Origin of the sequence: Micromonospora sp. HK10 (assembly GCF_000982955.1) — a bacterium.
In the GTDB taxonomy this organism is placed as follows: Bacteria; Actinomycetota; Actinomycetes; order Mycobacteriales; family Micromonosporaceae; genus Micromonospora.
Genome location: NZ_KQ058883.1, coordinates 1 through 57,671 on the forward strand (window position 1 = coordinate 1; position 57,671 = coordinate 57,671).

47 protein-coding genes and 3 pseudogenes (1 of these 50 running past the window's edge) are annotated in these 57,671 nt (G+C 66.6%); 26 read left to right on the top strand and 24 right to left on the bottom strand.

All coding sequences use genetic code 11. The features are described 5' to 3' along the window. Positions 1 to 281: 281 nt before the first annotated feature. Positions 282 to 704: a hypothetical protein gene (locus tag LQ51_RS26705; protein ID WP_046570420.1), complete on the bottom strand. Its 423-nt coding sequence runs from the start codon at positions 702 to 704 to the stop codon at positions 282 to 284. A 314-nt stretch (positions 705 to 1,018) separates the two neighbouring features. Then, entirely contained in the window at positions 1,019 to 5,356 is a 4,338-nt protein-coding gene (locus LQ51_RS26710; protein ID WP_156313243.1) for a LamG-like jellyroll fold domain-containing protein, read from the bottom strand. Positions 5,357 to 5,681: 325 nt separating this feature from the next. On the opposite strand from LQ51_RS26710, the gene LQ51_RS26715 reads away from it, so the two are divergent. The 6 genes from LQ51_RS26715 to LQ51_RS26740 all read left to right on the top strand — a co-directional run bounded on the left by LQ51_RS26715 (position 5,682) and on the right by LQ51_RS26740 (position 17,395). After that, entirely contained in the window at positions 5,682 to 12,638 is a 6,957-nt protein-coding gene (locus LQ51_RS26715; protein ID WP_082159671.1) for a polymorphic toxin-type HINT domain-containing protein, read from the top strand. A 496-nt stretch (positions 12,639 to 13,134) separates the two neighbouring features. Then, complete coding sequence (locus tag LQ51_RS26720; protein WP_156313244.1) at positions 13,135 to 13,509, top strand: hypothetical protein; 375 nt, start codon at positions 13,135 to 13,137, stop codon at positions 13,507 to 13,509. Positions 13,510 to 14,354: 845 nt separating this feature from the next. Further along, positions 14,355 to 15,008 (top strand): hypothetical protein, encoded by a 654-nt coding sequence (locus LQ51_RS26725; protein ID WP_046570427.1) that lies wholly within the window; start codon positions 14,355 to 14,357, stop codon positions 15,006 to 15,008. Between the two features lie 250 nt (positions 15,009 to 15,258). After that, the gene (locus LQ51_RS26730) at positions 15,259 to 15,606 is read left to right on the top strand and encodes a hypothetical protein (RefSeq protein ID WP_156313246.1); all 348 of its coding nucleotides are present in this window, start codon (positions 15,259 to 15,261) and stop codon (positions 15,604 to 15,606) included. Positions 15,607 to 15,900: 294 nt separating this feature from the next. Then, a complete protein-coding gene (locus LQ51_RS34135; RefSeq protein ID WP_231605895.1) occupies positions 15,901 to 16,692 on the top strand; it encodes a hypothetical protein in 792 nt (263 codons plus the stop codon). 187 nt (positions 16,693 to 16,879) lie between these two features. After that, the gene (locus LQ51_RS26740) at positions 16,880 to 17,395 is read left to right on the top strand and encodes an HAD domain-containing protein (RefSeq protein WP_046570430.1); all 516 of its coding nucleotides are present in this window, start codon (positions 16,880 to 16,882) and stop codon (positions 17,393 to 17,395) included. Positions 17,396 to 17,454: 59 nt separating this feature from the next. Here the strand turns inward: LQ51_RS26740 and LQ51_RS26745 are convergent, their stop codons facing one another. Then, positions 17,455 to 17,979, bottom strand: a complete 525-nt coding sequence (locus LQ51_RS26745; RefSeq protein ID WP_156313247.1) for a hypothetical protein — start codon at positions 17,977 to 17,979, stop codon at positions 17,455 to 17,457. A 179-nt stretch (positions 17,980 to 18,158) separates the two neighbouring features. Beyond that, positions 18,159 to 18,473 (bottom strand): CbrC family protein, encoded by a 315-nt coding sequence (locus LQ51_RS26750; protein WP_052745073.1) that lies wholly within the window; start codon positions 18,471 to 18,473, stop codon positions 18,159 to 18,161. 249 nt (positions 18,474 to 18,722) lie between these two features. On the opposite strand from LQ51_RS26750, the gene LQ51_RS26755 reads away from it, so the two are divergent. After that, complete coding sequence (locus LQ51_RS26755; RefSeq protein ID WP_046570436.1) at positions 18,723 to 19,055, top strand: hypothetical protein; 333 nt, start codon at positions 18,723 to 18,725, stop codon at positions 19,053 to 19,055. A gap of 283 nt (positions 19,056 to 19,338) precedes the next feature. Here LQ51_RS26755 and LQ51_RS33040 read toward each other — a convergent pair whose 3' ends face one another. Together LQ51_RS33040 and LQ51_RS26760 are read right to left on the bottom strand one after the other, a co-directional pair. Next, positions 19,339 to 19,587 (bottom strand): hypothetical protein, encoded by a 249-nt coding sequence (locus LQ51_RS33040; protein ID WP_156313248.1) that lies wholly within the window; start codon positions 19,585 to 19,587, stop codon positions 19,339 to 19,341. An 11-nt stretch (positions 19,588 to 19,598) separates the two neighbouring features. Continuing rightward, positions 19,599 to 20,018 carry a hypothetical protein gene (locus LQ51_RS26760; protein WP_156313249.1) on the bottom strand — a complete coding sequence of 140 codons (420 nt, stop codon included), beginning with the start codon at positions 20,016 to 20,018 and terminating at the stop codon, positions 19,599 to 19,601. Positions 20,019 to 21,196: 1,178 nt separating this feature from the next. On the opposite strand from LQ51_RS26760, the pseudogene LQ51_RS26770 reads away from it, so the two are divergent. After that, positions 21,197 to 21,484 (top strand): annotated as a pseudogene (locus LQ51_RS26770) (site-specific DNA-methyltransferase); the annotation flags it as partial. A gap of 242 nt (positions 21,485 to 21,726) precedes the next feature. Here the strand turns inward: LQ51_RS26770 and LQ51_RS26775 are convergent. After that, the gene (locus LQ51_RS26775; protein WP_046570445.1) at positions 21,727 to 22,497 is read right to left on the bottom strand and encodes a hypothetical protein; all 771 of its coding nucleotides are present in this window, start codon (positions 22,495 to 22,497) and stop codon (positions 21,727 to 21,729) included. Between the two features lie 296 nt (positions 22,498 to 22,793). Between LQ51_RS26775 and LQ51_RS26780 the strand changes: the two genes are divergently transcribed. The 3 genes from LQ51_RS26780 to LQ51_RS33045 all read left to right on the top strand — a co-directional run bounded on the left by LQ51_RS26780 (position 22,794) and on the right by LQ51_RS33045 (position 25,029). After that, positions 22,794 to 23,453: a DUF1345 domain-containing protein gene (locus LQ51_RS26780; protein ID WP_046570447.1), complete on the top strand. Its 660-nt coding sequence runs from the start codon at positions 22,794 to 22,796 to the stop codon at positions 23,451 to 23,453. Between the two features lie 305 nt (positions 23,454 to 23,758). After that, entirely contained in the window at positions 23,759 to 24,628 is an 870-nt protein-coding gene (locus tag LQ51_RS26785; protein ID WP_052745074.1) for a mechanosensitive ion channel family protein, read from the top strand. 92 nt (positions 24,629 to 24,720) lie between these two features. After that, a complete protein-coding gene (locus LQ51_RS33045) occupies positions 24,721 to 25,029 on the top strand; it encodes a hypothetical protein (RefSeq protein ID WP_156313250.1) in 309 nt (102 codons plus the stop codon). Between the two features lie 411 nt (positions 25,030 to 25,440). On the opposite strand, the gene LQ51_RS33055 is transcribed toward LQ51_RS33045, so the two are convergent. Then, complete coding sequence (locus LQ51_RS33055) at positions 25,441 to 26,298, bottom strand: hypothetical protein (RefSeq protein WP_156313252.1); 858 nt, start codon at positions 26,296 to 26,298, stop codon at positions 25,441 to 25,443. 164 nt (positions 26,299 to 26,462) lie between these two features. Next, on the bottom strand, positions 26,463 to 27,407 hold the full coding sequence (locus LQ51_RS26795; RefSeq protein WP_156313253.1) for a hypothetical protein: 945 nt from the start codon (positions 27,405 to 27,407) through the stop codon (positions 26,463 to 26,465). A 339-nt stretch (positions 27,408 to 27,746) separates the two neighbouring features. Between LQ51_RS26795 and LQ51_RS26800 the strand changes: the two genes are divergently transcribed. Further along, positions 27,747 to 28,028 (top strand): hypothetical protein, encoded by a 282-nt coding sequence (locus tag LQ51_RS26800; RefSeq protein ID WP_046570452.1) that lies wholly within the window; start codon positions 27,747 to 27,749, stop codon positions 28,026 to 28,028. Here LQ51_RS26800 and LQ51_RS26805 read toward each other — a convergent pair. Then, a complete protein-coding gene (locus tag LQ51_RS26805; RefSeq protein WP_156313254.1) occupies positions 28,025 to 28,318 on the bottom strand; it encodes a hypothetical protein in 294 nt (97 codons plus the stop codon). The two genes, LQ51_RS26800 and LQ51_RS26805, sit on opposite strands and share 4 nt — an antisense overlap. Before the next feature lie 1,166 nt (positions 28,319 to 29,484). On the opposite strand from LQ51_RS26805, the gene LQ51_RS33060 reads away from it, so the two are divergent. Further along, a complete protein-coding gene (locus LQ51_RS33060; RefSeq protein WP_156313255.1) occupies positions 29,485 to 29,649 on the top strand; it encodes a hypothetical protein in 165 nt (54 codons plus the stop codon). Positions 29,650 to 30,734: 1,085 nt separating this feature from the next. Here the strand turns inward: LQ51_RS33060 and LQ51_RS26810 are convergent. The 3 genes from LQ51_RS26810 to LQ51_RS26820 all read right to left on the bottom strand — a co-directional run bounded on the left by LQ51_RS26810 (position 30,735) and on the right by LQ51_RS26820 (position 32,568). Further along, positions 30,735 to 31,346 (bottom strand): hypothetical protein, encoded by a 612-nt coding sequence (locus tag LQ51_RS26810; RefSeq protein WP_052745075.1) that lies wholly within the window; start codon positions 31,344 to 31,346, stop codon positions 30,735 to 30,737. Between the two features lie 114 nt (positions 31,347 to 31,460). Beyond that, entirely contained in the window at positions 31,461 to 31,901 is a 441-nt protein-coding gene (locus LQ51_RS26815) for a DUF4259 domain-containing protein (RefSeq protein WP_046570519.1), read from the bottom strand. A gap of 253 nt (positions 31,902 to 32,154) precedes the next feature. Beyond that, a complete protein-coding gene (locus LQ51_RS26820; RefSeq protein WP_046570458.1) occupies positions 32,155 to 32,568 on the bottom strand; it encodes a hypothetical protein in 414 nt (137 codons plus the stop codon). Between the two features lie 319 nt (positions 32,569 to 32,887). Here LQ51_RS26820 and LQ51_RS31545 point away from each other — a divergent pair, with 319 nt between their 5' ends. Then, entirely contained in the window at positions 32,888 to 35,866 is a 2,979-nt protein-coding gene (locus LQ51_RS31545; protein ID WP_052745076.1) for a CHAT domain-containing protein, read from the top strand. A gap of 14 nt (positions 35,867 to 35,880) precedes the next feature. Next, complete coding sequence (locus LQ51_RS26830; RefSeq protein WP_046570460.1) at positions 35,881 to 36,210, top strand: hypothetical protein; 330 nt, start codon at positions 35,881 to 35,883, stop codon at positions 36,208 to 36,210. A gap of 263 nt (positions 36,211 to 36,473) precedes the next feature. Here LQ51_RS26830 and LQ51_RS26835 read toward each other — a convergent pair whose 3' ends face one another. Beyond that, positions 36,474 to 37,367, bottom strand: coding sequence for a hypothetical protein (locus LQ51_RS26835; protein ID WP_046570462.1), 894 nt, complete (start codon positions 37,365 to 37,367; stop codon positions 36,474 to 36,476). 582 nt (positions 37,368 to 37,949) lie between these two features. On the opposite strand from LQ51_RS26835, the gene LQ51_RS26840 reads away from it, so the two are divergent. Next, on the top strand, positions 37,950 to 38,522 hold the full coding sequence (locus LQ51_RS26840; RefSeq protein ID WP_156313256.1) for a hypothetical protein: 573 nt from the start codon (positions 37,950 to 37,952) through the stop codon (positions 38,520 to 38,522). A 1,398-nt stretch (positions 38,523 to 39,920) separates the two neighbouring features. Here LQ51_RS26840 and LQ51_RS26855 read toward each other — a convergent pair. Continuing rightward, positions 39,921 to 41,036: a hypothetical protein gene (locus LQ51_RS26855; RefSeq protein ID WP_046570469.1), complete on the bottom strand. Its 1,116-nt coding sequence runs from the start codon at positions 41,034 to 41,036 to the stop codon at positions 39,921 to 39,923. Positions 41,037 to 41,158: 122 nt separating this feature from the next. On the opposite strand from LQ51_RS26855, the gene LQ51_RS26860 reads away from it, so the two are divergent. The 3 genes and pseudogenes from LQ51_RS26860 (at position 41,159) to LQ51_RS32410 (ending at position 45,957) form a co-directional block, all read left to right on the top strand. Then, on the top strand, positions 41,159 to 44,809 hold the full coding sequence (locus tag LQ51_RS26860) for a YobI family P-loop NTPase (RefSeq protein ID WP_046570470.1): 3,651 nt from the start codon (positions 41,159 to 41,161) through the stop codon (positions 44,807 to 44,809). A 233-nt stretch (positions 44,810 to 45,042) separates the two neighbouring features. Further along, positions 45,043 to 45,300: pseudogene (locus tag LQ51_RS34620) on the top strand (zinc-ribbon domain-containing protein); the annotation flags it as partial. Between the two features lie 30 nt (positions 45,301 to 45,330). Next, the gene (locus tag LQ51_RS32410) at positions 45,331 to 45,957 is read left to right on the top strand and encodes a zinc-ribbon domain-containing protein (RefSeq protein WP_231605896.1); all 627 of its coding nucleotides are present in this window, start codon (positions 45,331 to 45,333) and stop codon (positions 45,955 to 45,957) included. On the opposite strand, the gene LQ51_RS26865 is transcribed toward LQ51_RS32410, so the two are convergent. Together LQ51_RS26865 and LQ51_RS26870 are read right to left on the bottom strand one after the other, a co-directional pair. After that, the gene (locus LQ51_RS26865; RefSeq protein ID WP_046570473.1) at positions 45,930 to 46,856 is read right to left on the bottom strand and encodes an IS3 family transposase; all 927 of its coding nucleotides are present in this window, start codon (positions 46,854 to 46,856) and stop codon (positions 45,930 to 45,932) included. The two genes, LQ51_RS32410 and LQ51_RS26865, sit on opposite strands and share 28 nt — an antisense overlap. Next, entirely contained in the window at positions 46,853 to 47,164 is a 312-nt protein-coding gene (locus LQ51_RS26870; protein ID WP_046570475.1) for a transposase, read from the bottom strand. The genes LQ51_RS26865 and LQ51_RS26870 overlap by 4 nt, the downstream gene beginning before the upstream one ends. Positions 47,165 to 47,304: 140 nt before the next feature. Here LQ51_RS26870 and LQ51_RS34625 point away from each other — a divergent pair, with 140 nt between their 5' ends. The 6 genes and pseudogenes from LQ51_RS34625 to LQ51_RS34140 all read left to right on the top strand — a co-directional run bounded on the left by LQ51_RS34625 (position 47,305) and on the right by LQ51_RS34140 (position 51,844). After that, positions 47,305 to 47,994, top strand: a complete 690-nt coding sequence (locus tag LQ51_RS34625) for a zinc-ribbon domain-containing protein (protein ID WP_197087929.1) — start codon at positions 47,305 to 47,307, stop codon at positions 47,992 to 47,994. Positions 47,995 to 48,148: 154 nt separating this feature from the next. Next, entirely contained in the window at positions 48,149 to 49,630 is a 1,482-nt protein-coding gene (gene istA / locus LQ51_RS26875) for an IS21 family transposase (protein ID WP_046570476.1), read from the top strand. After that, positions 49,627 to 49,908, top strand: coding sequence for a hypothetical protein (locus LQ51_RS26880; RefSeq protein WP_156313258.1), 282 nt, complete (start codon positions 49,627 to 49,629; stop codon positions 49,906 to 49,908). Before istA ends, LQ51_RS26880 begins: the two co-directional genes overlap by 4 nt. After that, entirely contained in the window at positions 49,905 to 50,696 is a 792-nt protein-coding gene (istB, locus tag LQ51_RS26885) for an IS21-like element helper ATPase IstB (RefSeq protein WP_046570481.1), read from the top strand. Before LQ51_RS26880 ends, istB begins: the two co-directional genes overlap by 4 nt. A 113-nt stretch (positions 50,697 to 50,809) precedes the next feature. Further along, positions 50,810 to 51,214 (top strand): annotated as a pseudogene (locus LQ51_RS34630) (zinc-ribbon domain-containing protein); the annotation flags it as partial. A 30-nt stretch (positions 51,215 to 51,244) separates the two neighbouring features. Then, complete coding sequence (locus LQ51_RS34140) at positions 51,245 to 51,844, top strand: zinc-ribbon domain-containing protein (protein ID WP_231605898.1); 600 nt, start codon at positions 51,245 to 51,247, stop codon at positions 51,842 to 51,844. Here the strand turns inward: LQ51_RS34140 and LQ51_RS32425 are convergent. Both LQ51_RS32425 and LQ51_RS32430 read right to left on the bottom strand, forming a co-directional pair. Further along, entirely contained in the window at positions 51,814 to 52,140 is a 327-nt protein-coding gene (locus LQ51_RS32425; RefSeq protein WP_231605899.1) for a hypothetical protein, read from the bottom strand. The genes LQ51_RS34140 and LQ51_RS32425 overlap by 31 nt on opposite strands. Before the next feature lie 814 nt (positions 52,141 to 52,954). Continuing rightward, positions 52,955 to 53,350, bottom strand: a complete 396-nt coding sequence (locus tag LQ51_RS32430; protein ID WP_082159676.1) for a MerR family transcriptional regulator — start codon at positions 53,348 to 53,350, stop codon at positions 52,955 to 52,957. A 59-nt stretch (positions 53,351 to 53,409) separates the two neighbouring features. Here LQ51_RS32430 and LQ51_RS26890 point away from each other — a divergent pair, with 59 nt between their 5' ends. Beyond that, positions 53,410 to 54,603: an MFS transporter gene (locus LQ51_RS26890; protein ID WP_052745077.1), complete on the top strand. Its 1,194-nt coding sequence runs from the start codon at positions 53,410 to 53,412 to the stop codon at positions 54,601 to 54,603. 355 nt (positions 54,604 to 54,958) lie between these two features. On the opposite strand, the gene LQ51_RS33065 is transcribed toward LQ51_RS26890, so the two are convergent. The 5 genes from LQ51_RS33065 to LQ51_RS34640 all read right to left on the bottom strand — a co-directional run. Continuing rightward, the gene (locus LQ51_RS33065; RefSeq protein WP_046570484.1) at positions 54,959 to 55,237 is read right to left on the bottom strand and encodes a hypothetical protein; all 279 of its coding nucleotides are present in this window, start codon (positions 55,235 to 55,237) and stop codon (positions 54,959 to 54,961) included. A 443-nt stretch (positions 55,238 to 55,680) separates the two neighbouring features. Then, on the bottom strand, positions 55,681 to 56,088 hold the full coding sequence (locus LQ51_RS26905; RefSeq protein WP_046570489.1) for an arsenate reductase ArsC: 408 nt from the start codon (positions 56,086 to 56,088) through the stop codon (positions 55,681 to 55,683). 175 nt (positions 56,089 to 56,263) lie between these two features. After that, the gene (locus LQ51_RS26910) at positions 56,264 to 57,007 is read right to left on the bottom strand and encodes an aquaporin (protein WP_046570491.1); all 744 of its coding nucleotides are present in this window, start codon (positions 57,005 to 57,007) and stop codon (positions 56,264 to 56,266) included. A gap of 50 nt (positions 57,008 to 57,057) precedes the next feature. Next, positions 57,058 to 57,312, bottom strand: coding sequence for an arsenate reductase/protein-tyrosine-phosphatase family protein (locus LQ51_RS34635; protein WP_369799900.1), 255 nt, complete (start codon positions 57,310 to 57,312; stop codon positions 57,058 to 57,060). Then, positions 57,309 to 57,671: the 3' portion of a three-helix bundle dimerization domain-containing protein gene (locus LQ51_RS34640; protein ID WP_369799901.1), read on the bottom strand. It continues 48 nt past the right edge of the window; only the last 363 of its 411 coding nucleotides appear in the window; its start codon lies off the right edge, out of view — the gene reads right to left on this strand; the stop codon is at positions 57,309 to 57,311. The genes LQ51_RS34635 and LQ51_RS34640 overlap by 4 nt, the downstream gene beginning before the upstream one ends.

Consider the following 57,671-nt stretch of genomic DNA (forward strand, 5'->3'; position numbering starts at 1 on the left):
CGGCCTAACTGAACGACGTTGGCACTAGACGGCGATGAGCAGGCCCGGGGCCGCGCTTGGGTCCTTCACTTCGCGCAGGTCATGGGCGGGTTCCTCGTTGATCTTGCTTGACTGACCTCTTCGGGAAGACAGGCGAGGTCGCGCTCGTCCCCGTCTCCTGGGGCTCCTCGTGCTGGCTGAGATTGTTGTTCGGAGGCCGATCCAGCTAGCCAGGAAGAGGTGCCGCTGTCTCCTTGCCCTGCCTGGTCACAAACTTGGGGCGGTTGATCCGCAGGTCGGGTTTAGTCGACGCGCAGGCTCACCAGCGCGCCGGTCAGTTCCTGTTCGGCGTACTGGTGGGTATCTCGGTCGGCGACCATGACCAGGTAGGCGTCCTGCCCGGTCGGCACGCCGCGGACGGAGAACCAGGATCGGCAGGTGCAGTCCGTGAGCGCGCGGGAGTCGGTGAGCTGACCGGCGGCCAGCCCGCCCGTGGTCGTGATGAGCACGGGGGCGCCGTCGATGACGTCGGCGTGGGCTCCGGTGCCGGCGCAGCCGCCGTGGTCGTCGCGGGTGAAGGATGCGGTGTCGCCGAGGACCACCGCGCCGGAAACCACGAAGGTGCTGGTGGCTGGGCGGCTCGTCGCGGCGGGGGTGGGCGGTCGGCTGTTGTTGAGGAACATGGCGAGGGCGAGTGCGAGGCCCGCAGCGCCGCCGACCCACATCCAGATTGAACGTCGTGAGGTCGCCTCTGGATGCAACGGCTGCATGGGATCCCCTGCCGCTCAGGCCTGCCGGTGTCCGGCGGGACGGTCCGGGGGAGTGTCGTCGAATCTCGCCTACCTCCGCAACCCCGTGGGGGAGAGTGAAGAGGGGGGACAGTCACAAAGCGACCCCTCTTGGTCTTTCCAGATCAATTATCCGCCTTCGGCATTCCGCTGCGGATGCGCGGATCAATCGAAGTCACCATCGAATGGGCGCTGAATGCCTGGTGCCCGGACGCCATTCGCGCCCGGGCACCATGACCTGCCGTATCACGTCATCCGATGACCTTGACCGCCGTGGTGCTCCAGCCGCTGGCCACCTGGTAGCGGGGTCCCCAGTTGATGGTGGCCTGGCCCGGGTAGACCCAGGCGTTGCCGCTCGTGTCGACCGCCACAGCGTCCGGAAGGCCATTGGCGTCGATGTCTGCGATGGCCACTCTGTACGAGCCCCAGCCCGTGCCGATTTGCTTTCGGGCGCCGAACATTGCGAGCCCGGCTTGGCCGGTGTTCGGGTGGAACCACATGTCGCCTGCGGTGTCGATCGAGATGAGGTCGTCGAGTCCGTCCTTGTCGAAGTCGACGGGGTAGATCCGGGAGTTGGACCAGCCGGATGTCTTCACCTGTACCTTGCAGCAGCCGTTCGGATAGTAGAACAGCTCGCCGGTGGAGTTCTTGATGCCGAAGTGGTCCGGTCGCGGATCCTTGTTGGCGTTACCTGCGGCGTGCGTGTAGGCGTTCCAGCCAGTGCCGATTTGGCTGCGCAAAGTCGAGGTGGGCGCGCCATTCAAGTTGGGGTAGGCCCAGAGCAGCCCGTCGCTGTCGACGCCCATGACGTCGGCGAGACCGTCCTGCGTCCAGTCCACGATGTCCCACCGCCAACTGCTCCAGCCTGCCCCGATCTTCACCGGGGTGCCGAAGGTGGACATGCCGGTGTGGCCGGTGTTCGGCCGCAGAAAGAGGCCACCGGAGGAGTCGGCGGTGACGATGTCCGGTTTGCCGTCACCGGTCAGATCGTGCCCTGCGGGAGTCGGGTTGATGACGACCGAGTCCCAGGCCTGTACCAGGGAGAGTTGGCCCTTGAAGTAGCTTCCCACGCTGCTGGCGCCAGTTTTGACGCTGCCGAATCGGAAGCGACTGCCCGCGTTCCAGGTCGTCGTGTGTGCCGCCGAGGCAACATTGCGTCCGTTCACGTAGAGGTACATGTTGCTCAGGTTGCCGACGGCGGGTTTGAAGGTGACCGTCAGTTCGGTCCACACACCCATTCGTGCGGTACCGGCGCCGCTGCTGACGGTGTCCCAGACGGGGCTCGCGACATCGCTGCGGGACATCGCGAAACGCCATGAGCTGTCGCCGGCGTCGGCCCAGAGCTTGAATCCGGCGGTGTTGGTGCCGTCCTGAGACAGAAGGGTGCCGCCTGCCGCGTTGGGCTTCACCCACACCGAGATGGAGAAGCTGCCGTTGGTTGTCACGGCCGGGGCGGCGGTGGTGAGGGTGCTGTTGACACCATCCAGGAGGACGTCGGGTTCGAAGAGGTCTCCCGAATTCCAGGAAGCGGCTCCACTACCAGTCGCCGTCAACGAGCCGACCGCGTCCTTCGCCGGGGTAGTGACGATTTGTCCCTCCACCGCGTCGGTGAAGTGCCAGGCGTGGTTGGCGGTGAGGATCGTGCGGTTAGTTCCGGCGCTGATGGTGCCCGCGCTGCCGGTGAGGTTGCTGACCAGCCATGCGGTGCTCACGCCACCGGCGCCGACCGTCCAGAGGTCCGGCACGCCGTCGTTGTTCATTTCGGCCGCGCGCAGCGTGAGGGTCGCGCCCTTGTTCCAGTCGGAGCTTTTGAGCGTGTAGGGAGTGTAGGTGAGTTGTGCGTTGTCGATGTCCACGCTTAGACCTGTCCACAGGTGCAGAGCACCGGTACCGCGGTTCCAGAGGAACATGGCGGTGCCGGTGCTGGTCTGCGCGGTGGCGATGGTCCAGTTTTTCCAGTCGTCGCCGCCTGCCGGGGTCTTCGTGGTCAGGGTGGTGACCTGTTGGAACTCGGCGGGCGCGGTGGAGGGGTAGTAGGTGAGGAAGTAGCCGATGGTGTCGGTGCCCGAGATGCCGATGAGGTCAGGGTAGGCGGCCCCGCTCTGCCGTGCGTCACCTGCGTTGGCCACCTGGATCGGCGAGGCGTCGAACCCGTCAACCAGCGCCTCACGCAGGATGGTGTACTGCGTGCCATCGACCGTGGGTTGAATCACGGACCCGTCGCCGTTGGCCCGCAACACACTGCCACCGCCAGCGGTAGGCCCGCTCGGGTAGTAGGCCAAAAGGTCTTGGAGGCCGTACCCGGAGAAACGACCGGTGAGCACTTGGGCGCCGTTGAAATCGGTCGGGGACCCGATGGTGGCGAGGCCGTTGCCGCGGGCGCCGATGTTGGTGGCGGGTGTCGGAGGGCCGTCGGACCCGCCTGGACTGAGCCAGATCCCGGGTGGCATCCCGAGGACACCGCCGGCGACAACCAGATCTGCGGCGTCGTCTCCATCCATGTCACCGTCGGCAGCAGTTGCGGCCGGATCCGAGTTGAACGTGACGCTTTCGGAGTCACCGATGTTCCCGCCAGCGGAAACGCCGGTTACCGACAGAGAGTTGGTGTAGCGGGTCGGAAGGATCGAAATGCTAGTCTCGCCGCTGCCGTCGGCGCCCACCTCGACGGCAGGCCCAGCGTTGAGCTGGTAGAGGTACCGGCTCGGAGCGGTGCCATTCGCGGCTTTGACCGTGAAGGTCGCCGGCTGGCCGATGGTCGATTGCGCTGGCGGAGTCACCTCGGGGTGGCCCGGACGGGTGGGGTCGAAGTTGAACCTACAAGGGCTTGACCAGTCGCTCGTCGCGTGGAAGTCGGTGGCCTGGACCTTCCATTCGAAGGTCGTAAGGGCTCCCGTGCCGGGTCCTGTATAGCCAGCGTACTGGCGCAATGTGGCCTGCGGGACGACCAGCACACCGGTCGTGCCGGAGGCGTATGTCAGCTTGTTCGGGTCGGACGTGGCGACGACAGCGCCGTCGCTTTTTCTCGTGAGCCGGAAGGACACGCCGAGCACGCCGCCGTTTCGGTCCGAGACCGGCGCGTAGAGCGAGACCGAGGCATCACCCACGGTCGAACCACCGGCGCAGGTTGTCCTTGGCGAGGTGCTCAATCCGGTTGGCTGGTTGGGCTTGTGGTTGTAGAGGATCTCCAAGGTCGGGCTCGTCTCGAGAAATTCCTTCCAACTCTCCGGGTCGTTGGCTTCGTTGTACGCCTTGAGCCACAGGGTGCGAGTCGATTTCTTCGCGGTGACGTCGCTGCGGATTTGGCTGCTGATGTCGAACGAAACCCCGGAGGCGGCGCAGCCGCTGTATCCGTAGGCGAAACTCTTGGACGCTGCGAGAGGGCCGCTGCTCTGCCCCTCCCAGTAGTTCCACGTGGCATTACTGGCGCCGAGGACCGTGCTGGGGGCGTAGACATTCACCTGCTTGGGCTGGCAGCTCCAGGAGCGGGTATTGGTGATCTTGAAGTACGCCGAGTTGATTTCGGCTCCGGACAGGGTGCTGACCGGGATCGAGAAGTTAATGAGCGTGTTGGAGCGTTGTGAACCCGCGTTGCCTACCTGCATGCGGTTGTAGGGATCCGGGGTGCTCATCCAGTAGTTCGTGGACTGGTGCTGGTAGGAGATGCTGGCCCAACCGCCCCTGCTGGAACCAGCGGGAGTCCAGTTGAAGGTCGGGTCCAGGAAAACCGGATAGACCGTCCTTTCGTCGGTGAGCATGCTCTGGTCGGGAACGAGTTGCAGGGCATCGGAAGTGATGTGGACAGCGATGGGGGCGGTACGTGCGGCCTCGCCCGGACCTTCAAGACCGGACGCATCAGTACTGCGCGCGGCGAGTCCTGCGGTGGAAGCCGCTGTCGAGTCCCACATCAGTGGGGCGGGGGCGGTGAGAACGGCCGCGCCCGAGTGATCCCGCCCGCTAATGTTGCCGCTGCCGTCGGCTTGGAGGGTGAGGCCTTCCGTGCGAGTGGTGAACGTGAGGGTCGCCAACTTCGGATTGGCAGCCGCCCCCGGGGTGTGTACAACGAAGATGTGGGAGAAACCTCCCTCCCGGTTGACCGTGACCGTCAAGTCTACGTCCGGCAGCACGTCAGGATAGGTGGCCGTCGGTCCCGACAATGTAGGTGCGGGTAGGGGCAGCGGCGCACCGATGTTGAGGATCCGGTCGCCTGAGACCATTTCCGCCAAAGGTCCCTCCCCACCGGGCGAGAGCCGGATCTGACTCGTGGTCGTGGTAGGGGTGATTTGCCCATCCGCGTGGCGAATCAGTGTCGGGTCGAGTGTCTTCCACCCTCCGTCCAGCATGGTGCGCGTCGGTGAGGCGTACTGGGTCAGTTGGACTTGGCCGTCGGGACGGGCAGTGATCACCGAGGTCGAGGTGCCAGCCGCGGTCGCCTCAACGGGTTGTCCGCTGCGTCGCGCCTGAGCTAGCGCCTGCTCAACGCCGAGCGGGGCTCCGGAAGCCCGTGGCGGACGTACGGGGAGGGTATCCCCATCGGCTGCGACGGCGATGCCGGGCAGGGTGGCAGCTGCGGCGATGAAGACAGTGACCACGGTGACGGACGAAAGGGCTCTCGTCCGATGCACAGGCTGATTTCCGGGCATGGTGAGGCGACTCCCCGTGTCAGGCGACGCGCCGGTGCGCGTCCGATGGCGGGCACAGTGAACCAGCGATGACCGACTCCGGGAACGGCTCGTCTCACAGAAAGTTGTCCCTTTCGCACTCACTGCGACAGATTTACGAAGTGCACGATGATCTATCGTTATAATTTCGTGACCTGAGTCGGCCGCCGCCATGACACATTGATCGCGCTGCGTGGGTGTGCGACTCGCAACCCTGCGTGGTCTCTTGTCGTCCTTGCTCAGGTTGGGATTACGCATGTTCAGACACGGGGGATCGCGGCTGCTCACGCGTCGCAAGCGGCTTGTCGCACTCGTCTCGGCGGCGACCATCACTGCAAGCACACTGGTCGCGACGCCGGCCACCGGAAAACCGGAAGGCGCAGGGCTGGCCAGTCCTCCGGTTTCGTCGCCTGGCAGAGCCGTGGACGGCGTGAAGCCGCTGCCGATGAAGTTTTCGACCACTCTGGCGAACGCGGCTACGGACAACTACCGACCGACAAGGACCGCGTGGCCGAAGGCCGCAACCGCCCAGGTCGACTTGGGCAGGGCCGAGACCCGCATCACCGGACAGCCGAAGATCAGAGCTACGGGGACGCCGGTCTGGCTCGGCCCGGTGACGAAAGGACGCGCCGCGTACCGCGGTCCGCAACGCCTCGCCGTGCGGGTGCTCGACCGCGCGACCGCGGCAGCGGTCGGAGTGGACGGGGTTCTGGTGAGCGTGACCCCGGAGGGCGCGACCACCGCGACGGACGCTGCCGGCAACCAAACTGTCCGAGTTGGGCTGGACTACGGCTCCTTCGCGGAGGCGTACGGGGGCAACTACGGCTTCCGGCTCAGGCTGGTCCGCGTGCCAGCCTGCGCCCTGACCACGCCGCAGCATGCCGCGTGTCGAGCTGTCCACCCGCTGCCCTCCGTGAACGACGTCGGCGCGAGGACTGTCTCCGCAGAGCTCACGGTGAGTGCCGCCGGGCAGAAGACCGACTCGGCGAGCACCATGCTCGTCGCTGCGGTCGCTGGTGCAGGCGACGAGGGCGGCGCCGGGGGCACCTACGCCGCGACCGGCCTGACGCCCTCCGGGTCTTGGACCGCTGGTGGCAGCACCGGGTCCTTCAGCTACTCGTACCCCATCACGGTCCCGCCGTCGAGGTCGAAGCTGGCACCGCAGCTCGCCCTCTCCTACGACTCGAGCGGCGTGGACGGGCAAACCGTTGCCACCAACGCGCAGGCGTCGTGGGTGGGCGACGGATGGTCGACGCCGCGCAACTACGTCGAGCAGACCTTCGTCTCCTGCAATGACGACCCGGGCGGCAGCCCGTCGCCGAAGGAAACCTATGACCGTTGCTACACCGGTCCGATCCTGACGCTGTCGCTCAACGGCTCGTCGAGCTCGATGATCTGGGACGCCGGGAAGCGAATCTGGAAGCTCCAGAACGACAACGGCTCGGTCATCACCCAGGTCACCAACTCCAACAACGGCAGCGGCACCTACAACACCGACTACTGGCGCGTGACTGAGCCGGACGGCAGCGTCTACGAGTTTGGGCGCAACCGGCTTCCGGGCTGGACGTCCGGCAAGACCGAAACCAAATCGGTCGACTACACGCCGGTCTACTCACCGCACGCAGGTGACCCCTGCTACGACGCGGCCGGCTTCAACGCCTCGGTCTGCACCATGGCGTACCGCTGGAACCTCGACTACGTCAAGGACGTCCACGGCAACGCCATGGCCTACTACTACAACCAGGCCGTCAACTACTACGGGCGCAACGAGGGGGCCACGGACGTCCCCTACATCCGGGACAGCAATCTCGCCCGCATCGACTACGGATTCACCGACGGCAGCGCCTACGGCACCGTGCCGAACCGGGTCGTGTTCAACAGCGGCGACCGCTGCCTGTCCGGCACCTGCCAGCCGCTGAACGACACTACCAAGGCGAACTGGCCGGACGTCCCCTATGACCTGGTCTGCAATCAGGGCACCGACTGCAAATCGTGGAGCCCGTCCTTCTTCTCCACGGTTCGACTCACCTCGATCGAGGCCCAGCAGTACGATGTCGCGGCGGCCAAGCACCTGCCGGTCGACTCGTACACCCTGACGCAGACTATGCCGGCCACCGGGGACGGCACCGCCCCCACCCTGTGGTTGGACTCCATCACCCGGACCGGCCACGACCTCGGCTCCGGTGGTTCGACCACGCCGATCAGCCTGCCGTCTGTGTCCTTCGGGGCTATCAAGCTGCCGAACCGGGTGGACACCGCCGGTGGCTTCCCATCGTTCTTCCGGCGGCGCATCGAGACGGTCACCACCGAGACCGGTTCCTTGATCACCGCCAGCTATGAGCTGCCGGTGCCGTGTACCGCTCCGGTTACCGTGAGCCCTGCTTCCAACACCCGGTCCTGCTACCCGGTCTATTGGACACCGGACGGCCTGACCGATCCGAAGCTGGACTGGTTCCACAAGTACGCGGTCACCAGGGTGACTGCCAGCGACCCGACCGGCGGCGCCCCGGCCACCTCGACCAGCTACAAGTATGTCGGTGGCGCGGCCTGGCGATACGACGACAACGAGGTGGTCAAGGCCAAGTACCGCACCTACGGCCAGTTCCGGGGCTACGCCAAGGTCGAGACCCGCAACGGCGACGGGGTAAACGACCTGCAGACGCTCTCGGTCTCCACCTACTACCGCGGCATGTCGAAGAACAACAACACCACGGGCGTCAACGTCACGGACTCGGCCGGCGGCCAGCACGAGGACCTCGACCAACTTGCCGGTCGGGAACTCGAGACCACCGCGTACCGCGGCGACGGTGGCCCAATCGAGAACTCGACCGTGACCTCCTACTGGGTCTCGGCAGCGACCGCCACCAGGTCGCGGAGCGGCCTGCCCGCGCTGACTGCCAACAAAATGGCCCCGGTTGAGACCTGGACTCGGCAGGCGGTCACCTCCTCGGGGACCACCACATGGCGCTACAGCCAGACTGACAACACCTACGACACGAACGTCGACTCGCCGACGTTCGGCCTGCTCAAGTTCTCATACGACCACACCGTGCCGGTCAACGCCGCGTACGACCGGTGCACCTCCACCTCGTACGCGCCAGCGAACACCGCACTCAACGTCGTCGGCCTGATCAGCCAGATCGAGACCGTCTCCGTGGCCTGCGGCGGCTTCACGCAGGGGACGCCCGCGCCAGTGCCCGGCAGCGTCAACACCCTGACCGCTCCGACCGCAGTCAACCGGCCCACCCAGGTCGTCTCGCACCTGCGGACGTACTACGACGACCCGGCGTTCGATACCACCTTCCCGCAGCCCAAGGTTCCGACCAAGGGCGACGTGACCATGGTCCGCAAGGCGAAGGACTACCTCTCCGGCACCTACGTCTACCAGACCACCGACCGCACCGACTTCGACAGCTACGGCCGGGCGATCGCCACCTACGACGCGAACGGCAACGCGACTACCACGACCTACACCGACAACGCGGTGGGCCTGACGATAGGGATCAAGACGACCAACGCCGAGGGGCACTCCACGTCGTCGACGGTGACGCCGATGCGCAACCTCACCACGGTGCGCAGCGACGTCAACAACGTGGTGACCAGCCGACAGTTCGACGCGCTCGGCCGAGTCAAGGCGGTCTGGGTCGCGTCTCGCGCGACCAGCGCTACGCCTCACTACCGCTACACCTACCTGGTACAGAAAACCGGACCGACCGCCACGACCACCGAGACGCTAAACAACTCCGGGGTCTACGCGTTGTCCACCCAGATCTACGACACCCAGCTGCGCCCCCGGCAAACCCAGGACACCACGCCAGCTGGCGGCCGGATGATCACCGATACGTTCTATGACAGCCGGGGCTGGGTCCGGGCAACTTACAACGGCTGGTGGGACGACAAGAACACCCCCGGCACCACTCCCGTCTACGCCCCCGACCTCGTCAAAAAGGTTTACAACCAGACCCTCAATACCTATGACGGGGCCGGTCGGGCGATCCTCGTGGAAAACGCCCGCGACAACCTGGTCGTCTCCGCCACCCGTACCGTCTACAACGGTGACCGGACCACCGTGATCCCACCGACTGGCGGGACCACGACGGCGACCGTCACCGACCCGATGGGCCGCACCAGCCAGCTACTCCAGTACACGGCCGCGCCGACGCTGGTCAATCCATCGAATTCCTTTACCGGGACGTACTACCTGACCGGCGGCACGACCGTCGCGACGAGCTACGGCTACGACGAACACGGCAACCAGGCGACCCTGACTGACGCGAACGGCAGCACTTGGACCAGCCAATACGACCTGCTCGCCCGGGTCACCAGCAAGACCGACCCGGATGCCGGCACCAGCACCACCAAGTACGACGGCAACGGCAACGTCACCGAGGCCACCGACGCCCGGAGCAAGACGGTCTCGTACACCTACGACAAGATCAACCGGAGGACGGGAAGCTTCGCCGCTGCGGAAGCTGGCCAGTCGTCGGCCAACCAGCTCGGCTCCTGGGCGTACGACAACGACAACGGTGCCGTTCCCGCCATGACGAACCCGGTCGGCAAGCTGACCACGATCACTACCTACCGGAACAACGCGCAGTACATCACCCAGTTCAACGGCTTCACCGCGTTCGGCGAATCCACCGGCGAGTCGATCACCATCCCGGCCGTCGAAGGGCTGCTCGGCAGCACCTACACCTTCGGCCACAAATACCTGGCGGTGACCGGCGCACACTACAGCGACACCTACCAGGCCAACGGCGGGCTACCGTCAGAAACCGTCACCTACGGTTACAAGACCCCATTGGAGCTGCCCAACACGGCCAGCAGTCTGCTCGCCACCTACGCCAACTCCACGAGCTACGACGCATGGGGACGGGTGACCGGCGGTGGCGTCAACGCCAGCAACAGCCAGGCCAGCATTGTCAACACATACGATGACCACACCGGCCGGCTGAAAGAGCGGAAGGTCACTCGGACGACGACGACCACCACCAACGTCGGTCAACGGAACTACGAGTACGATCTGTACGGCAACATCATCAAGCAGGTCGAGACCCGCTACCAGCCCGGCACCACGGCGGAGACCCAGTGCTACCGCTATGACACACTGCGGCAGCTCACGTCCGCGTGGACAGCGACCGACAACTGCGCCGTGACGCCGACCACCGGCAACCGATCGATGGTCGGCAGCGGAATGGGCTCCACCAGCGCCTTCTGGACCGAGTGGATCCTGGATGCCCTCGGCAACCGCAAAAGCCAGACGCAGCGCTCCCTCAGCGGCGGCACCGACACGACCACCAACTACGCGTACGACGGCAACGGCAAGGCCCAACCGCACACCCTGACCAGCACGAGCACCACCGGAGGGCTGACCGGCTCGACGTCCTACACGTACGACAAGTCGGGCAACATGGTCACCCGCACAGCCGGCCCCGGTAGCCAGACACTCACCTGGGACGACACCGGCGAGTTGACCTCGGTCACCGGCGGCACCGACGGCGACAGCAGATTCCTCTACGACGCCGACGGCAACCTCCTGATCCAGAAAGACCCCGGGACCGCCACCCTGTACCTGCCAACCCAGCAGCTCACCCTCAACACCAGCACCAACACCGTCAGTGGTGTCCGGTACTACCCCCTGCCCAACGGCGCGACGGCCATCCGGACCGGCAGCGGCACCAACTACAGCTACCTGATCCCGGACCACCAGGGCAACCCGACCCTCTACCTCAACAACACCGCGCAGATCCCCACCTGGCGCCAGTTCACCCCCTACGGCGGCCCCCGCGGGGCCACCGTCACTGCCCCCGACAACCGTGGCTTCCTGAATCAACCGCTGAACACCAACACCGGTCTTACCCAGGTGAGCGCCCGCAACTACGACTCCACCATCGGTCGCTTCGTGTCGGTCGACCCACTTCAGGACCTGACCGATCCGCAGCAATGGAACGGCTACGCCTACGCCAACAACTCCCCGGTCACGTCCAGCGACCCCTCCGGTCTCATTCCAGAGGACTGTCTGGACCACGACTGCTACGGCTACAGCCCCACGAAGGGCTGCCCGGGCGGGTGCGGCACCCCCGCAAACGAGCACTGGGGCAAGAGCCGGGGCTACTCCGGCAGCGCACCGAAGCGCCGGCACGACCCCAGGATCCTCGGCCACGTAATCCGGGTGCCAGACAACGTGCCACTGGAGGAGTTCACTCGCCGCTGGTTTGACCAGCTGGGCAAAGTGATGCGCTACGAATACACGGACAGCGCGGAGCTCATAGCCGACGACGAGCGTGCGCTCGCTATGAACATCTGCGCCGAGATGGGGAGCCCGGGCGGCTGCAAAGAATGGATCCACGAACTCTGGGATAAACACTTCGATTGGCTAGCGGAAAACGCGCCCCCCGATGAGTTGATAGGCGGCGGGATCGGTGCCCTCGGCGCGGTCGCAGGCGCCGGCCGAGGGCTGCGATCTGGCGGTCCCGGCGGCTGCATGAGCTTCAGCGGCGAAACCGAAGTTGTCATGGCCGACGGCACCACCAAGCGCCTCGACGAGATCAAACGGGGTGACGAGGTCATCGCCACCGATCCGGAGACCGGCGAGCAGGGTCCGAGAGTCGTCGAGCACGTATGGGTGCACCTCGACGAGTTGGTCGACCTCGAGATCGGCGGAGGCGTCCTCACCACCACCGAGGACCACCCGTTCTGGAACCAGACCGACCGCCAATGGCAGCGGGCCGATCAGCTCGACCGCGGCGACTTCGTCCGAGGCCCCGAGGGGCGACTGCAAGAGGTCAACGGGCTTCGCCCGTGGTCGGCGCGTATGGCGCTCGCCTACAACCTAACCGTCAATGAAATCCATACCTACTATGTGATCGCTGGCAACGCGCCCGTCCTCGTGCACAACGCCAATGGCGGTTGTGTCATCTCCGCTCAGGGGTGGAAGCACGTCCAGGATTTCCACAGGCCTGGTGGCGTTGGTGTCGACCGGACTAAAGGCGTATTTACCGGAACCGATGAGGAGGTGCAGGACCTGATCCGCCAGACGGTTCAGCGTGGACGTCCTCGCAGGAATACTCAGGGACGTGATGGGACCGTGTATGAATGGGACTTCGGGAAACCCATTGGTGAGAAGAGTGGGACTCAGGGAGGTGGGGAGGCGCAGCAAGTGCGGGTTGTCGTAAACCCGGATGGTACGTTGCGTACGGCACATCCGTTCTAGCGCCACATTGAACGATAGCCTGTGAAGTGCCGTTCTCGGGGAGCTTCTCAGGCAGACCGACGCGCCGGGCCGAAATTGAGCGTGACGCGTTGGGCTTGGCGATGACACAGACCCGGGTTTGGGTTTGTGTCATCGCTTCCTGCGGACCGATTTCGTCGGCAACCCCTCCCATCGACGGTGACCATGTCACTGTCCGTAGCATTGAGATTGCGTTGCGGATAGCTGCTGACCCGGAGGTCCGCAGCGCGCCGGCGCGGAACGGAAACACCTGTCTGTGATGAAACGCCCTGCAAAAGTGATGCCGCCGCATCTGCGATCGAGGTCTGGCTCCGCCGTCCAATCTAAGATCAGTCAGTGGAATTCTGTGTTGGAAGCATCAAGAGAGGCGCTAGGAGCTGACTTGCTGGCTATCGATTTCGTGATCTTGCCCTTGGACAGGTCGGTATCCCCCCTTTGGCGACCTGGCGACAAGATCGACCTAGGGGCGGTTGCTGAGATGGATCTGAGGTACGAATATTTCTGGAGCCGGATCGAGTTCGATGTAGACGGATTCGATCTTGGTGCCCGATGGGGCAGCATGCCTCTGCTCGACTTTGCCGCCTCAATCAAAAAAGTTCCGGATGCGTTAAATCGGTATGGTGAAGCGGAATTCGACTTTACTGAAAACACGGCCGTTATCTCCTTCGTGCGGCGCGGCGAGTCGGTCGAGGTGAGAGACTCGACATCAGAAGTGGCCTATGAGATTGGAATGAACGAATTGGTGGACGCTGTCAACGTGTTTCTGGGCACGATGGCTACCAGGCTGATGGCGGCCCACCCGGGCATCGCGAAGAACAAGTTCTTCAAAGGGCTGACATCGATGGATTCTTGACTTCGCCACCCTTTGATGAGCATGACCTGCCGCCTCGACTCGGACCTGTCGATGGTGCTGAGGTTAACCCGGAAGGTCACAATTCGGCATTCGAGCAGGGTAAACCGCTACCGGCAATCGTGTGCCGAGATTGGGGGAGCAGGTTGGGAGCAGACGCATGCACTGAACGGCGTTGGACAGCGTCCAACAGCACTGAACGGCATCCAACTGCACCCACTACGACCTGCAAGTTCTCGTTTTCGCAGGTCAGAGTGAACTCGGCGTCCTGTTTCACACGGAGTGCTCCGCGGTTTTGGCACAGCAGTCGACAGCATTCTATGTCCCCTGGTGGGGGAGTATGCGCAGGTCGCGGCGGTAAGGAGCCGCCGGCTGGCCTGGCCTTGCAAGTGGGAGCAGATTGGGTGCAGGTTGGCGAAGTGGTCACCGCGCCCGAAGTGCTCACCGACACCGGGCAGAGCGGAGGGCTCTGAGCTGCGATGATGCGGGCGAGCGGTTCGGCGTGACCTCCCAGAGAAGACCGAAGTGGTCAGGGTTCGCTGCTCCCCGCCTGGCTGGTGCCGGCTGTCGGCCTGGGGCCGGCCAACGTCGATCACGTGGGCCATGCCGCATCGACGTACGGCTTTGGGCGCTGTCGTGGCGGCGTCGGTATGGATCCCGCGAGTTGAGACCCGGATCCCACCGGCAAACCTCTGAGCAGGGCTTCCTGTTCGGTGACCTCTTCGGCGGCGCCGAAGGCGTCAGCGGCGTCCGTGGGTCGTGCTGGCCGGTGAGGGGCTCAACTGTCAATGAGCGGACGTCCGGCTCGCTGACTGGCGGGCGAAGGTGATCCTGGCATCATCGGAGCAATGAGCGACTGGGAGCATTTCCTCCACGAGGTTCCGTGGTTCCTGCCTCCCGGAGCGAGTGTCGTTGTGGGTGAGGCACAGCGGTGGACCCGCGGATCAGTCGGCGGTCTGCCAGAACTCTCGGCGCTGCTGGCCTCGGCGGTCCTCACGCCCGTCTTCGTCGAGGGTGACGTCTACGAGCTGCTGGCATGGGGATCATTGGATGATCGACGGGGATGGCTCTGCCGGCCGCCTCACGACGCGGACAGCGACGGCGTTCCGTGGCTCCACAGGAGCTTCTGGAGCCAGTGCGGTGGGATCGTCGAACGGTTCGGCGAGCCCGACACCTGGTGGAACAATCAGAACGAGGTGCTCACGATTGGCGCGGCGCACGTACGGGTCGGTGAGGTGCTCACCGACTACGCATGGCTATGGGAGGACCGCGGCCTCGAGCTTCCCGTCGATCCCGATGAGTACTACGCCGTGGCTGTGGAGGCCAACGGGAATCTGACGTTGGCGCATCGCGACGACGGGCGGCTCCTTCTCTTTGCGCCAGACCACGCTTTCGCGAATGTCACCCCGTTGGCGGGCTCCCCGCCGTATTCACTGCTGACCATCGATGATGTGCCCGACCTTGCGGCCTGGATAGAGGTATGTGCTGCCGCCTGGCGATAGCAGCTGCCCGACGAGCGCCCCCGTTCGCCGCCCGGCTTTCGGCCGACCAGCGATGCGGGTCAGCGGCAATGAGCGACGCAGGCCGACACGCACCTTGATCTTTTCCGGACGGCGATTGAGGATGCCTCGACCGACGGATGCGATCCCGACACGTCGAAGCGGTCTTGTCCGAGTCCCGAGCTGCGAGTTGCTGGAACCAGCCCGGAGCCCACGGCGGCCATTGCTTGTTCGCGTCAGCGATGATCGTTCCGTGATTGACAGGGACTTCAGCGCTCGCGGTGGTGTGGCCTACGTCGATCGGCAGGTTGGAACGTGGGGATCTGGTTTCAAGAGCCACCGGCGTGCGACCTGGCCGTTCGCGCGGCTTCGCGTAGGAGCGAAGGAGATCGGCGTCTCCTCCATGTTCGGACAGTTCCGGGTGACGCGGACGAACCTCGAGTCAATCGCCCGCTTCGGCCACGTCCCCGTTCTGGCGAGCGGCGTCAAGTTCGTGGCAAAAGATCACGACGAAGCGGTGATCTTTTGGGCTATCGATATACGCAAGGTGGTGGACGAGCTGCATCGCTACGGATGGCCGGTAGCAGACAAGTGCAGGTAGCAGCAGAGGCGGCGGAGCGGGCGTAGTGCTGTCGCTGAAACGGGGACCCCGCCCATGGCTCTGGCCGCCTCCGAACAATGGACGCCTGACCAGGTGCGCAGCCCTTCGACCGGCCACCTGCGACCTGCCCGCAATTCGAGGGCCAGCGGGGGCCATCCGTGGGCCAGCGACCGCGCCGTCGCCTCGGGCAAAGACGCATCCGGGCAGGTCGCCGCTCCGGACGAAGGAGGTGTCTGCCGGTCTGCTCGCGCCCCGGCCTGCTGAGGGCGGGACCCGGCTGAAACGATCAGCGGCATGACCACCTTCCGTCTGTTGAGACAGACGAATCGCTCGTCGCGGTTCGCTCAGGTCAGCGTCGAGGTAGCGGCGTCGAGCCGGCGCGAGGTCGAGGTGACCGTCACCGCTGCCGACGAACACCGGCGTGAGGCTGACCTGGGCGCTTGGTGGGCTCTGCGTCACCTTCCCGCGGCGGTGAAGGTGACCGTGACCGACGTGGTCGTCAATGAGATCGACACGAGCGTGGGTGACGTCTATGAGGCCACCGCGCATGCCGTGTGGGAGGCGCTGCGCGTCGAGAACGCGGTGCCGTACGTGGGCTTCAGCGATCCCGAGATGGTCGCGTCGTGGCTGACGAGCATGTGCGGCCGACGGCTCGACGCCGTGACGGAGGCCCGGCACTGGCATGAGGGACGGCGCGAGTCGGACGCCGAGAGCTTGCTGCACGCTTGGCTGTTCTTCGAACACGCCGTGCCGGTCGGTCTGCACGGCTGCGGTGACCAACTCATACTCGCCAAGGATCACCCCGGCGGCTTCTACGACATGGGCGAGTACGGGGAGACCAGGGTCGGCCCGGCACAGGAGCCGGACGTGCTGTCCAGGTTCATCGGGTCCCGGCTCACCGACGGCGCCGTCATCCTCGGCCACGACGGCGACGCGGTCTGCGCTGGTCTCGTGCTGCGGTTCGAGAACGGCGACCTCGTTATCGGCGCGCTGCGCGACGAGTGGGTCCTCGCCGTCGGCTCGGCGCCGGCGGCCGCCGCTCGCCACTGGGCTGTGCAACCGTTCGTGCGCGGCGGCTTCCGGTAGCGGCTACTTCTTCACCTCTCGTGGGGCCGGCTGCGCGTGGCGGTCTGCCGCTGATACGGCGCGCCGTTCGAGCGCTGCCACGTGCCGTCGCCGACGTGGCTCGGTCCAGCGTCCGGACCTGCCGAGACGAAGTGTATGCGCGTAACTCGGCCGAGGTGGGTCACGATACGGTTCGAGCGTGCCCGGCATGGACAACCGCCCCTTGATTTTCCTCGATGTGGATGGGCCGCTGATCCCGTTCAAAGCCCGGCCGGTTAGCCGCGAGCGTTTCGTGGACAGCGCCGTTGTGCAGCCGCTGAACGGTACTGGCAACCCTCTGCTCAATCGGCTTGACCCAGACGACGGGCGTCGGCTCTTGGCGCTGGGATGCCAGTTGGTCTGGGCGACGACCTGGATGGCGGAGGCGAACGAGGTCATCTCACCACGGCTCGGCCTTCCAGACCTGCCCGTCGTCGAGTGGCCGGACGGCGACGAGGATCCCGAGCGCGGTCTGCACTGGAAGACCGTCTGCCTTACCCAGTGGGCAGCGGGACGCCCACTCGTCTGGCTTGACGACGAGACAACTGATGCTGACCGGCGATGGGTCGCAGCACACCACCCGGGGCGAGCGTTGCTGCACCGTGTTGAGCCATACGTGGGCCTGACCGAAGCGGATTTCTCGGCGGTTCGTCGTTGGCTCGGGCAGGGTCACGGCGCCGCTTGATCAAATATGTTCCGCGCGGCGAATCGCCCTTTGGGCTGCCGAGATGAGTGTGTCGGGAGTCAAACAGTGGCCAGCCGTTTCGCAGCGGTCCGTCGGATCCTTTTCGTTCTGCCGAACCTCGCCAGGTGATCGAGGGTGCGCGGCGCCGTGGACGTCTCTGCAAGCCTGATCTGAAGCCAGTCAGTCCAGGTGGACAGCGTCTCGCGGCTGAGTTCCGGAACGACGCCCTGGACCCGCAGGATGTCAACTTCTCGCGCGCGCCGGCAGGCATACTGCCGGTCGCTTTCGTTGCGTGCCAATCCGATCCACTGCTCGCGCTGGGGCACCTCGACCCACTCCATCATCTGGGTCACCACGGCGGCGACCAGCACATCGTCCGGGTCGAGGAAGAGTGCGGCGAGCAACCTGGGATGGCAAGCCACGTCGCAAATCGCTCTCTGATAGAGCGACCACCGTTGATGTTCGTCGCTATCGTCCGCGGGGGGCGGTGCATCGAGACACTGGGCGAGGGCCTGGAGATGCGCGTCCAGACGGTCGCCGGCCGGCGATGCTTCACTGGCCCCATCGCGGTTCACCGACACCACAACCCCACCTGACGCACCTTTCCGTGTGCCTTCACGCGAGCAGGGTAGGCGAGGGCATCAGTCCCCGTGCCATTCATTGTCGCGACGGCCTCGTATGCCGCCGGTCGGGGCATGCGGTGACAGCACCTCGGCCGTCGCCGTGCTCCCGAGCCCGTGGGACTGGCATGGCTCGAGGTATGTCAGTCGATGTCCCAGGACGCGAGGTGAGCGCCGCAGTGCAGGCACTGGAACAGGTACGCCGTCGGCCCGTTGGCGCGGTCCAGTTGACGCAGGAACGCCTCGGTATCGTGCCCCGACCAGCCGAGCTGGTGATAGCTGCCCCGAACCATTTCGAGGGCGTCGGGGTGGCTCTGCAGGTCGTGGTAGCCGGCTGGTCCGAGGAACGCGGCTCCGTCACCGCAGTGGTACAGCCACGATGGTTGCTGCCATCCGTAGAAGCCCGGCGTCCGCTGGGTGACCTCCTCCACGATCTGCAACGGCACGTCGTCCGGCACGTCGACGGCTGTCTGGCCAGCCGTCTGCAGCCGATCACCGCGGCGCGTGAGCGTGGGTCGCCGGGCGGGCGCTGATGGACGACACCGTGTGTAGGGCGCTCCACCTTTGCCCCGTCCGGGGAGCCTGGATGGTCTGGCGACTACCCGACGAGGAGATCCACTAGTTTGGCCTTGGCACCTACCAACTGGGCGCGGCGACGGCTAGGCTCCCGTCCGACTTGCCAAGGGATTGTCATAGGGAAGGCCGCTGTGTCGGTGCTGTTGCTCTACATCGTCGCGCTCGGCGTGAGCGCCATAGTTCTTCTGCTCGTAGCAATCACTGGGTTCGGGGCGACCTCGCTCGAGTACCGGATTCTCAGCGGCTTCGGCGCTCTGGCATCCGCGGCGTACGCGTTCTACCTGGCATTTCAGTTTCAGGGAGGCAGCTACAGCTTCTTCTACGGCGCCCTACTCCTGCCTGTGTATGCCGGCTACAAGCTGTACACGGGTTTCCAGAGGCGTGAGCTGGATAGGGCGGACCGGCGGGCGGCGAAGGCCGGGCGGAAGGCTGCGGACGAATGGCGCTCGACCCGCCGTTGGTAGCGCTGGCCGAGGACCCAGGCGCGACCGAGCGCGCCATCGGCCAGGACGGTGGGGCCAGCCGAGGCCAGGCGAGACCGCCGAAACCGGGCCGTCAAGCGTCGGCAATACCGGCCTCGGCCTGCGTCAGATCGGCCTTGCCGTGGCTGCCCACGTCCAGGTCGCCAGCGTCCTTTCGCGGCCAACACCAACTCCTTGCCAGCTGCGCTGACGGCGGGGTCACTTGAACGAACCGCCCGGGACGCGACGGTGAGGTTCGGGGAATAGAAGCGGTCGTTCTTCTCCATCAGCTGCGCCAGCCGAACGCAACCACCGCGGCCGTTGGAGTCAGGGCTGGCTTCCCTCCGGCTTGTCGTCGCTGCAAGCGGTGCAGGAGCGTGGCGCCTAGCAGGCGCGCGGCGAAAGATCGAATCACCGGCAATCGAATATCGGCGATCATGGGCACCACGTCGCACACGGTCGGCCAATGGCGGGAGACGGTCCGGGACGCCCTCAGACGACGTGGCAGAACCGACAAGCGGAACAACCAGCTCATCTTCGGTCAAGTTAAGCGGCTGTACGCTCCAGTTCGTTCCGCACTCTGAGGAATTCGTTGGTGCGGTCGCCCTGCGGCCGCGAAGAGACGAAGGCCACGACCCCAATCGTTTCCTTGTCCGCCCAGCCGCATGCGGTCAGATAGCTGCCGGCCTCAGTGCGTCCCCGCCCGCAACGGGCCTCGCCTCCGAGTTCGCCAGCGTCAATGGTCTGCACATTGGTGATGCGATATGGCCGCAGCGCACGGTCCACGGCGTCTGCTGGGTCGGCGACTGCTCCTGACGCGCCACTGACGAACAGGGCATCGGCGTCCGGCGTGTCGCCCACGTAGGCCCAGCCGATCGCGCTGGTCGGTTCGCCGACCTGGCGTTTTAGCTGGTCCAACTGGGATTGGGCCGCGTTCCTCAATTGCCTGTCCAACGACTTCGGCATGCCAAGGAGGGTTTCCGGCGCGTATAGCTTCCGGGGTGGCGGGGTGCTGGTGTCTACCCGTGGCATGGGTGCCGGGGAGGTGCACCCGGCGGACAGCAGGAGCCCCGCCAACACCACTAGCCGTGCTGCTCCGCCGACCGATTGTGGCGTCGAGGTGTGGTGGACCGTGGTCATGTCGCCCCTCCTCGGAATCGGACGGGAAGCCTAGCAAGGTCCGGAACGTGCGCGGTGGCCACGAGGTGGTAGCCAACCTGCTGATGCAGCCCGCTGAGGCGATGAGTCGGATGGCAGTGACGCGGTCGGACACCAAGCCGGCGACGGCGTTGACGGTCTCGGACGGAGTTTCACGGCGGCTCAGGCTCGGACGGGCTGCGGCCGTGGATGACCAGAAGAGGGCTGGGGTCGGCTCGTCGAGCCGGGTTGGCGTGTGCACGGGGGGGTTGGGAGCTTCGGACACGCTGACCCTGGGCAGCGTCTGAGCCGCCGCTGTGGGCCTCGCGGCGGATAACGCGACGCACAGACCGACGGCGGCCTGCCTGACAGGAGGCTGTGTCAGTCGATTAGGTATCGCCGGTCTCGCGGTGGAGATTGGGGGAGCAGGTTGGGAGCAACCGGTTGCACTGAACGGCGTGGAACAGCGTCCAACAGCACCGAACGGCATCCAACTGCACCCACCACGACCTGCAAGTTCTCGTTTCCGCAGGTCAGAGTGGGTGCGGCGTCCTGCTTCACACGGAGTGCTCAGCGGGTTTGCGCAGCAGTCGACAGCAATCTATGTCGCGTGGTAGGGGAGTATGCGCAGGTCACTGCGGTAAGGAGCCGTCGGATAGCCTGGCCTTGCAAGTGGGAGCAGATTGGGTGCAGGTTGGCGAAGTGGTCACCGCGCCCGAAGTGCTCACCGACATCGGACAGGGGCGAGGGCTTTAACCTGCGGTGATGCGGTGGAGCGGTGCGGCGTGACCTCCCAGAGAAGACCGAAGTGGTCAGCGTTGGCTACTCCCCGCCTGGCTGCCGCGGCTTGTCGTCCTGGGCCCGCTGACGCCAGTCACCGGGGCCGTCCTCCATTGACGTGCGGCTTTAGGTCCGCCGTGGCGGAGTCGGTCGGGATTCCAGCAGTTGAGACTCGAATCCCACGGGCAACTCTCTGACCAGGGCTTCCTGGGCGGTGACCTCTTCGGGGAGATGTGGTGGTCAGCGCCCACCCATGGCGCAAGAACGGCCAACTCGTCGACCTGCCCTCCGCGGTCCTTGCCGCCGGTGCCCGGGCGGGCCTCATCTCGACCGAGCGGTGCGTCGCGCTCGTCGCCGCCGTCCGCGACGGGCGGCTCGTCGCCCGGCCGTCGTTCTTCCAGTTCCAAGCCGTGCGCAAGGCCCGCACCGGCGGTACCCCGCTGCGCCTGATCACCCACGAGGACGTGTTGATCTTCCGCCGGCCCGAATTAACCATGGAGGTCGCCGATGGCTGACGACCAACCTGGGGCTCCAACGGCCGGAGCGGTGCGCGGTAGGTGGCGTGAGTGACCGGATTCCCGGACTGCGGATCGGGTGGCTGTGCACCGGCTACGCGCAATCCAGGCGGGTGGTGGCAGGGGTCTTTCGGCCGTCGGGTCCGTGAGATCCGGCAGACGGTGCTGGCATGGCGTGCGCGATACCTCGCTGGTGGGGTCGAGGCGCTGGGCGGGCGTGCGGGCGACGTGAGTGTTCGCCCTCATGCGGCGCCTTGACCGGTGGTGAGGGTCGCGAGCGCGAGCAGGCCGGAATAGGCGGCTAGGCCAACGATAAACCAGGTAAGGCTGGAGTGACGTTCGGGTGTCAGTTCGTCGACGAAGACGTTGAGCAGGATCCCGCCGCCTAGGAACGCGGTGAGCAGGTTCATCAGCACGCCACTGGGCTGGGCGACGACAGCGGTCAGCCAGCCGGCGCCGGCGCCGGCGACGAGGAGGAGGCGCCACCGGGTGGTGAGGCTGACCGGGAAGTGCTCGGCCAGCACGCCGTCGGTGGCCAGCACGTGTAGCCCCATGGCGACGGCGAACAGCACCGCCGGCCCGAGCCCGGCGTGCAGTTTGGTCGCCAGGGTGTACGTGATCAACCCGCTGTAGAGGGCGAAGAAGCCGAGTTGGAACGCGAAGACCATCCGGGTGGGCTCCTGCATGTGGCCGTTTGGGAGATGGGTGGCGCGTTCCAACACGTAGAACGTGAGGAAGCCGATCAGCGCCACGAAGAACAGGATGAATCCGCGCGCCGGGGTGGCGTCGACCTTTTCCTCGAGCACGTGGGCCACGGCTTGGTTGCCCTCGGCGAGGCGCGGTAGCAGGTACAGGAAGACGTACGCCGCGGCGATGCCGCCACCGAGTGAGGTCGCTGCGTGGGTGGACACCGGGAGCCGTCGGCGGATGTGCGGTGCGAGCAGGTGAAGTGCCCCCAGAACGAGTGCCACCAGCAGCGTCGCCCACAGGCTGCCCTCCCGGGTGAGTGTCACCGGAGCGTGCGGGAGTGAATGCCGGATTGGTGCGGCCCTTGCCTGGGCATAGTTGCGATCCTTTCGAGCCGTCCCTACTAGCTCGCCAGAACATTCTCGTCGAAACCGGACTGGTCGGGTGGCCGTTCCGGGGGGTTCGCCACCGGGGCCGACTGCCCTCGGGGAGCCGCCGCCCTCGATGGTCGCCCAAGGCCCGTGCGTAGATCACCGGCGACTCGCCACCCTCGACGCAGCCCGATCCGGTGATCGCTCGGGGTTTCCGCTGCGCGATCCGGTCGAGTCGGAACGCTGAACGGGTGAAGAAGCGATCGGGACGACCGGCGCTGGGACGCCTGCTGTCCATCGGGCGTGCCCTGTGGTCGCTGGCCGTCGGTGTCGTCGCCGGGGCGGCCATCGCGCTGGTCGGGGCGCCGGAGCTGACGCCGCTGGTGATCTGGACGATCGCGGCGGGCACGATTCTCGTCTGGGTGTGGCGGGCCTGCTGGTCGGCGAGTCCCGAGCGTACCGAGGAACTCGCCGAAGCGGAGCGGTGCTCACGTTCCACCGATACGGCGATCCTCATCGCGTCCGTTGTCAGCCTCGCCGTCGTGGCCGAGGCGCTCGTCCGCGCCTCGCACCAGCACGACGCGGTGGCTGCGACGCTGGTGATCCTCAGCGTCGTCGCGGTGGTCCTGGCGTGGGCGCTGGTGAACACGGTCTTCGCGTTCAAGTACGCCCGGCTGTACTACCGCGAGGACGGCAGTGACATCGACTTCAAGCGGGAGGAACCATCGGCGTACGCCGACTTCGCGTACATCGCCTTCACGGTTGGCATGTCCTTCGGCCCGGGGGAGAACGAACCGACGAGTAACCGCATGCGTCGGGTCGCGCTCGGGCACGCGCTGCTCTCGTACGCCTTCGGAACCGGCATCCTGGCCGTCGCCGTCAACCTGGTCACCAACCTTGGTCAGTCATGACACCCACCGAGCGTTAGCAGCGCCCGCTGCTCGAGCGGATCCGCAAGGGCAAGATCGAGCTTGGTCCTCACCCACTCGATGGCGCTGCACGACGTCTCGTACGGCTACGACACCTTCAGGAACGAGTAGGACGAGTGCGCAGAGGCGGTACTGAAGTCATAGCCGGGGTGGACCAAAGGGCTGGTCGCACCCGGGAGGACCGATGACCAGTCGGATCGCGACGCCGGCCTTCCGGACGCGCCGCATGGCGGCGGGCGGCCGGATGTGTGTGCGATGACGGTCGCCTCGGGCAGAGAGGTCAGTTGATGATCACGAGGACGGTCCTGGCGGTCGCGGTGGCCGTGGTCGTCGCGGCGGGCATGCTGGCCGGCGTTCTGGTCCAGCGCCGGGCAGGTCGTCGCTACGGCTGGCTGCTCGCGCCGCTGTACCGCGCATCCCGGGTCCCCGCCGTCGCGGTGCTGCTCCTCGCGGCGCTGTACGCGGGACTCCGCGCGCACCCTGACGTCCGGCGCGTGGTGTTCGTGTTGTTGATCGCGAGCGTGGCGTGGCTGGTGCTTCGCGCCCTGCACGTCGCCGAGCGGGTCGCGTTCAGTCGGCTGCCCGGCCAGACGCGGGCTGACCGTCGGGTCCGGCGCGCTCGTACCCAGATCCGACCGGTGCGGCGCCTCACCTCGGTCGTGGTGACGGTCGCGGCGATCGGCCTGATCCTCACTACCTTCCCTGCCCTGCGCACCATCGGGCTGTCCGTGCTCACGTCCGCGGGTGTCGTCGGCGCGCTGCTCGGCCTGTCCGCACGCACCGCCCTCGGCAACGCCTTCGCCGGCATCCAGGTCGCCTTCGCCGATGGCCTCCACGTGGGGGACGTCATCGTGGTCGACGGGCAGTGGGGGCGCGTCGAGGAGGTGAAGCTGACGAACGTGGTCATCCGGCTCTGGGACGACCGGATGCTCATCCTGCCCACCACCTGGTTCACCGAACACCCCTTCCGGCCTCACCCGGTGCCAGTGCATGCGTTATCTGATGCCGCGAGCATTGCTGCATGCTTTTGCCGCAGCGGAGCTTACGAGGAACGGAGAGTTGATTGTGCCGAGGCCCGAGGCTGGACGGTCCGAAATGCCGGGCAGCGTCCTGCTGGTGAGTTGGTTGCTGGTCCTGATTCAGCTCGTCCTGGTTAGTCAGCTTCCCGGGGAGCCGACGGGACTGCTGTATCACGACGAATCCACCGCTGCTGCTGTCCGCTCCCTGTATCCGCCTACCCTTTGTAGCGTTGATCCTCATCGGACTTGCGGTGGTGGGTGCACTGGTCTGGCCGCCGCTATTGGTTGCCGATGCCGTCGCTAACCGGTGGGCCGGCGCCGCGTCCGGGAGGTGCGTCAAGCTGGCTGTGCTGGTTACCGTCGCAGCCGTTCTCGACACTGCTGCATGTGCTGCCGCCCTCCATTTCATCCGACACGATCCTGGCCGCTCGCTGGATGTGTGGGTCTGGCTGACCCTCTTCGCCGCTCTGCCGCTGACAGCAGGGACGGGCCTGCTGTGCAGGACCATCACGAAACTGTCCTCCGCCAGCCTTCGCTGAAGCGTCTCGGCGACTGGTCGGCGGGGCAGGCCGAGCGGAACCGCCAGTGCGTCTCCTGCCCAAGGACGGTCGTCCGCGACCCTGGCGGACACCGCGTCGATCTTCGGTGGTCGTCATGCCGCTGACCCGCCGTCGCCTGCTCCGTACCGCCGGCGCCGCCGCCGGTCTGGCCGGCCTCGGCACCGGTGACATCGCCTGGTCGACGCGGAGAAGCTGCCCGGCAACTTGACGGCGATCCATGCGCGCAGCTGGTCGGCGAGGCGCTCATCTTGGACCTCGTCCAGGTGCCATTGAGCAGCGTTGACCAGATTCTTCGCCTGGCGGGAGAGGCGAATCTGCGTGTGGTCCAGGTCGCGTAGGTCTCGACGGTCGTTGAGTATTGCCACCTGCTCCCGGCCGACTGGGATGGCGTCAAGGCAAGCCCGGACGACGTTGTCTGCGGTCGGCAGCAGCTCCGGCAACTCGGCAACCGCGCGCCGCATGTCGGTTACGAAGTACGCCATCTTCTCGGCGCTCTCGGCTCCGGTGAAGACAACCCAGGGCCTGTCCTTGGTGCAGCAGCCAGAGTTTCAGCGCCACCCAGTCTGGCCGCCGACTTGGCTGGTGGCGAAGCTGCTGGTCGATGACCAGGAGCAGATGCAGCCACCAGTTGACCCGTTCTCTCGGTGCCGGCTGGCGGCGGTCCAGCCAGTCCCTGCGCTGGCTGTGGCCGAGTCGGAGCAGATGGGTCAGCCCATCCTTGATGGCCTGACGTTGCTCGCCGAGCCCCGCGGCGCTCACGGTCTCAGGCAGGTGGGGTGCGCTGATCGACCAGACATCGCCGGCGTCGATCAGCTCCCCGTGCGGGGTGGTGGCGACGGCAAGGGACATGCGCGACTCGGCAAGCCAGTACAGTCGGTAGCCTGCATCAGCCTCTTGAGTGATCTTTTCGAGTTGATAGCCGAGGCGCTCCAATTCGGCGTTCAGCCGCGCGAACCGCAGTTGCCGGCCGAACGGCCCGTACCGCTGGACGAGAGCTCCGGTGACGTCGATGGACGCCAAACGATGCACCTGCACGGTGAAACTGGACGCATGCCAGGGATGGGATCGGTCTCGCCGCGCCCAGTAGAACTCAACCAGGCCGTAATCGCGACGCATCGCGACGCGGTCGCAGCCCTCCGCCAAGTCACTACCCAGCGCACGAGCTACGTCGTCCGGCGAGTCAGCCAAGCCCACGCCCAGCAACGCGCCGCTGACGACCACGTCGACGAAGAAGTCCAGATCAGCCACTCGGCAAGCTTTGCCATGCAACCGTCGCGACCAAACACCCCCTCCCAGCAACCGACCTCCCAGTCTGCCGCCCGGCTTCCATACATGTCGCGACTCGGCCACTAGATAAGTGAGTGGGCTTCCGAGGAACGTCCGCTCATGCCGCTGGGTGCGCCGTGCCTTTGCTATCGGGTGAGGAGATCGCGGCGATCGGTGTCGATCGTGGCGAGCCTAGCGTGCACGTGGGCTGCCCGTTGCTCCAGCCGGGCTTGCACTTCGCGCACCAGTTGCAGGGACTGGGCGACGTTCCGCTGGGCTTGCTTGATCCGGTCTCGTACCGCGAGGTCGGTGAAGATGTTGTCGAACCAGACGTCGACGAACCGGGTCAGGCCGCCGACTGCCAACTGCGGGGCGGTCAGCGCCATCCCAGGGACGTCGGCGAGTTCGGTTCGCAGCACGGCGAGGCAACGGTCGGCGTGGGCTGCGGCCTGTGCCGCCTCGTCCAGCCGGAAGTGTTTGATCGTGCTGCTGATCGCGCCGCCGCCGAAGAACGTGTCGTAGGTCGACCAGCCGGATGCGCTGCCGAGCTTGTCCCGTACCTGAGTCAGGGCGTGCCACGCGGCGCGTGCGGCCTGCGTGGCCTCGGTCACCTCGTGCATCTCACCGGTGAGCCGTCCCCGCTCGTCGGCCAACTCCAGCAGCCGCGCCCGGCGCGGGTCGCCGGACTCGTCCAGGTGTCGCTCCTTGTCATCGAGTACTGCGGCATAGTTGCTCGGCGCTGCGGCGAGCTGGCCCAGCCGTGCCTGTGCTGCGCGGTGCTCCTGTCGTAGCGCCTCAAGCCGGCTCTCCGCCTCGGCTACCCGGTAGCGTGCGGCGTCGGCCTCCGCACGTTCACGCGCCAGCGCGTCATCACGGGCGCCGCGTAACGAGGCCAGCACCCGGGTCAGGGAGAGGCCCTCCAACCGCTCGACGTCCTCCTGCTCGCGGGCGTGCCGTGCGCGCAGCGCGGCGAGCTGCGTGGTCAGCTCGTCTGTTCGGCGGTGCAGATCTGCACTGCGCCGGGTGGTCACCTCGTACTCACGGAGCGCCTCGGCGGCCGAGGTCAGCCGTTGTTCGATGTCGTCAGCCACGCCACCCATTTGACAATGACGGTGCAAGGGCACCGTCGGCAGCCGACGAGGCAGCTGTGCCGCGCTGGGCCGGATCCCCGTCTCCCGCCGTCGGGCAACGCGCCTAAGAACGTCCGGACATGCCGCGAAGCGCTCGTTACGTTCGGTGATCGTTCTCCGGGCTGGCTCGCGTCCGGTCGTGCCGATGTGAGTGCATCGACCTGGGCAGCACCACCCGATCGCCCAACGCATCAGCGCGCCGAGAACTCCCATACGATCTCGGCGGTGGGGGGCGGCCCTCCATCGCATCTTGCCGCGGTTTGGTCACCTTGCCGCTGGACTTGCGACGCAGAGGGTGGGATGAGCGACCTCTATATCCGGGTGATCCCCACGGATCCGGAATGGCAGCCGACGTCCGAGGCGGCCGCTCGCGCGGCGAAGTTCATCGCTGATCTCTTCGCCGGGCCGGGCGATCATGCCGAGGTGGTCGAGCCGGTGTTCCACGAGCGCATCTCTTTGATCGATGGCGGCGAGTACATGGAGCTGCCGCAGACGGGAGGCTGGACCGTCTACGACTGCCCGACGAGGAGATCCGCTACTACTCGCCCCTGGTGCTACTGCCAGAACCAGGGCGGCCCTTAGTCAGCTGCAGGATCTGGTGCATCGGTGCATTTGTCGACAGGGTTCACCGCTGAGAGGGTCTTCGTGTCGAAGCGAATTCGCCAGCTGCTCCCGTCCTTGGCGGACACCGCAACCTCGTCGTTGTCCACGAAGCTGGCCCGGCCGAACAACCAGTCCGGACCGGCGCCAGAGCTCTCCTCGATGAAGCAGGCCAGGTCCTCGATACCCTCGCGGCTGGCGATGCCCTCCCGGCTTTGCAGCCTCAGCACCACGCTTCCCGAACTGAAGAAACCCGGCGATCGGTACGACACGAGCCTGAAGTTGGGAGATGTTGCCACTACCGAATCCCTGGACGCCCCGAACCGCGGACTAAGGGAATCGAGCAGACCGAAGAGGAGGGCTGCGACAGCTACGACCGCAACGACTGTCTGTGAGGCGACACGTAAAGGGCGGTGCCTAACAGCGAGTTGAGCGGCTGCCGCAACGAGGCCGGCGGCGAGCGCGGTACCCAAGAGCGGGTGGGCCAGTGGCCGCAGGTAGATGTGCCCTCCTCGCTTGGGGCTCACGCACAGCCCCAGCCCTCCTTCTCCCTCGCACCAGGCCGCCCCTCCGGCCCCGTCTGCGTTCGCGATGACCGTCACGGCAACTGCCACTGAGGCGACAACCAAAAGCCCTACTGCGAGCCAACGGCGAGGAGTCGGTTTCACGGCCGGCAGTATGCCAGGGGGCGCCGCCCATGGCTGTTCGTAGACCGCCGTGCCATCCACGTGCCAGTAGCCGGTGCCCGGCACGGTCACCGGGGGGCACGAACAGTCACACGTCGCTTGCCTTGAACCCGCCCACCAGGTCCTCGCCGGCGATGATCTTCGTCCTTCCGAACTGCGGCTACGGCCTGGCGGTGGGCCAGAACTCGTCGTCGTCCTCGTTTGGCGACGAAGGGGCGTGCTGGCGCGCAGTGCCGTTGCGAATCATCCAGACGCGGAAGAAGGACTTGGTCCATCACGAAGAGTTGCACTGCATTGGGGTTGTGCCAGGCCAGAGAGCCGAGGTGCTTCACTACAGCGGTGAGGTCGGCGTGGTTGAGCGTCCCGGCGAACACCTCACATTCGGGTCCTTATGTCCGCCCCACTGGTTGTCCGCGGCGGTGATCAGGGTCAGGTGGCCGCAGCCGCCCGGTCTCATGCCTGGCTCGCGACGGGGCACTCGTTGTCGAGCCATTCGCTGAACGCCTCAGCGTTGAAGTGGTCCTGCGGACCCACGGACAGCATCACGTTGACAACCCAGCTCACCGCATCCGCCAATCCACGACAGTCGACCAGTCAGCGCGACCTTTACTCACCACGCAGGCCTCGGGCCGTCCCTTGGCTTCTGCCACCGCACGTGTTGTCATCTGCGGCTGAGTGTGCCGCAGCCGGTTGAGGCGCTGTGCGACGAGCTACGTCAGCGCGCAGGCTCGGGCCATGACATTGATCTATGGGTGCCCGACGAGTTGTCGCTTGGGGGCGCGGCAGTACCTATGGAGCCGACCGGCATTGCCATGGCCATCATCTGCGACACCGCGTTGTCGCTCGACTTCTGGCCAGAAGGCTTCACCCAGGGAGTCGGTGGGCGGACATACCACTACAAGGCCAGCGACTCCTGACGTTGAACGGCTTGGGAACCATACGTGGGAGCCACCGAGCCGGTTGGTGTCAGCCCGGGGGAGCGGGTTGGGAGCGTCGGAACACGCTGACCCCCGGCCGGCGTCTGAGTCGCAGCGGTGGGCCTTGCGTCGGATACCGCGACGCACACACCGGCGTCGGCCTGCCCGACAGGAGGCTGCATCACTCAACCAGCTACCGCCAATCTCGCGGTGGAGATTGGGGGAGCAGATTGGGAGCAACCAGTTGCACTGAACGGCGTTGAACGGCCCCCAACGGCACCGAGCGGCCTGCAACTGCACCCACTACGACCTGCAACTTCTCGTTTTCCCAGGTCAGAGTCGGTGCAGCGTCCTGCTTCACACGGAGTGCTCAGCCGTTTTGCGGAGCAGTCGACAGCACTCTATGTCCCCTGGCAGGGGGGTATGCGCAGGCCGCGGCGGTAAGGAGCTGCTGGATGGCTTGGCCTTGCAGGTGGGAGCAGATTGGGTGCAGGTTGGCGAAGTGGTCACCGCTCCCGAAGTGCTCACCGGTACTGGACCGAGCCGAGGGCTTTGACCTGCGGCGATGTGGGCGAGCGGTGCGACGTGACCTCCCAGAGAAGACCGAAGTAGTCAGGGTTCGCCGCTCCCCGCCTGGCTGGTGCCGGCTGTCGGCCTGCGCCTGCCAACGCCGATCACGAGGGCCATACCGCATCGACGTACCGCTCCGGGCGCCGTCGTGATGGCGACGGTATGGACCCCGCGAGTTGAGACCCGAATCCCACCGGCAAAGCTGTGAGCAGGGCTTCCTGGGCGGTGATCTCTTCGGCGTGCCCGAAAGCGTCAGCACCGGTGACTCGGCTTCACAGGCCGACGACAGATCACAACACCTGGAAGACCTCGGAGCTCCGCCCCGAACCCCGGCCCTCCTCAGATATGCGGCTGCGGATCACCTCGCCGGGCACCGCAAGGGCTACCGGCCTCCCCGGACGGGGCCAAGGTCGTTCGGCTGGTAAGGCGCTTCACCTTGTCCCCGTCCGGGGAGGCTGGACGGTCGGAGACTGCCCGACGAGGAGATCCGCCGCTTTCCAGCCAGGCCCGCGTGGCTACTCAAGCATTGACCTGTAGCGGTCGCCGCCGTCGCTGATCGGGCGGTAGTGCTCATTGGCTGCCGCTGCGTGCAGTGCGGCCAGGAGCTCGTCTGCGGCCGGCAGCTCGAGTGCTTCCCGGAGCCGGTCCCGTTCCATGTCGAGCTGCGGCCAGTCAGCGCGAATGTAGTGGTCTGCTTGGGTCAGCCAGTCCCGTAGCTGGCTGCCATCATCAGCGAACGGCCTTGCGGTCGCGTCGTGGAGACTGGACAGGCCAACGACGAGGGCCAGCGCATCACGCAGGGACGTGGCGATTAGACCGCCCTCGCCTTCTGACCCGACGTACACGACTGGTCGTTGACTACCCAAGCCGACCAACATGAATGCTCCGCCCGAGGCATCCCCGGCGATCATCTCAAGGGATTCGCCATTGGCTAGGTGGACCGGCTCAACCGGTCCGTATGCCGCCCGGGAGACATCGAAGTCGAACAACCGCGCCAACAGGGCCGCGATCCACGGCGTAGCGCGGATTTGATCCAGCAGAGCGCGATCGGATTGCACGTCAGCGACGGTACCGCCCAAGGTCGGCGGGCCATCCACCGGCCAGTATCGGTGTTCCAGGACGGTCACCAGCGGGCACGAGATGCAACCAGACCGCCCGCCGGCCGCAGGCGTTTCGGGCATCACGGCCGGTTGAGCACGCTCTTCCAAGCTGACGGTGCCGTCCGGCGTCCATGTGGCCAGCTATAGCAGTGCGATCTGAGCGGGCAGGTCGGGCGGGCCGGACAGCACTGCGCGGAGCTTGCTGATCCGCGGGAAGTCACTCACCCCCGCCTCGCCCCATAGGCTCCGCCACTCCGAGTCATCGCCGAGGACCCGGTCAAGTGCCTCGACTGCCAGCTGTGGCAGGTCGTCGTCCAGGTCAAGGCGTTCACCAGCGAGCAGGAAGTCTGGTGCGTACGGCGAGGTTATCGGCTCTCCGCCGGGCAACTGAGACGCCACGATCGCCGCCGCAGCGATGGCCGAGACGGCATCGTCATGGTCGAGGTATCCGGTGTTGACTGCTGCCGTCGTCAGGGCAGCACGAACCATTGCCGCCCGTGCAGACGGATCGGCATCGTGGAGGTCACCGCACCAGTCGGCGGCAGTGTCGTTGTCAAACGGACCGTCATCCCAAGTGCCCATATGCTCCTCCACGTTCACGGTGAGCGGATCATGATGCGAAACGGGGAGCGGACGCAAGGGCGCGAGAGCACTTGGCTGTACAGCCAAGGCGGCCGACAGGCGTGGGTCACGAGCGACGGCAGCCGACAGGTTGAGCAGGTCAGCGGCAGTGGCCGACGTCGGCCGACAGCAGTCTTGATCTTTGCAAGGCTGAGGTCGGGGACTACCCTGCGCTCTTGACCGTGGGCGGTCCGCCGCGTCAGGCGCCTGACGTTCACAAGCCAAGGGCGTCAACGAGAGCATCGAAGCTCGGGGCAACCTCGACCCACCCTCGCCGGCTGCCAAGGTAGATCACGCTCGGTGAGTCCAGCGAGCGGCGAAATTCGAGAGAGAACGGCTGGTCCGGCCCGAGATCGCCGAGGAGCAGCGACATGTGCGGGTCAATGTCGCCGGGCGGAGCGTCCTGGTCTGGCTTCCCGATATAGAGCTGCCGCACCTCTTCGTCGTAGTCGATCTGATCGATCCAGGAAGCGTTCAGCCGGATCCGCGCAAGCGGCAGGAAGACAGGCTGCATGGCGCGATCGCCAAACACCCTCACGTAGCGATCCGGGTCAGAAGGTGGGAGCCACCGCCCCTGCTGTGCCAACTCCACCAACGCCTGCGGCACGGGTAACCCATCCACGAGCACTCGATGATCATAGGCACGACGTACAGCCATCCGTACAGCCAAGCCCGCCCCAAGACGCTGTCACCTATCGGTGCAGCAGACCCACCATCCCGGCCAAGCGTGGCGCTTCACGCGAGGTTGAAGGTGGCCCCGGAAAGCGGCGAGGGTGGCTCCTGGGACGTCGAGCACGACGGCGTTGCGGACGTGTCCATGGCCGGACCATGCTTGAGGAAGATCAGACTCCACCGTTCGACAAATCGGTGATCGGCCGATCGTCGCTTCCGATCTACGTGGTCAGCCCATTAGCGTCTGATGTTTCGATGGCGAGGAGCGGGGGCGCATGGCGGGGCAGTCCATCGATCCAGGCGAGCGTGCGGTGGCAGCGGGCCGGCTCATCGAGCGCGGACGTGAGGAACGTGACCTCCCTAAGATCGAAGAGGGCGTCGCGGAGCTTCGCGCTCTCCTTAACAACCACGGTTGGACCGACAGCGCCCGCTCCGCGCTGCTCGCGTATCTTGCCGAAGGCCTGATCCAACGGTCGGAGTTGACCCGTAGTCGAAAGGACGCGGCCGAGGCAGCGGGCCTGATGCGCGAGTCGCTCCACGGCGAGATGAGCGACGAGGGCCGCGCTTTCGGATTGTTGCAGCTGAATCTTGCGCACCAGCGCTGCTACGAGTTCGGCGGGCCGGTCTCGGAACTGGAGGCGGCCGACCTGGCCCTTCGAAAGCTGCAGGCACTGGATGCGATGCCGCCGGCGATGGTCGCATCCGCCGTGGGTCTCCTGCGAGGGGAGTGGTACGCCGCAGTCCGGGACGTCAGCCTGCTGGATCCGGCGATCGACCTGCTTGCCGAGTCGCTGCAGGAGGATCCATCCAACGGCGCCATCCTCGCGCACCTCTTACAGTACCGAGTGGAACACTCAAGCCGCCTGGAGGACGCGGACAGCCTGGTGGAGCTTTGCCGGAGCCTGCTGTCGGTCGACCGGCGTACGGCTTCGTTCTTCCTTGGATCAGCGTGCCTCCTGCGCTACGACATCAGTCGACAGCCGGAGGACCTGGACGGCTCGGTGTCAGCACTCCGCACCGCGATCGACCTGTACCCGGAGCCTGAGGACGAGCAGGCCATGGCGATGTCTTTGCTGGTCCGGAGCCTGGTGGCGCGGTTTGACCACCGCGGGCAGCAGCACGATCTCACCGAGGCGCTGCGCGTCGCGAAGCGGGCCTGCACTATCCGCGTCGAGGATCCCGCGACCCGTGCCGGCGTGCAGACAAATCTGGCCCTCGCTTACACCGCCGCTCACGAGCGCACCGGCGACGTAAAGCATGCCCGGCAGGCCGAGCGGCTGCACCGCGCCGCGTTGAACGGCATCGGTGGGGGTGGACCCGAGCGGGCCGCGCTCACCATGAACATGGCCACCGAGATCGCAGACTCGGTTGCGGACACCAATGACGAGGAAAACACCTCCGCACTGTGGGCCGGGCGACGGCAACGCCGGGCGAAGCGCCGGGATACCAGGCAAATCGATGAGGCAATCCGGCTAGCCCGGGAGGCGGTGGACATGCTGCCCGTGGGGCACCAGAAGCGCGCTGTCTACCAGTGCAACCTGTCGTCCATACTGCTGCGCCGCCATGAGCTCACCGGCCGGACCGAGGACGTCACGGAGGCGGTACGACTGACTCGGGAGGCCGCCGACGCGACCCGGGATCGCGGAGCCGAGAACGCCAGGGCACTCACCGCGCTGGGCTATGCCCTTCAGCGCGAAGGCCGGGCACCGCTGTCCGAGATCATCGCGTTGTGGCGGGCAGCGAGCGCCGAGACGAGCGCACGGACGGAGGTGCGCCTGATGGCCTGCCGGATGTGGGCGCAAGCGCTGATGAAGTCGGACGATATCCCCGCTGCACTCGAGCCGTACACCGTTGCGGTCGACCTGTTCACCGAGCTGACCTGGGCCGGGTCTGCGGCTGAGGACAGCGAGCACCGGATGGCGAACTGGCCCCACCTGGCGAACGACGCAGCAGCCTGCGCAGTCGCCGCCGACCAGCCGGAACGCGCGCTGGAGCTGCTGGAACGAGGCAGGGCGGTGCTCTGGTCGCAGACTTTGAACCTCAACGGCGACCTCGCCGACCTGCACGACCAGCGGCCCGCAGCGGCCATCAAGCTGGAACAGCTGTTCGGTGAGCTGCGCGCGGACGGCGGCGACGTCGCCCGCCGGGCCGCCCTCTCAGACCAGATTACGGCCCTGGTCGGGGAGATCCGGACCGATCCGCGGTTCACTGATTTCCTCGGCACACCGTCGGCGAGCACGATCCGGGACGCGACGGCCGACGGCCCGATCGTGGTCATCAACGCGAGCATGTGGCGCTGCGACGCTCTTGTGGTGACCCCGGCCGGCGTCGAGGTCGTCCCGCTGCCCGACGCCGGGCCGGCCGAGCTGGTCAGGCGGGCTCGGCAACACCTGGTGTCGGTGCTGGAGGAAGCTCGAACCATGGAGCGGGACCTGACCGACCTGCTCGACTGGCTCTGGCACGCGATTGGACGGCCAGTCCTTGGCGCGCTGGGCGGCAGCCGACCGGGCCGGCTGTGGTGGTGCCCCACCGGGCTGTTTGCGATGCTGCCCCTGCACGCCGCGCAACCGCGCGACGGCTCGCCCGGCATGTTGGACCGCGTGGTCTCGTCGTATACCCCGACCGTGGCGGCGCTACGGCACAGCCGTGCGCCCCGGCCCGCGAAGCCGGCGTCGCTAGTGGTGGTCTCGGTCGGCGACCTGCCCCGCCAGGAACTCAAGGGGGCGAAGGCCGAGGCGGCCGCGGTGGTGAGCGGGGCCGATCGCCCAGCGGAGTGGCTGGACTCCTCCGAGGCGACACCCGCCGCGGTGCTCGCCGCCCTGACCCGCGCCTCTTGGAGCCACTTCTGCTGCCACGGCATTGTCCACCTGGAGAAACCGTCGCGCAGCGGCCTTTTACTGGCAGGCGGCGAGCTGCTCTCCGTCGCCCGGCTGCGCGCCGCGCCAACCAGTGGCGAGTTCGCGTTCCTGTCGGCCTGCCACACCGCACTCGCCGGCGTCGCCAACACCGACGAAGCCATCACCCTGACCGCGGCACTCCAGTACGCCGGATGGCGGCAGGTCGTCGGCACCCTGTGGCCGCTCGACGACGCCGTCGCCGTCGACCTAGCCAAGCGCTTCTACGAGCAACTCGGCCAGCGGGCGGACGGCGCGCCGGACGCCGAGACCGCGCTGCACCGCTCGATCCGCTGGCTCCGCGAAGCCCGTCCTGACGAGCCCAGCCTCTGGGCGAACCTGATCCATTTCGGTGCATAACCCTAGGGAACACAGTGATCTCTGGACTTTGGCAAACTATCGCCCTCGGCGTCCTCGGCGCGTTCATCGCCGAGCTACTGCGGATCACCCCCGCCCTCAAGAAGAACAGGATCCCGACGGGCGGCGAGATGGCCGTCTCGGTCATCTACACGCTGCTCGGCGGCGGGGCCGCGCTGCTCGGTTGGGAGGAGCCGCAGCGCGCGTTCACCGTAGCGGTGTTGGGTGCTGCCTTCCCGCTGCTGTTCTCTAGCGCGGTCAGGGCGACCGCGCCCACCGGACGCACGCGCCGGGGAAACACCAGGCCGGCTGCCGAACTCGTGGACTACGCCGCCGGCCGGTTCTGAGTCCCTGGCGACTGCCTGACTGCTGCTACGTCGAGGTCAAGAAAGGCCCGCCACAACTACCTGCGGCCCCAGCGTTTCGCGATCCCGTGGACCAAGGGCGCCAAGAAGCGGGACCACCGGTCCTGAAGCCACCGCCCGGGCGCACGTCACTCGCCCCGTCCAACAGGGTGGGAGACGACGTCCCGTTCGCGTTCACCGCCGCGTTGTCAACGACCAGGCGTGATGGCTGGTGACGCCCTATTTGTGCTGGATGCCTTCCACCGTCAGGGCCGCGGCGCGGCCTCCGGCTCGGCTAAGACAAGACTTCGTCGTGCGTACGCCCGGCCGAACGCAAGGCAGCCTGCGACCAGGTAAGCCCCGGCCATCGCCGCCGCTGGGGCAACGGATGTGTCGGACACCTCGCCCAGGAGGATGCCGCGGACACGGTCCGGCGGAGAAGCTGCAGGCAAGACCCAAAAAAAGCTGATTCCGAAAAACGCCCACACGCTCGCCACGCTCGCCACTCGCCCCCAGCCAGCCCGGGTCAAACCGGCTTCAGCAACGAGGGAGCCGGTCGCCGAGGCCGTATGAACAGCAGCCAGGGCTACGCCAGTCGCGATGACCGAAAGGGACACCGCCGAAGCCATGGGATAGCTGGATGGCATGAAGAGCATCAGAGTCGAGAACAGCACGCCGGTGGAGAGGGCCATCAGCAAGGCCCAGGCGAGCTTAGCGGTCCAGGCCTCCCGCGGCGCGGGCAGGACATCGGAGAGCGTCACCACCCTCGGCCGGCATATGCCGGAGGCCACCAAGGCGGCCATAACCACCATAGCGGTGACGACCGTCAGCTCCGACAGAATGCCGTACGGAGCCTGGCCGGCGGCGTCATCGATGCCGAAGACCGAGCCCGTCGGCGTGGAGACGTGCGCGGCGATGGTGAGTGAGATGATCAGCAGCGCTACCCAGCAGCCCATTAGCACCAGTGCCACAGCTCGTGACGTCTGCTTTTGACGGCCGTCTTCCGCTAGGTTCAGGGCCTGGCGTGGCAAAAGGACCGCGCCGAATGTGAAGAGCAGGGCGACCAGCAGCGACCGGCCTGCACCGTCGAAGTCCAGCAAGTAGTGACACAGCAGGAACAGCTTTAGCGCGAGCGTGCTCGCAACGACCCAGGCGACCATGCTGCCATGGAGGAATATGGTCGCAGCTTCGGTAGCTCGGCCGGTTCGGCCCCACCTTCGGACCCACGTCGGCGGCCGTCCGGCATTGCCTCCGGGCTCGTTTCGCAGGAGTTTCGGTGCGGCGTTGCGCGGCCCCGTTGGCTGTTCAACGAGTGTCGGCAGGAACGCTCCGAGCGCGCCCGCCACCGCTGCCGACACAACCGTCCAGCCTGTCTTGCCGTCCGCGACTGCAGCCCAAGCCGCGCCGCCAGCGACAGCTGCCACCGCGACCAACCACAGCACCTGGAACCGATGACGCGCCACACAGCCACCGTACCCTCCGTGATCGATGAGCCACACTTCTGAAGAGACCGCCCTGGATAGCCGGTGGCGAGCAACAAGAAGTTGTCGCTAGCTAGTTGGTGCGTTTATCTGCCGCAGACGCGCGCGCCGTCAGCGTCCGCTCGTGCCGATGTACGTAGTAGTAGCTGAAGCGGGCCGGGGCCCTCGGCGGGCGTCCCAGCCCGTGGCAGGTGCCGTGCTCGCGCTGAATGCGGAGGGCTGGAAACCATCGGTGGGCTGCTGTGACTACAGTGCGCGCCCATGGGACACGTTTTGGCCCGCCTCGCCGGTTACGGCGTGGTGCTGGTGCCGTATTGGCCGTACACGTTCGAACGTTCCGACGCCGCGTCCGACGCTGTGGTTGTGACGAACTGGCGGGTGAACGGCCCGGCAAAGGCGCTCGTCGACTCAGCGGACGCGCACTCCGCACCCGGCATCGTGGACGTAGAGCCCGGCCCGGACCATCCGTTTTGGGTCATCGAGACCAGCAGCTTCAGTGCGGTCTGGCCGTTCGGCTTCAGCGTCGAGTCGACCGTCGCCCCATACTGCCTCGTCGGCGAACACGACGCGTCGATCTCCGTGCAGGGCCCGGTGCACATCGCCGACCCGGACGTGATGATCGCCCCGGGCCAGACGGTTGTCGGCCGCCGCAAGATGGGCCGTGACGTGGAGGTCATTGAGCTGGTGTACGAGCACGAGGGCGAACCGTGGTGGCAGGGCGTGTACCTGTACCCGCGCAAGGGTGGCCAGGAACTCGTCTTCACCGCGCAGTCCCGCGAGCCAGGCATCGCCGCCGCCCGCGACGGGGTGGAGTGGATGCTGGCTCTATCCTGAGACGGGACGGCCCAGCCTTGCCGGCGCACGCACATGCCGCGAAGTGCTCAGCAGTCCCGGGACTGTTCTGCACGTAGCCAAGGGCGGAGCCAGAAAGGGGCTCTCGCTGTCAGCGCCCGCTGGGCTCCGGCGGCTCGTCGAAGGTCAGAGTCAGGGTGCTGTGGAAGGCGGAGGATTGGGTGCCTTCTCGTCGTTGGTCGTCTGGCTCAGTGTCGCCCGCCCACACCTTTACCGCCCCGTACGCGAACCCGTCCTGGGTCGCAGCCTCGGCCAGGAACGAGACCCTCTGCCCGGCGGGCTGCCTAAGTCCGTTCATGGCGATTGCCGAGAAGTGGACCAACACCCGCCGGGCACACCCGGACCGTCGATGATGCCCCATCCCTCGTCGCTGTGATAGGTCCGAGCGACTCCCGAGCTTGCCATCCCTTGAATCTGTCTGGAGCCGACATCGCGAAGAGCAACGCCCCGCCGGCATCCTCAACTGTCGCTGATAAGGCGCGGCATTACTGAGCACGTTCGGTCGACGACCGGCCGTGGGAGCGGGGCGGGAGCGACTGAGCCTAACGGTAGCTGGCCGGGCGTCGGCGTTAGCCAGTGCCGCTCGGGCAAGCGGCCACGATCTCTGACGAACGACCTGCAGGAAACGCTCCGTCTCAGCTTGGCCGCAGCAGCCGCGTGAGCCCTGGATCGGGGAGCAGGTTGGGAGCAACAGGGTGCACTGAACGGCTCTCAACCGCACCGAACGGCACCGGACGGCACGCAACTGCATCCACCCCTGCCTGCGGCTTCGCGTTTTAGCAGGTCAGAGTGGGTGCGGCGTCCTGCCTTACACGGAGTGCTCAGCGGTTTCGCACAGCAGTCGACGGCGTTCTATGTTGCCTGGCAGAGGAGTATGCGCAGGTCGCAGCAGTAAGGAGCGGCTGGACGGCCTGGCCTTGCACTTGGGAGCAGATTGGGTGCAGGTCGGTGAAGCGGTCGCCGCGCCCGAAGTGCTCACCGACACCGGACAGGCACGAGGCTTTGACCTGCGGTGATCCGGTCGGTGCGGCGTGACCTCCCAGAGAACACCGAAGTGGTCAGAGTTCGCTGCTCCCCGCCTGGCTGGTACCGGCTGCCGTCGGGGACTTTCTGACGCCGGCCAAGAGGGCCCTGCGTATCGACGCATGGCTCTGGCTTCCGCCACGCTGGCGTCGATGTGGTTCCGAGGGCTGAGACTCGAATCCCACCGGCAACGCGCTGACCAGCGCTTCCTGGGCGGTGACCTCTTCAGCGAACCCGAAGTAGTCAAGGTTCGCCCTCCGGACCGGCTGGTGCTGTCGACCCCCGGCCTGCCGACGCTAGTCACGGACTCAGGCTGCATCGATGGCAATCTGTGGGCGCGGTCGTGGTGACGTCGGCCTAGGGCCGCCGCCGGTCTCTCCTGCGGCGGAGCAGGATCAGGACGGCGGCGGCCCCAACTGCGGCGGCGACCGCGACGGACACCGATCGACCGCGGTGTTGAGGAGGCGGCGCGGCCGCCGGTGGCGTGATGGGGTCTGGCTCCGCGGTGCGATCCTGCGATTGAGGTGGTGGGGCCACGGCTTGCGGGTTTGCCGCGCGCTTTCGGCAACCGTTCAGCAGCAACTGAACGGCGGCCTCGAGCACGAGCATGATGCCGCCGCCGGCGACTCCAGCCAACGCGCCGGCCATGAACAAGTCGCGCTGCTGTTTAGCCGCCGTGTCGAACAGTTCGCCACTTAGGCGGTAGCTCCGCGGTCCCGCACCGTCAGGCGCCAGCTCCCTGGTCCAGCGAAGGACGCCGGAGTCGGGCAGCTGCGGACTGGCGGTCTGCGCATTGAAGTCGCCGGGTTGGTTGTCGAGGTCGATGGTTGCCTTGGACCCCGGCGGCAACGGGCGGAATGCGATATCTCCGGCGGATGCGGGCGGTAGGGTCGTCAGCCCCGGCAGGACGTAGAGCAGCCGAGGCCCGGAGGCGCGCGCGCATGTCGTCTGGCTGACACCGGACAGGATTTCCTGCCGCAGGCCCGCATCGCCGCTATCCAGCGAAACACGCGTGTACACGCACCGCGACATCGATCCGCCGAGCATGGACCAGTAGTCGCCGTTCTCGGACCTCGGCTGCACCGGTTTCCACTTCACCGGCTGGTAGACGTTGTTGACCATGTCGATGCCCGTGGCCAACTCCCCACAAATCAGCACAATGACAGCGGTCGGTGGCGCCGCCTCGGGCACGGCACCGAATTCATGCTGCAGCACCAGCGACAGGGAGGTCGTGCCCGCCTTGCCGGTTCCGGGGTTGTAGGCGACGTCAACCTGAACCGGGGCGGTTACGCCGGTCTGGCTGGCGTCGAGCGCAACGGCGATCACGCCACGGTCGGTGAGTCGAGGGCTGGGGCTGAAGCCGGTCGCGGCGAGTTGCCAGGCCCAGACCGTTGCTCCCACGGTCGCAAGGACGGCGAGGGACAGCAGCCAGCGGTTCTTGACCAGCTCACGGCGAAGTCCGGCTTCCGGCATTCGCTAACCGTACGGGCCCGCGGCGTATTTGATCGACAGGTGTCTCCCTCGGTGGCGACAACCGTGCGTGGAGGTTGCAGCGCTCTCCTCTAGCCTTGGCTGGTCACGGGGAAGGGGAGAACGTGCGCTGGTGGGAACGAGTACGTGCTTGGTGGGCCGGCGGGTCGAGGTCTGCCGACGGTGATCTTGCGCTGCTTCCGCTGACGCCGCAGTTTCAGCCGGAACAGCACGAGGAGTACGTCGCACGGCTGACCGCCGCCCTGCAGGACCCAGAGATCCGCAACATCGCGCTGACCGGGCGATACGGCGCGGGCAAGTCGAGTGTCCTGAAGGCGTTGTCCGACCAACACGCGGGACGAGTCCTCAACCTCTCCCTGTCGACCCTCGGGCCGCCCGAGGAGGAGAAGTCGATCACCAACCAGATCGAGAGGGAGCTCGTCAAACAACTTCTGCACAGCCAGCCGCAGCGGGCGCTGCCCCGCTCGCGCTTCCGGCGCATCGACAAACCTAACCTCCCCCGGGCCATCGGGATCGTCACGGCGCAGGTCATGGTGGTCGCGCTGATCCTGTTCCTCCTCGGCCGCTTCCCGCGTCTGGTCGGCGCGACCAAGGAGCATCCGTGGCCGGTGCGGGCCGGGGCAGTCCTCCTGTTCGGGCTGTTGACGGTGGCCGTGCTGACATGGATCCGACAGGCCGTCCACAACCGCGTCGTATCCAAGGTTTCCGCCGTCGGGGCCGCCGTCGAGCTCGGCGCAAAAGAGGTCAGCTACTTCGACAAGTACCTCGACGAGATCGTCTACTTCTTCGAGTCAACGAAGTTCGACGTCGTCGTCTTCGAGGACCTCGACCGGTTCGACGACCCGCACATCTTCGAAGCGTTGCGTGAGCTCAACACCCTGCTCAACACCTCGCACGTCGCGCGGGGTCGGACGGTCCGGTTCGTCTACGCACTCAAGGACAGCATCTTCGAGCGACTCGGCAACGACACCAGGCAGCTCGATGACGGCGCCTCCGCCGAGTCGGTTCGGGCGAACCGCACGAAGTTCTTCGACCTGGTCGTGCCAATAGTTCCGTTCATCACCCACCGCACGTCACGTGACCTGCTCACCAAGCTGCTGGCCGACCCGGCACTCGTCCCAGTGACACCTGACCTCGTCGACCTGGTCGCGCGGCACATCAGCGACATGCGGCTGCTAAAAAACGTCCGCAACGAGTACGCCGTGTTCGCTGCCCGCCTGATCACCGCAAAGCACGGTGTGCCCGAGCTGCGCGCCGACTCGGTCTTCGCGATGATGGTCTACAAGAACATCCACCTGGCCGACTTCGAGCAGGTCTCGATCGGCCGCAGCGACCTCGACAAGCTCTACAAGCTCAGCCGCGACCTGGTGAATCAGTCCATCGCGAGGCGGCGCGACCGCCTCAGCGAGATCGCCGACTCTGAGGCACTGGCCGACGTGCTGCAGGACAAGCCCGAGCGTTTCGCCGAGCGTTTGAACTGGCATGCCAATGTCATCCGGCGGTCCGGCAACGATCTTAATTACACCCTTACGGGCTACACAATCGGTGCCGAGACATTCACTACTGCTCAGGCTGGGACCATCCGATTCTGGCGTATGCTCATTGCTGACGGAAATGGACCGACCGCGAATTTCATCCGCCACTACAGCTCGCCCTGGGCGGTTCCCATTCCGATCGGCGACATCCGGGAACTGTTCCGGGCCGAACTCGACCTGGACGCCTGGGACTCCCGCGAACGTCAGGCGTTGGACACCGAACGCAGGAAGACGATCGCCGACATCGGAGCGCTGCGGAAGGCCGACTTCGCCGGCCTCGCCGCGAACCCCACCTTCACCCTCACCCGCGACACGGCCGAGGCCACCTTCGAGATGCTCCTCGAGGAGACGATCAGCTCCGAGGTCGCTCGCGACCTGATCCGTCGCGGCTTCATCGACCAGAACTTCGCCCTCTACGTGGCCCAGTACTACGGCGAGCGCGTCTCCATCCGAGCCATGAACTTCATCGTGCAGCACGTGCAGCCCAACATCCCGGACACGTACTACGCCTTCGACGGGCCGGACGACATCGCTGGCGTTCTGCGGGAGACCAAGGAGGACTTCCTCGACCTTGACAGCGCCTACAACATCGAGATCCTGGACCACCTGCTGGCGAATCAGCACCTCGGCGCTCGGACTGTCCTCGACCGCCTGGCCGAGACCGACGGCCCGGCTGAGCGTGCCTTCCTCCAGGCCTACCTGAGCGGCGGAGCGCAGGCCGGGGAGGCCGTCCGGCGACTGGCTGGCACGTGGCCGCCGATCCTGAGCCGGATCCTGCAGGTCTCGGACCTGCAGCCGCAACGCCGGCTCGACCTGGTCGACGAGGGGGTCGCGCACGCCGATCCGAACCTCGACCGGCAGATCGAGGAGCAGGTGACGACCTATCTCCAGGACAACTACACCCGCCTGGACTGCCTGACCCAGCCAGCCGACCACCAGTTGGCACGTAACGCGGTCGCGCTGCTGCGGCAAGCCCGTGTGGTGATCAAAGACCTGACCGTACTCGATCACGGCGTACATGCCCTGGTCGTCGCCGACAGCATGTACACCCTCACCGCGGCGAACCTGCGCAGCGCGCTGCACAATCCGCCGACCCTGAGCCTGGACACCGTCCGGACGATCGATCCCACCGTCTACGGCTACTGCATCGACAATCCCACCGCCTACCTCGCCGCGGTCGAAAACGACGAGCCCACCACGGTGACGGTCGCGGACCCCGGCGCCTTCGCGGGCATCGTTACGGAGATCGCCGGTTGGGAGACCTGTCTGGCGGAGCGGGCCTGCCGCGCCGCCGCGGCGGCGTGCCGGATTGAGCGTCTCGCCGAGGTACCTGCGGAGGTCTGGCCCGCGTTGGCGCGCACCCGGCGGTTCCCGGCGACGGTGACCAACACCGCCGCTTATATCGAGCAGGTCGGCGGGGTCGACAAGGATCTGGCCGGTCTACTCGTGAGCGCGGGCGCGATCACCGCTCCCGCAAGCGAGCCCGATCGGCTCGCCGAGCAGAAGACGCAGGTCGCGGTGGCAATCCTTCGCAGCCGAGATACGGTCCCCGCCCCAGAGACCCGCGCCGCATTGGTCGCCACGCTCACCCTGACCGAGCCGATCGCCGCAAGCAGCATCGAGCCGGAGAACGGACCTCTGCTCGGCGAGCTGCTCCACCACCAGATCTGCGACGACACCGCCGAACTGTTCCAGCGATTCGCCACCGGCGACTGGGAGACGCTCCAGCATGGCATCGAGTGCTCGGCGAAGTTCGCTGATTTCGTCACGTCCGCCCTGCTCGACGAGGACATGACGGCCCGATTGCTAGGCAGCACCTCGATCAGCCAGACGGTCCGGCAGGCTGTCCTGTCCCGGCTGGAAGAGTTCGTCCCGACCGACCATCGCGACGCGCTGCGGGCCGCCGGGCACTTCGCCGCGACGGCCCGCATACCGCTGAACTCCACTCAGCTGGAGCGGATTGCCCGAGTGACTCGCGACGCGGCGCTGGTGGTCCTGTTGATCGACCAGCTCGGGAACGCCATCTCTGCTGAGCAGATCATCGCCGTCCTCACGAACCTCGGGAGCCCTTACACCGATTTGATCACCCCTGCCGCATCGCTGACTTTCCCGCACGACACCTCTCACCTCCGGGTCCTCACCCGGCTTAAGCAGGAGGGACGGCTGTCGAAGTTGACCCGGCGCCAGGCCAAGTCCCGGATCAGCGTCACGGTCGCCTGAACATCGGCCCAAGTTCGAGGAAAAGGTCTACATGCGTGCGGGTCGGCCCACCTGTGGACCGTTGCCGAGGCGTTCGAGCCGTCCGCCACCGCGCCGAGCTGAATGACAGTCGTCCCGGACGGCGCTGAGCCGCACCCGGGGAACATCGAAGGTGGACTCTGTTCAGCTCTAACGATTGATGGCATACCGCGACACAATCTCAACTGTCGTACCCCGCGGATAGGTTTCCGGCCATGGATGCTACGGGATCCGTGTCAGCGGCCGCCGCCCCCGCGCGCACTGCGGTGCGGGGGAAGCGGTTTGCACGCGGGACGCTGTTACGGGATGCCTATCCCCACCTGGTGCCGATGTTGCATCCAGATCGGAATCTGAGCGTGGACCTGGCTACGTTGACGTCGGGCAGCGGTAGCAAGTTGTGGTGGAAGTGTCCAGAAGGCGACGATCACGAGTGGCCCGCCGTGGTGTCGAACATGACGCGGACGAACAGTCGGTGCCCGTTCTGCTCTGGACGGCGGGTGTCGGTGACGAATTCACTGGCCGCCTGTTACGAAGAAGTGGCGGCAGAGTGGCATCCAACTGCGAACGGGACCCGACGACCGGACCAGGTCGTTTTTGGCAGCAACGACCGCGTGTGGTGGCAGTGCTCGGCCGACGGGCGGCATCAGTGGGAGGCGCAAATCGTGTCCCGCACGATGGGCGGCACTCGCTGCCCGTACTGCACGAACAAACGGGCGTCGCCCACGAACAACCTCGCTGTCTTGTATCCGCAAGTCGCGCAGCAGTGGCATCCCGTGCGGAACGGGTCGCTGATGCCCGTGAACCTGCCGGCGGGCAGCGCGACGGTGGTGTGGTGGGCGTGCCCAGCTGGCCCTGATCATGAGTGGTCTGTTCGGGTTGTCGACCGGACGACTGGTCGTCGCGGTTGCCCCTTCTGCGTGAACCAGCGGCCGTCGGTCACCAACTCGCTCGCCATGCTGTTCCCCGATGTGGCCTTGCAGCTTGATCCTGAGCTGAATGAAGGCGTCACCGCTGATGAGGTGATCGCGGGCAGCAATAAGCAGCGATGGTGGCGGTGTCCGGCCGGTCCCGATGAGGTTCCCCCGGTTTGCCGGAGGGTTGGTTACCTGGCGCCGGTGGGCTCAGGCTGAACGATAGCCGTCTGGTCCTGTCGGGCCTGGTGGGTGTGCCAGGCGGTTTCGTACTCGTCTGGGGATCGCCAGCCGAGGTCTTTCTGGATGCGGCGGGTGTTGTACCAGCCGTCGATGTAGGTGAAGATCGCGTTCTCGGCCTCGTCGCGGGTGCGCCACGAGTTGCGGTAGACCAGTTCGATCTTCAACGTGGACCAGAAGTTCTCCATGAGGGCGTTGTCGTAGGAGTCGCCGACGGACCCCATGGAGGGAAGGATCCCGTTGTCGGCCAGGCGTTGGGCGAAGCGGAACGACGTGTAGTTCGAGCCCCTGTCCGAGTGGTGGATCAGTTGGCCGTCGCGGACATCGCGGGACCAGATGCCGTATTCGAGGGCGCCGAGGATCAGGTCGGTGTCGCAGCGGTCGGAACACCGCCAGCCCACGATGCGGTTGGAGAACACATCCCGCACCGCGGCCAGCCAGAACACGCCCTCGCCGCAGGGGATGCGGGTGGCGTCGGCGACCCACAACCGGTTCGGCGCCGCAGCGGTGAACTGCCGGTTCACCAGATCGGGAGCCGGTGTCGCCTTCGGGTTCGACCGGGTCGACGGGATGCGCCACTTCTTGCGCAGGAACGCCCCTTGCAGGCCGGCGGTCCTCATCAACCGCTCCACCCGCTTGCGACCCACCTGGCGGCCTTGGCGGCGCAGCATGGCGTGCACTCGCGGACTGCCGTAGGTGCCGCCCGACACGTCGTGGATCTCCGCGATCTCCACCGCCAGTTCCGCATCCTCCCGCCGCCGAGCGGACGGGTTGGCGGCCTGGGCGAGCCAGCCGTAGTAGGTCGACGCAGCGACGTTGAGGACCCGGAGGACGGGCTCGACCCCGAAGCGATCGCGTAGCTCGTCGATGAGCGTCACGACCGTCGCCGGGTCGGGTCGAGTTCCGAGGCGAAAAAAGCCGACGCGGCCTTCAAGATCTCGTTGGCCCGCTTCAGCTCGGCGTTCTCCCGCCGCAGCCGGCGCAGTTCCTCCACCTCCGAGGTCGTCGGCCGGTCGCCGCGCTGACCGCGGTCGGCCTCGTCCTGGCGGATCCAGTTGCGCAACGCTTCGTGATGCACCCCGAGCTGGCGTGCCAGCTGGCGGATCACGGGCTTCGGGTCCGACTCCCGATACAAACGCACCGCACGTTCACGCAGCTCATCGGGGTACTTCTTCGGTGCTGCCACGGATGACTCCCTTCAGCTCCATCAGAGCATGATCGAAAGCCTCCGAGCTACCGGGGGAACCTCACGATCATGTGTGGCGGGCCAGGCCGGCTGACCGGACGTTCGGCAACACTGGCTGTCCGGCGTGCTCCGGAAACCAGGTGTCGGTAACGAACTCCCTGGCCACGCTGTTCCCGGAGATCAGTGCCGAGTGGCATCCGACCAAAAACGGTGATCTGCGCGCAGAGGACGTAACCGCCTACAGCAACAAACCAGTCTGGTGGCAATGCCGCCATGACCCGCACCACGAGTGGCCGGCACCGCCAAACAATCGCAGCGGCGGCGGCAATGGTTGCCCCTGCTGTGCCAACAAACGGCTCTCGCCAACGAACAACCTGGCGTTCTTGCATCGCGACCTAGCTGCCCAGTTTGATCCGGCGCTCAACGGTGGGATCACTGCAGACAAAGTGGTCGCTGGTAGCGGCTTACGTGCGGTATGGCGCTGCCCAGCAGGGCCGGATCATGTCTGGACGCAGCCGGTTCGGGACCGGACGGCCAGGGATGCCGGTTGTCCTGCCTGTCGCGGCAGGCAGGTGTCGATCACCAACTCCTTGGCTGCTCGTTTCCCAGAGGTAGCGGACCAGTGGCATCCGACCCGCAACGGTGACATGACCCCAGCGCGAGTCGTTGGAACCAGCAGCACGGTTCGCGCCTGGTGGATCTGTGACCAGGGCCCGGATCACGAATGGGCAACGCAGGTGCATCAGCGAACGGTGGTCCGAACCGGATGCCCGTGTTGCGCGGGTCTTCTGCTAGCGGACACTGAAAAATCCATGCTGACGGACAGTTGAGTCCCTTCTCGCGGACAGCAGAAATCCTGCTGGGCGGTCAGGTGATCTCCGTCTCGGCCACGTTGATGTGGATCTCCCCGGCGGTTCGATGCGGGTTGCTGACCTTGCACTTCGAGCCGCCGGAGAGACCGTGACCAAGTCTGCCAGGGAGATCATGGAAATTTTGGAGTCGTACGACCTGACCCGCTGTGCGCATTCCGCGGCGCAACTGGCGGGGTGCGATGCGAAGACGGTGCGCCGGTATGTGGCGTTGCGGGAGGCCGGTGGCGGGGATCCGTTACTGGCCCGGACCGCGCCGCGGCCGAAGCTGATCGACGCGTACCTGCCGAAGGTGGAAGAGCTCGTTGATGCGTCGAAGGCGAAGATCCGCGCGGACAAGGTGCACGAGCGGCTGGTGGCGATGGGGTTCACCGGCACGGAACGCACGACCCGGCGGGCGGTGCGCCAGGCGAAGATCGCGTGGCGGGCCGGGCAACGGCGCACGTATCGGCCGTGGGTGTCCGAGCCGGGCCTGTGGCTGCAGTTCGACTGGGGCGACGGGCCGCGGGTCGCCGGGCGTAAGACGTATCTGTTCTGCGCGTGGCTGGCCTGGTCACGGTTCCGGGTGGTGATCCCGGTCTTCGACCAGACGATGGGCACGCTGATCGCTTGCCTGGACGCGACGCTGCGCCGGCTCGGCGGCGTGCCGGCGTATCTGCTGGGCGACAACGCGAAGACGGTCACCGTCGAACACGTCGCCGGCGTCGCGGTCCGGCACCCGACGGTCGTCGCCGCGGGCCGGCATTACGGGACGACGGTCCAGTCGTGTGAGCCGTTCGACCCGGAGTCCAAGGGCGGCGTCGAGGCCACCGTCAGGGTCGCCAAGGCCGATCTGGTGCCCACCGAGACCAATCTGCGCGGCGCCTACGCCACGTTCGCGGACCTGGTCACCGCGTGCGAGCAGTGGTGCGAGCACATCAACGCCCGCGTCCATCGGGAGACCGGCGCCGCGCCGATCGACCGGCTCGCGGTCGAACGCGGCCATCTGCACGTGCTGCCGGCCGACCCGCACACCGCCGCGTTGGGTGAGGAACGCCTGGTCAACGAGGATCAGACAGTCCGGTTCGGGTCGGTGCGCTATTCGACCCCGCCGGGGCACGTCGGCACCAGGGTGTGGTGCCGGGCTGTCGGCGAGGAACTGGCGATCGTCGCGATGACCGCGGCGGGCACCGTCGAGATCGCCCGGCACCAGTTGTCCACCCCGGGTAACCCGCGCATCGTCGATGAGCACTACCCGCACCACCCGGGCGGCAACCATCCACGTCCGCCCCGGCCGCGAGCCCGGACCAAGGCCGAGGCCGATTTCCTGGCCATCGGTGACGGCGCCCACGCGTGGCTGGTCGAGGCCGCCGCGACCGGCACCAGCCGGGTCCGGGCAAAGATGGCCCGCGCGGTCGAGTTCGCCACCATCCTCGATGCCGCCCGCGTCGACCAAGCATTGGGCCTGGCCGCGGCGGCCGGCCGGTTCGACGACGCGGATCTCGGCGCGATCCTGGACCACCTCGCCACCCGAGGCGAGCCCGGTGACCTGGTCCGGGTCGACGAAACCTACTCGGTGCAGCCCGGCACCGCATCCTGGGAAAGGTTCGGCCGATGACCCCCACCACCCCGGCCCCGACCAGCAGGCCAGAAATTTCAAAAATGAAACCGGACCTCAAGGGCGTGGTCCTCGACGCCGATGAGGCCGCCGACCTGGCCCGGCTACTCGACCTGATCGAGGACTGGCTGCGGCACGCCGACCACGACACCCAAGCGGATCTGGCCGGCTTCCTCGACGGCAGCGGCCACGGACACCTCGCCGCAGCCGGCCTGGCCCGCCTCGTCGAACACAACGCCCTGACCCTGCACCACCGGCTCAGAAAGGCCACCCGATGACCCGCCCCACCCCGACGCCGACACGGTCGGCGCCGGCCCTGCCCGACGACCTGGACAAGCTCCTGCGCCGGATGCGGCTGCCCTACCTGCGCGCCGCCGCACCCGACGTCATCGCCACCGCCAAAGCCCAACGCTGGGACCCCGCCGAAGTCCTACGGGTCCTGATCAACGAGGAAGTCATCGGCCGCGACGCCGCGACCCGCCGCATGCGCCGCAAGACCGCGAACTTCCCCACCGGCAAAACCCTGGCCACCTGGCGACCCGAAGACTCCTCGATCCCCGCCGCCACCCAGCAGGCCCTGACAACTCTGGAATGGATCGGCCGGGCCGAGAACCTCGCCGTCGCCGGCCCGTCCGGCACCGGGAAATCACACTTCGTCGAAGCCCTCGCCCACCACGCCATCGAGGCCGACCTACGCGTCGCCTGGTTCACCCTCGAAACCCTCACCACCACGATCAGCCGGGCCAAAGCCGACGGCTCCACCGCCCGCACCGTCGCCCGGATCTGCCGCAGCGACCTGATCGTCATCGACGACATCGGCATGCTGCCCGCCGGCCAAGACGCCGCCGAAGCCTTCTACCGCATCGTTGACGCCGCCTACGAACGCCGCTCCATCGCCGTGACCAGCAACATCCACCCATCCGGCTTCGACACCTTCATGCCTAAAACCCTCGCCACCGCGACAGTCGACCGGCTACTACACCACGCCCACCTGATCACCACCCAGGGCGACTCCCACCGCCTCCAGCAGGCCCTCGCCGGCAAGGGAGTGAAAGCCTTGACCTAACCCCACCCGGAGATCACCTGACCACCAGCATGGAATTCTGCTGTCCGCCCACGAGGAAAACCCAAGGCCATCGGACAGGACTTCGTCCTGACCCTTGACATCTTCAACTATCGGTGACCAACTCGCTCGCCACGCGGTTTCCGGGACTCGCTGAACAATGGCATCCGACCCGTAATGGCGATTTGACCCCAGATCGCGTCGTCGCAGGCAGCGGGCGTTCCGTGTGGTGGCAGTGCCCTATAGCACCCGACCACGACTGGTCCGTCGCGCTCGATAAGCGGACGGGTCGCGAGGCGACCGGCTGCCCCGCCTGCGCTGGTGCACAGGTGTCCGTCACGAACTCCCTGGCCACGATGTTTCCCGCCGTTGCTCGACAACTCGACCCGCTGCTCAACGAAGGCCGTACCCCAGACCGCGTCATGGCCGGCAGCGCGGAGAAACTCTGGTGGCGATGCCCGGCGGGTCCAGACCACGTGTGGGCCGCAGTGGTCTACAGCAGGACGAGTGCCGGCAGGGGCTGTCCCTGCTGTGCTGGCGTGCGAGTGTCGGTGACGAACTCTCTTGAGACCCGCTTTCCACATATCGCCGCCGAACTCGATCCCGATCTGAACGATGGCCTTACCGCAGACCAGGTCACCGCCGGAACTCATACACGGCTCGTCTGGCGCTGCCGCAGAGACCCCGGCCACGAGTGGACCGCCAAGGTTTCTACGCGGACGGCCGGAGACACTAACTGCCCGACCTGTGCAGTCACCGGCTACAGCCCCGCTAGACCGGGATACCTGTACTTGCTGCGTCGCGCCTTCGACGGTCGTGAGCAACGCAAGATTGGCATCACGAACGTTCCCAAAGACCGGTTGGCGAAGCTGCGCCGGTTTGGGTGGCAACCTATCGAGGTCTCAGAGGCCCTAGATGGGCTGGTCGCTCGGCAGCGGGAGCAAGCCTTCCTCGCCGTCCTGATCGCACGCGGCTTGCGCAACGGCCGCAAACGATCGCACTCGTCCCGTGAGGACGGGTACACCGAAACATGGGAATATGAAAGTTTGCCCATCGACTCACTCGCCGAAGTCAAGCTGGCGTCGGCCAAGGCTGAGGATGCAGCCAGTCGGCAATCCGATCAGTCGGGCTGGTCTTCTGCCTCGCTGTAACCGTGAGCCGACAGAACGGCCAGAAGGCGCTCATCCCACGCGCCCTCGTCGGCGTCATGCCATCGATGCCGCTGAGGGCATTGCCAGTTCGGTGGCTGGTCCGGAAGCAGGCAACCGCCGAGTGCCAAGTCCCCACTCTCGGCGGCGTCGATAGCTTCAGGAACGGGAAGACCGAACAGCAGAGGCGCGCCTGCTGCACCGCATTCAGGGCAAGCCGGGATCACACTCGCACGGTACTCGTCGAGCATCCCCTCCTGCCGCTGACAGAGCTCGGTGCCCGCGAGCGCGCTCGTCACCGTCCGTTCCTACTGTCGTCGGGTCGCTCGCTTCCTACGCGCGGTGCGGCCCTGCGTTAGCCAGACTGTCCCGGCTGACCGTGGGTCCATGTGAGGCGGGGGGATCGGGGGAGCAGGTTGGGAGCAGCCGGGTGCACTGAACGGCGTTGAACTGCCCTCAACGGCATTGAACGGCACCAAACGGCGTACGCCGCGACCTGCGGTCTTGCGTTTCCGCAGGTCAGAGCTGGCGGAGCGTCCTGCTTCACACCGAAGAGGTCACTGGTTCGATCCCAGTATCGCCCACCATAAATATATGCAGGTAGGAAGCCCGTCACCGGAACCCCCGGTAACGGGCTTCTCCGCTGTTGCCCCTTAAATTGGGAGCAGATTGGGAGCAAGCGGCTGGCGAGGCGGTGCGGGTGTCTCGTGTCTGCCGGTAGATCGGGTGCCGCTGGAGCGCCCGGGGCGGTCGGCCGGGAAGGCGCGGTTGGCCGGCCGTAGCGCCGCGAGCACGTCATTGGGGCCACGCCCGCCGCCGTTTCCGGAGCGACCCGGTGCTGGTTCCTGGGCTCACGGCGTACGTCAAGCCACTGACGTTCGTCTGAGCTATGTGGAGATCCTCGCGGGCTGTGCTGCTCTGGTTCGAGTTCGGCCTAGCCGACTACACCGCCACCAGACCGTCACCGTGACCGTCTCCGAAACGACCCTGGCCATCGAACTCACCGACGGCGACACCAAGGTCATCCGACGCACCACCACCCAGCCAGTCCGTAGCATCAAAGGCCAGCGACCGCGGATCGCTACCTCATTTTCCTAGACCACCCGTCGCACATCACCTGGCAGAGCTACGTCGCACATCAACTGTCGGATCACAGGTTGAGTGTCGTCGAAGGTAATCCGACACGTCGCGCAGCACCCGCCGGGCATTCTCCAGCGCGGCGAGCTTCTCCTCCAGGGTCTGCAGGCGGGTGTCGACCAGCTGGCGTAGCGGCTCGCTCGGTTGGAGCTGGCCTTCGCTGCCGATGAAGGGAAGGATCTCCCTGACTTCCTCGAGGTTGAACCCTGCATTGAGCAGGCAGCGGATCCGCGCGACCTCACGGACAGCGCGGTCCGGGAAGTCGCGGTAGCGGTTCGGACCTCGGGCCGAGGTGAGTAGACCGGCCCGGTCGTAGTGCCGCAGCGACCAGGTGTTTACACCAGTACGTTGGGCGAGTTCACCAATGATCACGTCCGCTCCCGCCCCCGTCGCTTGACCTTGATACGGGTGTCAAAGTTTAGCGTCTGTGCGTGCCGACCAGATCCGCGAACCCGTCACCGCTCGCCATTACCCGAGTCTCGATCCTCGCCCTCAGCATCACGTTCGTCATCGGTACCGACACCTTCCTCGTCGCGCCGCTGCTGCCCACGCTGTCGCATCAGTACCGGGTCAGCACCGAGGTGTCAGGGTGGTTGGTCAGTTCCTACTCCATCGGCTATGCGGCCTTTGCGCTGGTGGCCGGGCCAGTCTCCGATAGGATGAACCGAAAGACAGTCGTGATCGCCGGCCTCGCCGCTTTCGCACTGTCCACTGCGGCCTGTGGGCTAGCGCCGAGCTTCTGGACGATGGTCACGCTCCGGGCGTTCGCCGGGATCGCTGCGTCACTCGTCGTGCCGCAGATCTGGGCGACGATTCCCGCCGTGGTGCCGGCCGAGCGGGTGCTGTCCGCAATGGGGTACGCGACGGCCGGCTTGTCTATGTCCCAGGTGGTTGGGGTACCGACCGGCAGCATCCTGGCCGCGACGAGTTGGCGACTACCATTCTTTGCGCTCGGCGCCGTGTCGGTGGTCGTCACGGCGGCAGTGGTCGCTTGGTTCCCGCCGGTACCGGCGACCGCGGACGGCACCGGTGGCATCCTGTCCTCCTATCGTGGCGTCCTCGGCGTGCCGCGAGCGAGGTGGTACCTGGTCGGATACCTCGTCTTCGGGGTCGGTATCTACACCGTATTCACCTTTATCGGAACCTGGTACACCTTCGCCTTCGGACTCTCGGTGGCCCAGGTCGGCCTCGCGATCATCGGGCTCGGTGCGGGCAACACGATCGGATCGATGTTCGGCAGCCGCCTCGCCAAGCGGCTCGGACTGTCCCGCTCGGTACTGGTCGGTGGCTGCGCACTTGCGGTGCTGTGTGTCGTGCTGCCGTTCGCACCAGACCTGGCCACGGCCGAGGTCATGCTCGTGCTGATGTTCCTGGTAGCCGGATTCGTGCTTCCCGTGCTCATGACGGTCATGCAATCGCTGACCACGACCGCGCGCGGCGCGGTCGCATCACTGACAAACGCGGCGCTGTACACAGCGGCGAGCATCGGCGGCGCCATCTCCGGAATCCTGTTCACCACGTTCCACGGGTTCTACGGCATCGCCTTCCTCAGCGCGGTCGCGTACGCGACCGCGGTGCTGTTGTACCTCCGTGGCGGATTGCTCGCGGCCTTCACTCAGCCTTGATTCACCGACGCGGTTCGTTCTGAGTTCGGTTGAATAGCTTCGGTATCGGCGGTTTCGGAGCACGGCAAAATCGCCGATCACGTGATCGGCTTGCTCCGGGGTAGTCGTTCAGGGGTGGGACACGGTTTGGCCTGTGGTCGGGCCGCCTTGGTTGCGGCGCTGCTACGTGTCCCGGCATCCTGGCTGCGCCGCCGCGCCGGTCGTCGCCGGATCCCCCGCACCTTCCTCGGCAAGCACCTGCGGTTCTCCGCCGCCGACCTCGCCGCGATCATCGCCGCCGCCGAACCGGCCACCCGACGGCGGCGGGGCGCCGGCCGCGCCCACTCTCCACCACCGACTTGCCCCAACCCCGAAGTCACGCATCAATCAGCGCCGGACCAGACACAAAACGATCGGAGTACCTGATGGCCTGGGTGGAAAGCGTGGCGCCAAATTCCGCGTCCGCCTCCGTATGCCCGATGGCACCGTCACCACCGACTCCCTCCACGAGCGCCGCGCCGACGCCGTCCTGCGCGCCAAGGAAGTCGACGTGGAACTCGCCCGCGACACCTTCATCGACCTCCGCGGCGGCCGGATCCCCCCTCGCCGACTGGGTACCGATCTGGGAATCAACACACCAGGCATCCCCGGCCACCTGGGCCGCTTACCGAAGCCACCTGCGACTGCAGGGGTCACGGACTGGCCCTCCACCGACACCGACTTCACCCCCCGCCGGCGGACGGCGGCCTGGTCGGCGAGCCGGCGCACCATCGGGTGGGCGTACGCGGCCCGCCTGCTGCCGGGTGGCGGCAAGGCAAGGTGGCCACCGAGGGCACTCGGTCGGTGGACGAGCCTCGCCTCTACTTGTTGGGTTACGGCGATTGGACGGGGCCGGCGTCAGCCACGCTGATGGGTGCCGGCCGGACAGCGAAGGCGACGGTCGCCGACATCGGCTCCCGGCTGGACGGGTAGCTGTCGGCCCCGGCGCCCGGCCAAGCAGGCCGGACCGCGGGCGGCGCCGGTCAGGATAGAGGGCCTCCTGCTCAGGGGTGAGCCGCCGCCAGGGTGGGGATCCAGCGGGCGGCAACGACGGCGATGTCAGGCGGTGGGGCGCAGCTCGGTGAGTAACCTCTCCACGCGCGTGCGGATCTCGTCGCGGATGGGGCGGACGGCGTCGACGCCCTTGCCGGCGGGGTCTTCGAGCTTCCAGTCCTCGTAGCGCTTGCCGGGGAAGACGGGGCAGGCGTCGCCGCAGCCCATGGTGACGATGACGTCGGAGGACTCCGCGGTCTCGTACTCCAGGAGCTTGGGGGTCTGGTTGGTGATGTCGATGCCGACCTCGCGCATGGCCTCGACGGCGGCGGGGTTGATCTGGTTGGCGGGGGCGCTGCCGGCGGAGCGGACTTCGACGGTGTCGCCGGCGAGGTGGCGCAGCCAGCCGGCGGCCATCTGGGAGCGGCCGGCGTTGTGGACGCAGACGAACAGGACGCTGGGCTTGTCGCTCATCGGGTGCCTTCCATGCGGTGCGAGGGCCGGTTGACCGGCTGGTCGTCGGGGTCGGGGAACAGGTGGGCCGGGTCGCTGTTGCGGTCGAGCGTCCGGTAGCGGCCGGGGTCACGGCGGTGGTTGACGACTTTGGCATCAGGCCGAGCGCCGCCGGTGCCGTGTGGGTGCGGGGTTGTCATGAGCGGCGGCCGATGGCGGCGTCCTCGTCGCTGGGGACGACGACCTGGTCGGCGGCGGCGCCCGCGTCGGGGTAGAGGGCGGCGAGCAGGCCGACACCGACGGCAAGGCCCACAAGCTGCGCGACGACGAAGCCGGGCACGGAGGTGGGGGCGATGCCGGCGAAGGTGTCGGTGAACGCGCGGCCGATGGTAACCGCCGGGTTGGCGAACGAGGTCGACGAGGTGAACCAGTAGGCGGCGCCGATGTAGGAGCCGACGGCCGCGGGTGCGACCGCGGCGCGGCCGGAGCGGGCGAGGGCGAAGATCAGCAGGATCAGGCCGGCCGTGGCGACGACCTCACCCAGCCACAAGTGCCCGGCGGCGCGGTCCTTGCCGGAGAAGTCGACGGCGGCGAAATCGAACATCAGGTTCGCCAGCACGGACCCGGCGATCGCACCCAGCACCTGCGACACGACGTAGCCGCCCAGGTCTCGGGCGGTGAGGCCGGTGCCGGCGCGGCGGCCGAGGAACCAGTCAGCGGCGGAGACGACGGGGTTGAAGTGCGCGCCGGAGACCGGGCCGAAGATCAGGATCAGCGCGCCGAGGGCGAACGCGGTGGCGGTGGAGTTCTCCAGTAGTTGCAGGCCCACATCGCCGGGGGAGAGGGTGGCGGCCATGATGCCGGAGCCGATCACGGCGGTGACCAGCAGGGCGGTGCCGATGAACTCGGCCAGCAGGCGCCGCCGAAGTGCGATGGTCATCAGTCTTTGTCTCCCATGATGGTGCTGTCCCGGATCGTCGAGCAGATTGGTTATCGGGTGGCGGGGACGTTCAGCGCGTCGAGCAGGCGACGGACGCGGCACCCAATCTCGTCGCGGATCGGCCGCACGTCGGCCAGGTCGAGCCCGGCGGGGTCATCCACGATCCAGTTCTCGTAGCGGGTGCCGGGGAAGAGAGGGCACGCGTCGCCGCAGCCCATCGTGACCACGATGTCGGTGGCCCGGACCACCTCGTCGGTCCACGGCTTGGGGAGCTCCTCCGAGATGTCGATGCCGCGTTCGGTCATCGCGCGGTCGCATAGGGGTTGATCTCGATGCCGAGTTCGCTGCCACCGGACCAGGCGATCGCCTCGTCGCCGGCCAGGTGGGTGAAGAAACCCAAGGCTATCTGGGAGCGGCCGGCGTTTTGGGTGCACAGGAACAGCACGACGGGGCGGCCGTCGCGGTGGTGCCCCTCAACCCGGGCGAGGGCCCGCAGCCGCTGGCGGGCGAAGCGCTCGGCGAGCAGCGGCAGGTAGTTCGCGGTGGTGGCGGCGGTGGCGAACTGGTCGTAGCTGGTCTGCAGGAACCGCTCGATGGTTTCGGTGCCGTAGATGCCGTCGAACTCCTCAGCAAGTCGCGTCGCGGCGGTGTGCAGGGCGACCTG

Bases quoted from the DNA above. Each gene is read 5' to 3' on its own strand.
- LQ51_RS26740 (WP_046570430.1), top strand. From the start codon at position 16,880: ATGGACAACCGCCCCTTGATTTTCCTCGATGTGGATGGGCCGCTGATC.
- LQ51_RS33040 (WP_156313248.1), bottom strand. From the start codon at position 19,587: ATGAGCTGGTTGTTCCGCTTGTCGGTTCTGCCACGTCGTCTGAGGGCG.
- LQ51_RS26705 (WP_046570420.1), bottom strand. From the start codon at position 704: ATGTGGGTCGGCGGCGCTGCGGGCCTCGCACTCGCCCTCGCCATGTTC.
- LQ51_RS26760 (WP_156313249.1), bottom strand. From the start codon at position 20,018: ATGCCGAAGTCGTTGGACAGGCAATTGAGGAACGCGGCCCAATCCCAG.
- LQ51_RS26910 (WP_046570491.1), bottom strand. From the start codon at position 57,007: ATGACCATCGCACTTCGGCGGCGCCTGCTGGCCGAGTTCATCGGCACC.
- LQ51_RS26720 (WP_156313244.1), top strand. From the start codon at position 13,135: ATGGATCTGAGGTACGAATATTTCTGGAGCCGGATCGAGTTCGATGTA.
- LQ51_RS34135 (WP_231605895.1), top strand. From the start codon at position 15,901: ATGACCACCTTCCGTCTGTTGAGACAGACGAATCGCTCGTCGCGGTTC.
- LQ51_RS26880 (WP_156313258.1), top strand. From the start codon at position 49,627: ATGACCCCCACCACCCCGGCCCCGACCAGCAGGCCAGAAATTTCAAAA.
- LQ51_RS26815 (WP_046570519.1), bottom strand. From the start codon at position 31,901: ATGGGCACTTGGGATGACGGTCCGTTTGACAACGACACTGCCGCCGAC.
- istA (WP_046570476.1), top strand. From the start codon at position 48,149: ATGGAAATTTTGGAGTCGTACGACCTGACCCGCTGTGCGCATTCCGCG.
- LQ51_RS26725 (WP_046570427.1), top strand. From the start codon at position 14,355: ATGAGCGACTGGGAGCATTTCCTCCACGAGGTTCCGTGGTTCCTGCCT.
- istB (WP_046570481.1), top strand. From the start codon at position 49,905: ATGACCCGCCCCACCCCGACGCCGACACGGTCGGCGCCGGCCCTGCCC.
- LQ51_RS26800 (WP_046570452.1), top strand. From the start codon at position 27,747: ATGAGCGACCTCTATATCCGGGTGATCCCCACGGATCCGGAATGGCAG.
- LQ51_RS34635 (WP_369799900.1), bottom strand. From the start codon at position 57,312: ATGACCGAACGCGGCATCGACATCTCGGAGGAGCTCCCCAAGCCGTGG.
- LQ51_RS26835 (WP_046570462.1), bottom strand. From the start codon at position 37,367: ATGGTCGCCTGGGTCGTTGCGAGCACGCTCGCGCTAAAGCTGTTCCTG.
- LQ51_RS26855 (WP_046570469.1), bottom strand. From the start codon at position 41,036: ATGCCGGAAGCCGGACTTCGCCGTGAGCTGGTCAAGAACCGCTGGCTG.
- LQ51_RS26905 (WP_046570489.1), bottom strand. From the start codon at position 56,088: ATGAGCGACAAGCCCAGCGTCCTGTTCGTCTGCGTCCACAACGCCGGC.
- LQ51_RS31545 (WP_052745076.1), top strand. From the start codon at position 32,888: ATGGCGGGGCAGTCCATCGATCCAGGCGAGCGTGCGGTGGCAGCGGGC.
- LQ51_RS26840 (WP_156313256.1), top strand. From the start codon at position 37,950: ATGGGACACGTTTTGGCCCGCCTCGCCGGTTACGGCGTGGTGCTGGTG.
- LQ51_RS26785 (WP_052745074.1), top strand. From the start codon at position 23,759: ATGATCACGAGGACGGTCCTGGCGGTCGCGGTGGCCGTGGTCGTCGCG.
- LQ51_RS26715 (WP_082159671.1), top strand. From the start codon at position 5,682: ATGTTCAGACACGGGGGATCGCGGCTGCTCACGCGTCGCAAGCGGCTT.